The organism is Kineosporia sp. NBRC 101677, from assembly GCF_030269265.1.
GTDB classification, from domain to species: domain Bacteria; phylum Actinomycetota; class Actinomycetes; order Actinomycetales; family Kineosporiaceae; genus Kineosporia; species Kineosporia rhizophila.
Map to the genome: position 1 here is coordinate 1 of NZ_BSTA01000018.1, position 55,748 is coordinate 55,748.

55 protein-coding genes (1 of these 55 running past the window's edge) are annotated in these 55,748 nt (G+C 71.2%); 25 read left to right on the forward strand and 30 right to left on the reverse strand.

Annotation, left to right across the window (positions count from 1 at the left end):
* Window positions 1-233: 233 nt before the first annotated feature.
* The 3 genes from QSK18_RS33450 to QSK18_RS33460 are packed head-to-tail and all read left to right on the forward strand — an operon-like array spanning window position 234 to window position 1,855.
* Window positions 234-722 (forward strand): YxiG-like protein, encoded by a 489-nt coding sequence (locus QSK18_RS33450; protein ID WP_232810618.1) that lies wholly within the window; start codon window positions 234-236, stop codon window positions 720-722.
* Window positions 719-1,096, forward strand: a complete 378-nt coding sequence (locus tag QSK18_RS33455; protein ID WP_269810063.1) for a YchJ family protein — start codon at window positions 719-721, stop codon at window positions 1,094-1,096. Before QSK18_RS33450 ends, QSK18_RS33455 begins: the two co-directional genes overlap by 4 nt.
* 33 nt (window positions 1,097-1,129) lie before the next feature.
* On the forward strand, window positions 1,130-1,855 hold the full coding sequence (locus tag QSK18_RS33460) for a class I SAM-dependent methyltransferase (protein ID WP_285627751.1): 726 nt from the start codon (window positions 1,130-1,132) through the stop codon (window positions 1,853-1,855).
* Window positions 1,856-1,864: 9 nt separating this feature from the next.
* Here QSK18_RS33460 and QSK18_RS33465 read toward each other — a convergent pair whose 3' ends face one another.
* Complete coding sequence (locus QSK18_RS33465) at window positions 1,865-2,434, reverse strand: GNAT family N-acetyltransferase (RefSeq protein ID WP_285627757.1); 570 nt, start codon at window positions 2,432-2,434, stop codon at window positions 1,865-1,867.
* Window positions 2,435-2,641: 207 nt separating this feature from the next.
* On the opposite strand from QSK18_RS33465, the gene QSK18_RS33470 reads away from it, so the two are divergent.
* A complete protein-coding gene (locus QSK18_RS33470) occupies window positions 2,642-3,478 on the forward strand; it encodes an oxygenase MpaB family protein (protein ID WP_285627760.1) in 837 nt (278 codons plus the stop codon).
* Here the strand turns inward: QSK18_RS33470 and QSK18_RS33475 are convergent.
* The gene (locus tag QSK18_RS33475) at window positions 3,475-3,930 is read right to left on the reverse strand and encodes a MerR family transcriptional regulator (RefSeq protein ID WP_285627763.1); all 456 of its coding nucleotides are present in this window, start codon (window positions 3,928-3,930) and stop codon (window positions 3,475-3,477) included. The genes QSK18_RS33470 and QSK18_RS33475 overlap by 4 nt on opposite strands.
* Window positions 3,931-3,955: 25 nt before the next feature.
* The gene (locus QSK18_RS33480) at window positions 3,956-4,981 is read right to left on the reverse strand and encodes an NAD(P)-dependent alcohol dehydrogenase (protein WP_285627766.1); all 1,026 of its coding nucleotides are present in this window, start codon (window positions 4,979-4,981) and stop codon (window positions 3,956-3,958) included.
* 212 nt (window positions 4,982-5,193) lie between these two features.
* On the opposite strand from QSK18_RS33480, the gene QSK18_RS33485 reads away from it, so the two are divergent.
* Together QSK18_RS33485 and QSK18_RS33490 are read left to right on the forward strand one after the other, a co-directional pair.
* Window positions 5,194-6,087 carry a hypothetical protein gene (locus QSK18_RS33485; RefSeq protein WP_285627771.1) on the forward strand — a complete coding sequence of 298 codons (894 nt, stop codon included), beginning with the start codon at window positions 5,194-5,196 and terminating at the stop codon, window positions 6,085-6,087.
* Window positions 6,088-6,574: 487 nt separating this feature from the next.
* Window positions 6,575-7,171: a hypothetical protein gene (locus QSK18_RS33490; RefSeq protein ID WP_285627774.1), complete on the forward strand. Its 597-nt coding sequence runs from the start codon at window positions 6,575-6,577 to the stop codon at window positions 7,169-7,171.
* Here QSK18_RS33490 and QSK18_RS33495 read toward each other — a convergent pair.
* Window positions 7,147-9,501, reverse strand: coding sequence for an arylsulfatase (locus QSK18_RS33495; protein ID WP_232810627.1), 2,355 nt, complete (start codon window positions 9,499-9,501; stop codon window positions 7,147-7,149). The two genes, QSK18_RS33490 and QSK18_RS33495, sit on opposite strands and share 25 nt — an antisense overlap.
* A 168-nt stretch (window positions 9,502-9,669) precedes the next feature.
* Window positions 9,670-10,926, reverse strand: coding sequence for a sugar efflux transporter (locus QSK18_RS33500; protein ID WP_232810628.1), 1,257 nt, complete (start codon window positions 10,924-10,926; stop codon window positions 9,670-9,672).
* Between the two features lie 198 nt (window positions 10,927-11,124).
* Here QSK18_RS33500 and QSK18_RS33505 point away from each other — a divergent pair, with 198 nt between their 5' ends.
* On the forward strand, window positions 11,125-11,403 hold the full coding sequence (locus QSK18_RS33505; protein ID WP_232810629.1) for a DUF4235 domain-containing protein: 279 nt from the start codon (window positions 11,125-11,127) through the stop codon (window positions 11,401-11,403).
* 4 nt (window positions 11,404-11,407) lie between these two features.
* On the opposite strand, the gene QSK18_RS33510 is transcribed toward QSK18_RS33505, so the two are convergent.
* Genes QSK18_RS33510 through QSK18_RS33530 form a run of 5 tightly spaced genes read right to left on the reverse strand, consistent with a single transcriptional unit; the run spans window position 11,408 to window position 15,407 of the window.
* Complete coding sequence (locus QSK18_RS33510; protein ID WP_285627781.1) at window positions 11,408-12,328, reverse strand: S1C family serine protease; 921 nt, start codon at window positions 12,326-12,328, stop codon at window positions 11,408-11,410.
* Between the two features lie 7 nt (window positions 12,329-12,335).
* Window positions 12,336-13,277, reverse strand: a complete 942-nt coding sequence (locus QSK18_RS33515; protein WP_285627783.1) for a VWA domain-containing protein — start codon at window positions 13,275-13,277, stop codon at window positions 12,336-12,338.
* Window positions 13,274-14,197 (reverse strand): DUF58 domain-containing protein, encoded by a 924-nt coding sequence (locus tag QSK18_RS33520; RefSeq protein WP_232810632.1) that lies wholly within the window; start codon window positions 14,195-14,197, stop codon window positions 13,274-13,276. The genes QSK18_RS33515 and QSK18_RS33520 overlap by 4 nt, the downstream gene beginning before the upstream one ends.
* Window positions 14,194-15,195 carry an AAA family ATPase gene (locus QSK18_RS33525; RefSeq protein WP_232810633.1) on the reverse strand — a complete coding sequence of 334 codons (1,002 nt, stop codon included), beginning with the start codon at window positions 15,193-15,195 and terminating at the stop codon, window positions 14,194-14,196. Before QSK18_RS33525 ends, QSK18_RS33520 begins: the two co-directional genes overlap by 4 nt.
* The gene (locus QSK18_RS33530) at window positions 15,192-15,407 is read right to left on the reverse strand and encodes a hypothetical protein (RefSeq protein WP_232810634.1); all 216 of its coding nucleotides are present in this window, start codon (window positions 15,405-15,407) and stop codon (window positions 15,192-15,194) included. The genes QSK18_RS33525 and QSK18_RS33530 overlap by 4 nt, the downstream gene beginning before the upstream one ends.
* Before the next feature lie 234 nt (window positions 15,408-15,641).
* On the opposite strand from QSK18_RS33530, the gene QSK18_RS33535 reads away from it, so the two are divergent.
* The 4 genes from QSK18_RS33535 (at window position 15,642) to pepE (ending at window position 19,015) form a co-directional block, all read left to right on the forward strand.
* Window positions 15,642-16,349: a response regulator transcription factor gene (locus QSK18_RS33535; RefSeq protein WP_232810635.1), complete on the forward strand. Its 708-nt coding sequence runs from the start codon at window positions 15,642-15,644 to the stop codon at window positions 16,347-16,349.
* The gene (locus QSK18_RS33540; RefSeq protein ID WP_285627790.1) at window positions 16,349-17,623 is read left to right on the forward strand and encodes a sensor histidine kinase; all 1,275 of its coding nucleotides are present in this window, start codon (window positions 16,349-16,351) and stop codon (window positions 17,621-17,623) included. The genes QSK18_RS33535 and QSK18_RS33540 overlap by 1 nt, the downstream gene beginning before the upstream one ends.
* 200 nt (window positions 17,624-17,823) lie before the next feature.
* The gene (locus tag QSK18_RS33545) at window positions 17,824-18,207 is read left to right on the forward strand and encodes a VOC family protein (protein WP_232810637.1); all 384 of its coding nucleotides are present in this window, start codon (window positions 17,824-17,826) and stop codon (window positions 18,205-18,207) included.
* Between the two features lie 49 nt (window positions 18,208-18,256).
* The gene (gene pepE, locus QSK18_RS33550; RefSeq protein WP_285627794.1) at window positions 18,257-19,015 is read left to right on the forward strand and encodes a dipeptidase PepE; all 759 of its coding nucleotides are present in this window, start codon (window positions 18,257-18,259) and stop codon (window positions 19,013-19,015) included.
* On the opposite strand, the gene QSK18_RS33555 is transcribed toward pepE, so the two are convergent.
* Window positions 19,012-19,977, reverse strand: coding sequence for an ArsR/SmtB family transcription factor (locus QSK18_RS33555; RefSeq protein ID WP_285627797.1), 966 nt, complete (start codon window positions 19,975-19,977; stop codon window positions 19,012-19,014). The two genes, pepE and QSK18_RS33555, sit on opposite strands and share 4 nt — an antisense overlap.
* 56 nt (window positions 19,978-20,033) lie before the next feature.
* Here QSK18_RS33555 and QSK18_RS33560 point away from each other — a divergent pair, with 56 nt between their 5' ends.
* Together QSK18_RS33560 and QSK18_RS33565 are read left to right on the forward strand one after the other, a co-directional pair.
* A complete protein-coding gene (locus QSK18_RS33560; protein WP_285627800.1) occupies window positions 20,034-21,263 on the forward strand; it encodes an MFS transporter in 1,230 nt (409 codons plus the stop codon).
* A 95-nt stretch (window positions 21,264-21,358) separates the two neighbouring features.
* A complete protein-coding gene (locus QSK18_RS33565) occupies window positions 21,359-23,041 on the forward strand; it encodes a hypothetical protein (protein ID WP_285627802.1) in 1,683 nt (560 codons plus the stop codon).
* 23 nt (window positions 23,042-23,064) lie between these two features.
* On the opposite strand, the gene QSK18_RS33570 is transcribed toward QSK18_RS33565, so the two are convergent.
* From QSK18_RS33570 to QSK18_RS33590, 5 genes are all read right to left on the reverse strand, one after another.
* Window positions 23,065-23,943, reverse strand: a complete 879-nt coding sequence (locus QSK18_RS33570; RefSeq protein WP_232810642.1) for a pentapeptide repeat-containing protein — start codon at window positions 23,941-23,943, stop codon at window positions 23,065-23,067.
* 33 nt (window positions 23,944-23,976) lie between these two features.
* The gene (locus tag QSK18_RS33575) at window positions 23,977-24,618 is read right to left on the reverse strand and encodes a TetR/AcrR family transcriptional regulator (RefSeq protein ID WP_285627806.1); all 642 of its coding nucleotides are present in this window, start codon (window positions 24,616-24,618) and stop codon (window positions 23,977-23,979) included.
* On the reverse strand, window positions 24,618-25,622 hold the full coding sequence (locus tag QSK18_RS33580; RefSeq protein WP_352396713.1) for an agmatine deiminase family protein: 1,005 nt from the start codon (window positions 25,620-25,622) through the stop codon (window positions 24,618-24,620). Before QSK18_RS33580 ends, QSK18_RS33575 begins: the two co-directional genes overlap by 1 nt.
* 74 nt (window positions 25,623-25,696) lie before the next feature.
* The gene (locus QSK18_RS33585; protein WP_285627812.1) at window positions 25,697-27,298 is read right to left on the reverse strand and encodes an amidohydrolase; all 1,602 of its coding nucleotides are present in this window, start codon (window positions 27,296-27,298) and stop codon (window positions 25,697-25,699) included.
* 37 nt (window positions 27,299-27,335) lie between these two features.
* Entirely contained in the window at window positions 27,336-28,784 is a 1,449-nt protein-coding gene (locus QSK18_RS33590; protein WP_232810646.1) for an APC family permease, read from the reverse strand.
* Between the two features lie 172 nt (window positions 28,785-28,956).
* Here QSK18_RS33590 and QSK18_RS33595 point away from each other — a divergent pair, with 172 nt between their 5' ends.
* The 6 genes from QSK18_RS33595 (at window position 28,957) to QSK18_RS33620 (ending at window position 35,044) form a co-directional block, all read left to right on the forward strand.
* The gene (locus QSK18_RS33595) at window positions 28,957-29,703 is read left to right on the forward strand and encodes an urease subunit gamma (protein WP_285627815.1); all 747 of its coding nucleotides are present in this window, start codon (window positions 28,957-28,959) and stop codon (window positions 29,701-29,703) included.
* Entirely contained in the window at window positions 29,700-31,382 is a 1,683-nt protein-coding gene (locus QSK18_RS33600; protein WP_232810648.1) for an urease subunit alpha, read from the forward strand. The genes QSK18_RS33595 and QSK18_RS33600 overlap by 4 nt, the downstream gene beginning before the upstream one ends.
* An 85-nt stretch (window positions 31,383-31,467) precedes the next feature.
* Window positions 31,468-32,379: an ABC transporter ATP-binding protein gene (locus QSK18_RS33605; protein ID WP_232810649.1), complete on the forward strand. Its 912-nt coding sequence runs from the start codon at window positions 31,468-31,470 to the stop codon at window positions 32,377-32,379.
* Between the two features lies 1 nt (window position 32,380).
* Window positions 32,381-33,124, forward strand: a complete 744-nt coding sequence (locus tag QSK18_RS33610; protein ID WP_232810650.1) for an ABC transporter permease — start codon at window positions 32,381-32,383, stop codon at window positions 33,122-33,124.
* Window positions 33,115-34,416 carry a sensor histidine kinase gene (locus tag QSK18_RS33615; protein WP_232810651.1) on the forward strand — a complete coding sequence of 434 codons (1,302 nt, stop codon included), beginning with the start codon at window positions 33,115-33,117 and terminating at the stop codon, window positions 34,414-34,416. The genes QSK18_RS33610 and QSK18_RS33615 overlap by 10 nt, the downstream gene beginning before the upstream one ends.
* On the forward strand, window positions 34,409-35,044 hold the full coding sequence (locus QSK18_RS33620) for a response regulator (RefSeq protein ID WP_232810652.1): 636 nt from the start codon (window positions 34,409-34,411) through the stop codon (window positions 35,042-35,044). The genes QSK18_RS33615 and QSK18_RS33620 overlap by 8 nt, the downstream gene beginning before the upstream one ends.
* On the opposite strand, the gene deoC is transcribed toward QSK18_RS33620, so the two are convergent.
* Window positions 35,038-35,712 (reverse strand): deoxyribose-phosphate aldolase, encoded by a 675-nt coding sequence (deoC, locus tag QSK18_RS33625; protein WP_232810653.1) that lies wholly within the window; start codon window positions 35,710-35,712, stop codon window positions 35,038-35,040. The two genes, QSK18_RS33620 and deoC, sit on opposite strands and share 7 nt — an antisense overlap.
* Before the next feature lie 10 nt (window positions 35,713-35,722).
* Window positions 35,723-36,589, reverse strand: coding sequence for a helix-turn-helix domain-containing protein (locus QSK18_RS33630; RefSeq protein ID WP_285627824.1), 867 nt, complete (start codon window positions 36,587-36,589; stop codon window positions 35,723-35,725).
* Window positions 36,590-36,714: 125 nt separating this feature from the next.
* Here QSK18_RS33630 and QSK18_RS33635 point away from each other — a divergent pair, with 125 nt between their 5' ends.
* Complete coding sequence (locus tag QSK18_RS33635; protein WP_285627827.1) at window positions 36,715-37,689, forward strand: SDR family NAD(P)-dependent oxidoreductase; 975 nt, start codon at window positions 36,715-36,717, stop codon at window positions 37,687-37,689.
* 74 nt (window positions 37,690-37,763) lie between these two features.
* Here the strand turns inward: QSK18_RS33635 and QSK18_RS33640 are convergent, their stop codons facing one another.
* Entirely contained in the window at window positions 37,764-41,141 is a 3,378-nt protein-coding gene (locus QSK18_RS33640; RefSeq protein ID WP_285627830.1) for a pyruvate carboxylase, read from the reverse strand.
* A 190-nt stretch (window positions 41,142-41,331) separates the two neighbouring features.
* On the opposite strand from QSK18_RS33640, the gene QSK18_RS33645 reads away from it, so the two are divergent.
* On the forward strand, window positions 41,332-41,805 hold the full coding sequence (locus QSK18_RS33645; protein ID WP_285627833.1) for a HutD family protein: 474 nt from the start codon (window positions 41,332-41,334) through the stop codon (window positions 41,803-41,805).
* Window positions 41,802-42,920 (forward strand): FAD-dependent oxidoreductase, encoded by a 1,119-nt coding sequence (locus tag QSK18_RS33650; RefSeq protein ID WP_232810658.1) that lies wholly within the window; start codon window positions 41,802-41,804, stop codon window positions 42,918-42,920. Before QSK18_RS33645 ends, QSK18_RS33650 begins: the two co-directional genes overlap by 4 nt.
* A gap of 77 nt (window positions 42,921-42,997) precedes the next feature.
* Here the strand turns inward: QSK18_RS33650 and QSK18_RS33655 are convergent, their stop codons facing one another.
* Genes QSK18_RS33655 through QSK18_RS33670 form a run of 4 tightly spaced genes read right to left on the reverse strand, consistent with a single transcriptional unit; the run spans window position 42,998 to window position 48,059 of the window.
* The gene (locus tag QSK18_RS33655) at window positions 42,998-43,414 is read right to left on the reverse strand and encodes a universal stress protein (protein WP_232810659.1); all 417 of its coding nucleotides are present in this window, start codon (window positions 43,412-43,414) and stop codon (window positions 42,998-43,000) included.
* Complete coding sequence (locus tag QSK18_RS33660) at window positions 43,414-44,943, reverse strand: APC family permease (RefSeq protein WP_232810660.1); 1,530 nt, start codon at window positions 44,941-44,943, stop codon at window positions 43,414-43,416. The genes QSK18_RS33655 and QSK18_RS33660 overlap by 1 nt, the downstream gene beginning before the upstream one ends.
* A gap of 47 nt (window positions 44,944-44,990) precedes the next feature.
* Entirely contained in the window at window positions 44,991-46,409 is a 1,419-nt protein-coding gene (locus tag QSK18_RS33665; RefSeq protein WP_285627837.1) for an NAD(P)/FAD-dependent oxidoreductase, read from the reverse strand.
* A gap of 9 nt (window positions 46,410-46,418) precedes the next feature.
* Window positions 46,419-48,059: an amidohydrolase gene (locus QSK18_RS33670; RefSeq protein WP_232810662.1), complete on the reverse strand. Its 1,641-nt coding sequence runs from the start codon at window positions 48,057-48,059 to the stop codon at window positions 46,419-46,421.
* A gap of 107 nt (window positions 48,060-48,166) precedes the next feature.
* On the opposite strand from QSK18_RS33670, the gene QSK18_RS33675 reads away from it, so the two are divergent.
* Entirely contained in the window at window positions 48,167-48,853 is a 687-nt protein-coding gene (locus QSK18_RS33675) for a TetR/AcrR family transcriptional regulator (protein ID WP_232810663.1), read from the forward strand.
* Here the strand turns inward: QSK18_RS33675 and QSK18_RS33680 are convergent.
* Both QSK18_RS33680 and QSK18_RS33685 read right to left on the reverse strand, forming a co-directional pair.
* On the reverse strand, window positions 48,836-50,176 hold the full coding sequence (locus QSK18_RS33680) for an aspartate aminotransferase family protein (RefSeq protein ID WP_232810665.1): 1,341 nt from the start codon (window positions 50,174-50,176) through the stop codon (window positions 48,836-48,838). The genes QSK18_RS33675 and QSK18_RS33680 overlap by 18 nt on opposite strands.
* Window positions 50,169-51,683: a CoA-acylating methylmalonate-semialdehyde dehydrogenase gene (locus QSK18_RS33685; protein ID WP_232810667.1), complete on the reverse strand. Its 1,515-nt coding sequence runs from the start codon at window positions 51,681-51,683 to the stop codon at window positions 50,169-50,171. Before QSK18_RS33685 ends, QSK18_RS33680 begins: the two co-directional genes overlap by 8 nt.
* A gap of 139 nt (window positions 51,684-51,822) precedes the next feature.
* Between QSK18_RS33685 and QSK18_RS33690 the strand changes: the two genes are divergently transcribed.
* Window positions 51,823-52,374, forward strand: coding sequence for a hypothetical protein (locus QSK18_RS33690; protein WP_232810668.1), 552 nt, complete (start codon window positions 51,823-51,825; stop codon window positions 52,372-52,374).
* Here QSK18_RS33690 and QSK18_RS33695 read toward each other — a convergent pair.
* The 5 genes from QSK18_RS33695 to QSK18_RS33715 are packed head-to-tail and all read right to left on the reverse strand — an operon-like array spanning window position 52,361 to window position 55,447.
* Window positions 52,361-53,023 (reverse strand): hypothetical protein, encoded by a 663-nt coding sequence (locus QSK18_RS33695; protein WP_232810670.1) that lies wholly within the window; start codon window positions 53,021-53,023, stop codon window positions 52,361-52,363. The two genes, QSK18_RS33690 and QSK18_RS33695, sit on opposite strands and share 14 nt — an antisense overlap.
* A 55-nt stretch (window positions 53,024-53,078) precedes the next feature.
* Entirely contained in the window at window positions 53,079-53,753 is a 675-nt protein-coding gene (locus tag QSK18_RS33700; RefSeq protein WP_285627847.1) for a DUF6518 family protein, read from the reverse strand.
* A gap of 24 nt (window positions 53,754-53,777) precedes the next feature.
* A complete protein-coding gene (locus QSK18_RS33705) occupies window positions 53,778-54,461 on the reverse strand; it encodes an NAD(P)H-dependent oxidoreductase (RefSeq protein ID WP_232810673.1) in 684 nt (227 codons plus the stop codon).
* 43 nt (window positions 54,462-54,504) lie between these two features.
* A complete protein-coding gene (locus QSK18_RS33710; RefSeq protein WP_232810675.1) occupies window positions 54,505-54,825 on the reverse strand; it encodes an ArsR/SmtB family transcription factor in 321 nt (106 codons plus the stop codon).
* A gap of 13 nt (window positions 54,826-54,838) precedes the next feature.
* The gene (locus QSK18_RS33715) at window positions 54,839-55,447 is read right to left on the reverse strand and encodes a DedA family protein (RefSeq protein WP_232810677.1); all 609 of its coding nucleotides are present in this window, start codon (window positions 55,445-55,447) and stop codon (window positions 54,839-54,841) included.
* 62 nt (window positions 55,448-55,509) lie between these two features.
* Here QSK18_RS33715 and QSK18_RS33720 point away from each other — a divergent pair, with 62 nt between their 5' ends.
* Window positions 55,510-55,748, forward strand: the 5' portion of a protein-coding gene (locus QSK18_RS33720; protein WP_285627854.1) for an MBL fold metallo-hydrolase. The gene runs 538 nt beyond the window's last position; the window shows 239 of its 777 coding nt (coding positions 1-239); it begins with the start codon at window positions 55,510-55,512; its stop codon lies beyond the right edge, outside the window.

Genomic DNA, 55,748 nt, shown 5'->3' on the forward strand with positions numbered 1-55,748 from the left:
CAACACTTCGGGCTCTGGCCCACCGCCATCTCCCGCCTCGAACGAGGACTACAACGCGACGACGACCTCGCCGACCGCTACCGAACCTGGCTCACCACGGCTTGACAGCAATAGGAGCATCAATCTTGGCGGGCCGGATCGCGGACGTCGGCGGGCGGCCGGCCGGTGGTTCGTGGGGGTCATGCGAAGCGTCGGCGTGATCGGCGGCCTCGGGCCGTGATGGGATGACGGTCGTGAACGCGGACGAGATCGAACGGGCGCTGGACGACCTTTTCGACCATGCCCTCGTGTACCACGGGTACACCGACTACATGCGCGACTACGAGTTGATCGTGGCCGTGCAGGGCAGTGCCCATGGCGAAGCGCCGCAGAGCTACCGGCGCTATCTGTTCAGGATCTGCCCGCGCGTCACGGTGACCTCGACCGTGGGGCAGGACGTCTGGCCCAGATCTCTCGACGAACGTCTGCTTCAGGCCGCGGTCCCCGACGGCGGGGCGTATGCCTGGGGTGTGCGTTGGCAGGTGCTCTACCCGGGCGCGGGTCGGCTCGAGACCAGCCGCGAGACCAGACGATGGTCGTCCCGGCTGGGGGTCCCGTTCTACGAAGTAACGCTCGAGGGCAACTGCCACGAGTTGCAACTGCTGTTCTCCGACCTGACGGTCGCTGATCTTGAGGCGGGGTACACGCCGTTCGTGGTGCCCGCCGGAGGTGTACGAGCATGAATGTCGATCGCTGCCCCTGTGGTTGGGGAGACCCGTACGCCCAGTGTTGCGGCCGGTACCACGCCGGTGAGGCCGCGCCTACAGCCGAAGCGCTGATGAGAAGCCGGTACTCGGCCTTCGTGCTGGGCGACGAGGACTACCTGCTGCGCACCTGGGCGCCGGAGAGCCGCCCGGACGACCTGGATCTCGACGAGGACATCGACTGGCAGCGGCTGGTGGTGCTGGAGCGTACCGGGGGCGGGCCGTTCGACGACGAGGGCACCGTGGAGTTCCAGGCCTGGTACCGCTACGACGGCCGGCGCGAAGCCCAGCACGAGGACTCACTTTTCCGTCGTGAACAGGGCCGATGGGTTTATGTCGGACCCCGCGGCTAGGTTGGCCGGACAGCCGACCAGAGGAGTTGTGCCGTGACCACTGCTGAGAACGAAGCCCGGGCCACCGTCGGGTCCGACACCGACACCGACACCGACACCGGCGCCGAGGTCGAGCTGGATCCGGCCCTGCTCTCCGTCCGCGCCGACTACGACAGGGTGGCCCCCGCCTACACCGATCTCCTGCGCGACAACCTGGCCACCAACTGGGCCAATCAGGCCATGCTCCGGCTCTTCGCCGACCTGGTGCGCGAGGCCGGCCCCGGCCCCGTCGCTGACATCGGCTGCGGGCCGGGCCGGATCACGCCGTACCTGGCCGGGCTCGGGCTCGACGTGTTCGGGGTCGACCTGTCGCCGGGCATGATCGAGGTGGCCCGTCGGGAGCATCCCGGACTGCGGTTCGAGGTGGGCAGCATGACGGCACTGGGGCTCGGCACGCACTCCCTGGCCGGTGCTCTGGGCTGGTACTCACTGATCCACCTGCCCGACCACCTGGTGCCGGTCGCCCTGGCCGAGTTCGCCCGGGTGGTCCGGCCCGGTGGGTATCTGATGCTGGCCTTCCAGCACGGGCAGCAGGTGCGGCACATCGAATCGGCCTACGGGTACGACGACCTCTCGCTGGACCTGCACCGGCGAACCGCCGAAGACTTTGCGCCGCTGCTGACCGAGGCCGGGTTCGAGGTGTTCAGCAGCACGGTGGTGGCCCCGTCGAACGGGGAGCGTGAGTCGCAGGCCTATGTGATCGCCAGGGCGGTGGGGTAGCCAGGAGTCTCAGGCCGGGTGTTTCGCCAGCCATTCGTCCCGGGACACGGCGTACTCCACCTCGCCGTGTTCGTAGCCGGCAATGGGTTCGTCCCAGGTCTCGTGAAAGGTGCGCAGGTAGCGTAGGCCGATCTTGGACATCGTGGCCCGGGAGGCCTCGTTCACGGCCATGGTCTGGGCGATCACCCGCTGCAGACCGAGGCCGGTGAAGGCCTGGTGCAGCAGGGCGATGGAACCCTCGCTGGCCAGGCCCTGGCGCCAGAAACGGGGCAGCAGGCGGTAACCCACCTCGGCCTCGTCCGGGCGGGCAACGCCGTCGTCGAGTACCGGCAGCAGCACCCACCAGCCCACGAAGGCGCCGTCCAGGAAGCCCGTCCAGTAGCCGAGGCCCGGGTGGTCCTGGGCTACTGCGAGCCGCCGGTGGTGCGCCTCGACTATGTCGGCGCGCGGACGCGGGTGGCCGTTGAAGAGGTAGCGCATGACCTGGGGATCGGTGTCCAGCTCGATCTCGTGGTCGAGGTGCTCGGGGGCCAGGGGAGTCAGGAGGAGGCGTGCGGTGCTGAGGGGCGCCTGCGGCATGAGGCCAGTCTGCCTCAGCGACGAGCGGCCCGAGTCAGGTGCGTTGCGGGGTTCCAGGTGAGCAGTGGCAGCAAGGGGGGATGGTCATGGAACTGACTGGGCGTTCGTCTCCACCGACGTCCCGGCACGTGGGCGCCTTGCCGCCCGCAAACGTCCACAATTCGGGCTTTACGGCCTTACTTGAGGGTTTCGGGCTACATTCGGCTGATGCTCAACGACGGGGAACGGGTGCGGCAGCTCGACCGGGCGTATCGCGAACTGGCCATGTCCACGTTCGTGTTCGAGACGCGTCTCACCCACCGGCTGAGCTATTTCCGCACGTTCGCCTCCCCGCGGATCGCCGGGCTGCTCACCCACACCGGGCAGATGCAGGCCGAACCGCGGCGGCGGGCGTACGACACCGGGCTCATGATGTACGCGCTGATCGAGGCCGGCCTGGAGTCACCGACGGGCCGGCACGCCGTTGCCCGGCTGAACGAGATGCACCGGCGCTGGCGCATCACCAACGACGACTACCTCTGGGTGCTGGGCACCTTCGCGGTGATGAGCGTGCGCACGATCGAGCGGATCGGCTGGCGGGCGATCACCGAGGCCGAGAAGCAGACCGTCATCGACTGGCACGTCGAGCTCGGCACCCGGATGGGCATCACCGACATCCCCACCGACCACGCCACCTTCGATGCCTGGTTCACCGCCTACGAGGCCCGCATGCTGCGCCGCACCGACGCAGGCGAGGAACTGCTGCGCCTTGCGCTGGAGGTGGTCGGTTCGCAGATCCCGCGCCGGATGCGGCGGCCCGTGCTGGCGCTCGCCCCGGTGCTGATCGAAGAGCCGGCCCGGACGGCCCTGGGTCTCGCGCGCCCGAGTCTGCGGGCCCGGGCCGTGGTTGCGGCGGCGGTCAAGGTACGCGCGGTGCGGCGGCGTCGCCTCGGCCCGCCGGCACCGTTCTTCCGCATGGGCGAGGCCAACACCGAATATCCGGACGGCTGGACGCTGGACGACCTGGGGCCGCGCCGGGTGGGAGCCCGGGCTCAGCGTCGCTAGGGCCCGTTCACCGGGAAGTGCCGGGCCAGCACCTCGTCGGCGAGCCGGTCGGCCGCCGGGTCCTCGCAGTCCAACCCGGCGTCGATGATCAGGCGGTAGCTCTCCAGCTTGGCCTGGATCATCGCCCGGTCCTCCTGCAGCTGGGCCAGCTGGGCGTCGATCGTGCTCGCCTGCCGCTCCAGCAGCCCGATCCGGTGTTCCTGGCGCTCCACCGTCTCCGGGCCGGCCTGCACGAACTCGCGCACCTCGGCCACCGGCATGCCGGTGCGGCGCAGCGCCTGCACGGTGCGCACCCAGCGCAGGAGGCCGGGGGAGTAGCGGCGCCTTCCGTCCGGGCCGCGCTCCACGTCGGGGATCAGGCCCTCCTTCTCGTACCAGCGCAGCGAGTCGATGCTGATGCCGGTGCGTTCGGAGACCTCACGGATGCCGATGGCGACGGTTTCTGCGGTCACCCGGCAACGATAGGCGCAGCGTAGGTCAGCGCAGGTCGAGCACGAACCGCCAGCGCACATCGTTCTTGGCCAGCCGGTCCAGGGCCTCCTGGACCCGCTCCGCCGGCAGCACCTCGACGTCGGCGGTGATCCCGTGCTCGGCGGCGAAGGCCAGCATCTCCCGGGTGTCCCGCACACCGCCCGAGCCCGAGGCGGTGATCCGGCGACGGCCCCGCAGCAGGGCCATCGAGTCGACCTCGTAGCGGGGCGGGATGCCGAGCATGCACAGCGTTCCGTCGAAATCCAGGGTCAGCACGTAGGGGCTGATGTCGTGCGGGCCCGAGGCGGTGTCGATGACGACGTCGAAAGCGTTGGCGTGGGCGGCCATCTGGTCGGCCGAGGTGGACAGCACGACCTCGTCCGCGCCCAGGGCAAGGGCATCGGCGCGCTTGCTTTCGGATGTGGTGAACACTGCGACCTGGGCACCGAGCGCCTTGGCGAACTTGACGGTCAGGTGCCCGAGCCCGCCCAGGCCGACTACGCCGACCCGAGTGCCCTCACCTACGCCGTAGCGCTTCAGCGGTTGCCACACCGTGATGCCCGCGCACATCAGCGGCGCCACCCCCGCGGGATCGAGACCCTGGGGGAGTGCATAGACGAAATGGTCACGCACCACCATCTCCCGCGAGTACGCACCGTGGCGGGGAGTGCCATCGCGCCGGTCCACACCGCCGTAGGTCAGGGTGGGGAACTCCAGACAGTACGACTCCTCTTCGTCCCGGCAGGCCACACACTCGCCGCAGGAGTCGACGATGTTCCCGACGGCCACCGCATCGCCGGGCTGGAAGGTCGTCACCGAAGAGCCGACCGCAGCCACCTCACCCACGAACTCGTGCCCCGGAACGAGCGGCACATCGGAGGCGTGGGCAATTGCGGTCAGGTCGCTGTGGCAGACACCGCAGAACGTGATGCGGATACGGACGTCGTCGGGGCGTAGGTCACGGCGCTCGAAGGTCCACGGCTCGAGTCGGCCGCCGGGGGTCAGAACTGCGTAGCCGGTTGTCGTGGTCATGCCGGGAACACTAGGAACTGGAGTGCACTCCAGCGCAACTCCGGTGAGCCGCGCCCGTCTCGACGCCGGACACCGGGATAGTGGCCGTAAGTTACCTGACGACCACTGGAGCCGCTGTGAGAATCCCGCGCATCGCGGCCTTTTGCCTCATTCTGGTGCTGGCCGGGTGTGGCACCTCCGCACCCACATCGACCACGAAACCTGCTCCGGTCATGTCGGCGGAGACGGTGGCCGAGGCTGAAAAGGGGCAACTGCCGCAGGGGTGGCGCTGGGAGACCTCGGGGCGGGTGCAGTTGGCTGTTCCGCGCCAGTGGGGCTACGGCACCTCGAACCGGCCCTGGTGCACACGTTCCACGAAGGAGAAACCGTTCGTGGGGCGGCCAGGGTTCGTCAGGTCGATCGGCTGTCCCGAGCACGACAAGAAGGGCCAGATCGCCGACACCGCGCTCAGTTCCGGCGGGCAGTTCGTCTGGTTCCACGTACACGAGGACGGCGAGACCCGGGCGGCGTCCGAACGGGAACAATTGACGTCCTGGGTCACCGAGGGCGACCGGGTCACCTTCGAGCTGGCCGGCCAGAGGATAGCGATCCAGGCGCCGGCACCGCTGCGCGAAGAGATTCTCGAGACGGTGCGGGTCGTCGAAGTCGACGAGAACGGCTGTCCCGTGGCGGCGCCCTTCCAGAACGACCAGCAATGGCGTCCCCGTGGGGCGGCGGTGACCGAGATGGGCGAGGTGCGGTCGGTGTCGGCCTGTCGGTACGGCGGTGCCCAGCTCGCATCCTCGGTAAAGGTGAGCGGGGCGAAGGCTGCCCGGGCCATCCAGGCGATCGCGGCGGCTCCCAAGGGCGGCGGCCCCTACACGCCCGCCGCGAACTGCTCCCAGCCCGAGGATCTGGTGGCAATGGAGCAGATCGTGCTGATGGTCGACGCGGCCGAGTCGGGCATGATCGGGCTGCGTTGGGACGGCTGCCGGCACCGGGGTCTGGACGACGGCACCACGGTGCGACGGTTGACCCGCGCGGCGGTGCTTCCGTTCGTGAGTGGGCCCAACCGGATCACCTCGTGGACCGGCGGCTCGCGGATGGCCCGGATCCTCCTACCCTGAACCTTCCCCTTGGCCGAACTGCCGATCAGGTCGGCTACGGCTCGGGCCGAATCATTGACGAATCCGGGAGCCGGAACGTCGATGGGTGCGTCTGAGAAACATGGCCGGGACACGACGAACAACAAATGGACGGCTGGCGGCGTCACTTTTGGTGCTGTTCCTGGCCGGATGCTCCACGTCGGCCCACCAAGAGGTGGGCGCACGGGTGGCCGACGAGCACTCCGCCGTCAGCACGCCAAAGGGTGGCGAGCCCATCGACAGCCTTCCCGAAGGATGGCGTTGGGAGTCCTATCGGGACGTCCGTTTGGCCGTACCGGCTGACTGGGGCTACGGAGTCACACCGAGCCGGATGTGTCGTGGCAAGACCGAAACAAGGCCCCATGTTGGACGTCCCGTCGTAAACCCCGAAGGTGGCCGTTGCGAAACCTCAGACGAGAGGTACGGCAGCACTGGTCAGTTCGTCTGGTTCGGCGTGGAAGAGCCGGCCATGGAGGTCGTGCGCCTCGAAAAGGTGAAAGGTAGAGCTGTCGTTCACCGCGGCCGGGCGGCGATCCAGGTGGGCATGGTCCGCGTCTACGTACGAGCGCCCGAGCCCATCCGTCAGCAGATTCTAAACAGCATCGAATTCACCGACATCGACCACAACAGCTGCCCGGCCCAGGCCCCCTACGCCGGTGACCCGAGCTGGCGTCCGGACGGGCCCGACGTCACGAAGTACCAGGAAATCCGGAGCATCTCAGCCTGTCGGTACGCCGACGCCGAACTGGTCTCGTCCCTGCGGCTCACCGGCGAGAAGGCCACAGACGCACTCGCAGCGATCGCCCGGGCCCCCGAAGGCGGCGGGCCGTTCCACCCGGCTGCCTCCTGCGTCCCCGTCGAGGTCGAGGCCGAGGGCATCGAACAGCTCGTGCTCCAGGTGGACGCGGCCACGTCGGGCACCATCAGCCTGCGCTACGGCGGCTGCAGCAGCACCGGCCTGGACGACGGCGTCACCGTACGCACCCTGACCCGGGACTCGGTGACGCCGTTCCTCCAAGGGCCGAACCGGCCCACCCAGGACTACTGGGCGCTCATGACCCTCTGATACTTCTGCCCGTCGCCGTCCTGACCGCTCTGGTCCTCGCCCAGGTCGAACCGTACCGAGTGCACCAACCCAGCCAGCGCATTGTCGAGCCGGGCGTACTCCGTGCTCACCGGCGTCCCTAGATCGACACCCACGTTGAGGGTCTCGTCGAAGGAGAAGTAATAGGGGATCGTCGCCTCCACCCGCCCCTTGCCGTCGGTGACCCCGTCGACCGAGAGCTCGACCGAACCGCCCAGACCGGCGCCCACCCCGTCGTAGACGAAACCCATCCGGATCTCGTGACGGCCTGTGGTGAGCGGGGTCTCGGTGCGCACCGTGAATCGCTGCAGCCCGAAGTAGTTGTAGTGGTAGGTCGGGCGGCCCTCGACCAGGTAGAGACTCCAGCCGCCGAAACTGCCGCCCTGGGCAATGATCACGCCGCTGCTGCCCTCGACCACCTCGATGTCGGCGGTGATCGTGTGCGAGCGGTTCTTGATGTTCGGCGTGGTCTCCTCGGTGAGCCGCCGCATCCCGCCGTGGTAGGTGATCGTCCGCCGGCCGCCCAGCAGGTCGATCCGCCCGGCCACGGTGGGGTTCTCGCGCTCGGTGACCCGGTCGTCGAGCGGGAACACCTGGTGCTTGGCTGCTTCCACCAGGAACAGGTCCTGCAGGCGGCGCAGCCTCGCCGGGTCCGAGGCGGCCAGGTCGTTGGACTGGGTCCAGTCGGTGGTGAGGTCGTACAGCTCCCAGACGTCGTTCTCGAAGCGGCGTTCCGGGTCGGGGATCATCTGCCAGGGGATGCCGTGACGGGTGACCGCCATCCAGCCCTCGTGGTAGATGCCGCGGTTGCCGCACATCTCGAAGTACTGCGTGGTGCGGCGGTCGGGCGCGCTCTGGTCGTGGAAGGTGTAGCGCATCGAAGTGCCCTCGACCGGCTGCTGGTGCACCCCGTTCACCAGCACCGGCGCGGGCACGCCGACGCAGTCGAGGATGGTCGGGAGCACGTCGATGACGTGGTGGAACTGCTGGCGCACGCCACCGCCGCCGGCGATCCCGCCGGGCCAGTGGATGATCAGGCCGTCGCGGGTGCCGCCGAAGTGCGAGGCGACCTGCTTCGTCCACTGGTAGGGGGTGTTCAGGGCCATCGCCCACCCGGCGGGGCCGATCGGGTAGCTGTCGGGGGTGCCGATCAGGTCGATCTGCTCGATCATCTGCTCCGGGTCGTCGGCGATGCCGTGGCCCAGGCGGTGCTCGTTCAGCGTGCCCTCGACCCCGCCCTCACCGGACGCGCCGTTGTCGCCGAGCAGGTACACGAAGATCGTGTTGTCCAGTTCGCCGAGCTCCCGCAGGGCCTCGACCAGACGGCCGACCTGGGTGTCGGCGTGCTCGGTGAAACCGGCGAAGGTCTCCATGAACCGGGCGGCCAGGCGACGCTGGACCGGGCTCAGTTCGTCCCAGTGCGGAAGCCCCTCGGCCCAGGGCGCCATGGCCGCTTCGGGCGGGACCACGCCGAGTTCCTTCTGACGCTCCAGGATGCGCTCGCGTTCGACGTCCCAACCCGCGTCGAATCGTCCTTCGTACTTCTTCTGCCACGCGGGCGCCACGTGCAGGGGCGCGTGCGAGGCGCCCATGGCCAGGTAGGTGAAGAACGGACGATTGGGGGTCAGGGCACGCTGGGTGCGGATCCAGTCGATGCTCTGGTCGACCAGGTCCTCGGAGAGGTGGTACCCGTCCTCGGGACGACGGGTGGGCTCGAACGGCGTGGTGCCCCGGTACAGCTGCGGGTACCAGTGGTTCATCTCGGCGCCCATGAAGCCGTAGAAGGTGTCGAAGCCCTCACCGGTGGGCCAGCGGTCGAACGGGCCGACCGCGCTGATCTCGCGCGGCGGGGTCTGGTGCCACTTGCCGAACGCGGCCGTGCTGTAGCCGTTGCCCTGCAGGATCTGCGCGAGGGTGGCGGCGCTGGCCGGGCGGAAGCCGCTGTAGCCGGGGGCCGCGGTGGCCATCTCGGTGGTGCCGCCCATGCCGACCGAGTGGCAGTTGCGGCCCGTCATCAGCGACTGCCGGGTGGGGGAGCACAGGGCGTTGACGTGAAAGCGGTTGTACCGCAGGCCCTGCTGGGCCAGCAGCTCCGAGGTGGGCATGCTGATCGGGCCACCGAAGGCGCTGGACGAGCCGAAGCCCAGGTCGTCCAGCACCACGATGACCACGTTCGGCGCCGCCGGGGGTGGGGTGATCGGGCCGATCGCCTCGAACGGCTGGTTCTGGTCGTGGATCCCGACCGCCGTGACGACCGTCTGCTTGCGCTCAGGTACCGGTAGTACGTGCCGCCCGGCCTCGAATTCCGCCATGGCCCTTCCGTCGTCCACGCGACGGTCACCCGCCGCAGAAAATCCCGACGTCTGAGCAGGCGTGCGGGTCAGGGTTTCTCAGGCTGGCACGGCCGACCTGGCAGGACAATGTACGCCACACCGGCGAGGCATCGCGGTTTGTGATGGTTGGTAGAGATCACCGCTATGTCAGCCCACCTGCTGGGGCTCAGGCTGAGGGTGCTCCACCGGCCGGCGGGACGAAACGGTGGTGGTGCGGATGATCCGCGGCCCGGTCAGCGTCGGGCGGGCCAGGACGAAGAGAACGAAGGCGACGGCCGCCAGCGCGGCCCCGATCAGGTAGGTCTCGCGGTAGCCGAAGCCCTGGGCGGCGCCCAGGATCGGCCCGGCCAGCATCGCGCCCACCGGGCCGGCACTGGTGAACAGGGTGGAGGCGTGCCCCGGCCGGCTGGGCACCAGGTCCTGCACGTAGCTGATGCCCAGGCCCTGCAGCAGCGCGATGGCCGAGGCGTTGATCAGCTGGGCGGCGGCGATCTGCCAGGTGTCGGTGGCGGTGGCCACCACCAGCGCGTAGGCCAGGCTGAGCAGCGGCCCGGCCAGGATCAGCAGCCGCAGCCGGTAACGGGCGGCGAGCAGGCCGAAGCCGAGCATCAGCGGGATCTCGATCGCTGCGCACAGGCCCAGGATCAGGCCCGCCTCGCCCAGCCCGCCCTGCACCTCGTCGCGCAGGAACAACGGCAGCGCCTGCAGCGAGAGGTTGCCGGTGCACTGCAGGAGCACGAAGGCGGCGATGGTGAGGACGATCACCCGGCGGCCCTCGTCCCGGCCCGGTGAGACGGTGACCGAGGACGAGCCGGGCTCGGTGGCGCCGACCGCGGCCGGGACGTTGGCGGGGATCATCCGCCAGGCCACCAGGGCGGCGATCACGTACATGGCGGTGGCGAAGCCGTAGACGGCGACGAAGTCGCCCAGGCTGAGCAGGACGGTGGCCAGGAACGGGCCACCCACCCAGGACAGCGACAGGATCGTGCGCAGGGTGGTCATCGTCATCACGGCGTGGGGTGAGCCCTGCAGGCTGACCCGGGCGTGCGCGAAGACCTGGGGAACCAGGGCACTGGCCGCGGCGGTGGCCGTGACGGTCAGCGCCAGGAGGATCCAGAAGTCCCGGACCGACGCGGTGAGCAGTGCGCCCACCGCCCCGATCACGGCGGTGGCGATGATCAGGCCGCGCCGCGAGGGCAGCCGGTCGGACCAGTGGCCCATCGCCATCGAGACGACCACCGAGGACAGCGGGGCCGCGATCAGGAAGATCGTGACCTGCAGGGCCGAGGCCCGGACCGCGTCGGTGAGGAAGAGGGTGAGGAAGGGGACGGCCATCGCACTGGCCAGACCGACACAGAGGAAGACCAACGCCAGCGGGACATGCCGGCGGACAGGGGCGAACACAGCAGACCTCAAGACTGATGAACCGGAATGAGCAGATTCGAAGGTGCCTGCCGCCCTGCAGGCACCTCGAATTACAACGACACGGGCCGCAGAAGTGTTACACCCCCCGACGAGCTGGGGGACGCTGCGGTTGCCGATCCCCGGCGGCGGGCCACGGTAGAGACCGGAAACGGCACTCTGACCTGCTAGGAGGCTCCGGTGGCGAACACCTCGGCGCGCATTCTGTACAAACCGTTCGGTCTGGCCGGCAGCGTCGGCGCCGGTCTGGTGGCCGGGATCGTGTTCAAACAGGTGTGGAAGCGGGTGGCCGACGCCGAGGACGCCCCGGAGGCCAACGACCGCCGGCACAGCTGGACCGAGGTCCTGCTGGCCGCCGCGATCCAGGGCGCGATCTTCGCTGCGGTCAAGGCCGCCGTCGACCGCGCCGGCGCCGGGGCCTTCGAGCGCCTGACCGGTGAGTGGCCGGGCGAGGAGTAGCCGGTCAGTTCTGGGCGATGATCTCCCGCGCGACCTCCAGCGCCCGGTCGACCGGGACGGCGAACCCGATGCCGATGTTGCCGGCCGAGGCCGAGGTGGTGGCGATCGCGGTGTTCACCCCGACCACCCGTCCGGCCAGGTCCACCAGCGGCCCGCCGGAGTTGCCGGGGTTGATCGAGGCGTCGGTCTGCACCATCGGCCGGGCCGCACCTCCGATCCGGGAGGTGCGGTCCACCGCGCTGACGATGCCCGAGGTGACCGTGCCGGACAGGCCCAGCGGGGAGCCGACCGCGATCACCGGCTGGCCGATCCGCAGCGACCGGCTGGTGCCGAGCGGGGCCGCGTCGGGGGCGGAGCCGGTGATCTGGAGCACGGCGATGTCCTCCTCCTCGTCGCTGCCGACCACCGACGCCCGGACGGTGCGGCCGTCGGCCAGTTGCAGGCCGACCTGGGAAACACCCTCCACCACATGATGATTGGTGATCACCTGGCCCCGGTCGTCGAACACGAAACCGGATCCGGTGCCGCGGCCGGCCCGGACCTGGACCACGCTGGGCAGGATCGCCGCGGCCGCGCTCTCGGTGCCGGCCTGGTTGCCCGGCGGGGCCGGGTCCGCGTCCTGCTGCACGATCGTGGGCACCGCGGTCTCGGTGGTGGCCCAGGCGATCGCGCCGCCGGTGGTGCCACCGGCCAGAACGGCGGCGAGCAGGAGCGGTGCAGCTCTGGCGGTTCGCGGCTTGTGTTCGATTGAGGACGTCGGTGCTGGGCTCTCCGGGGACGGTTCCCTCTGCGGCAACGGGGGTTTGCGGCCGGGGTTGAAGTCCGGTCCCCGCGGTGTGCCGATTCCCGGCCAGGTCCGGGCCATGGTGGCCTGCCAGTCGGTGGTTCCGGAGGACGATCCGTTGCTGGACGGCGTCGTGGGCATGCATACCTCAGACCAGTCGGGCGAACCAGCGCAGCGAGAGCGCGGCCGCGATCAGGGTGAACAGGAAGGCGGCGGCCGCGAAGTAGGGCGCCAGTTCGCGGGGTTCGGCCACCCAGCCGATCGAGGAGCCGATGTCCTCGTAGACCGCCTGCAGCTCGTCGCTGCTCTCGGCCTGGTAGGCGGTGCCTCCGGTGGACTCGGCCAGCGCGGCCAGGGCCTCGGCGTCGACCGGCACCCGGATCGGGCGTCCGGTGCCGCCGTCCACCACGCCCTCGGGGGTGCCGTAGGCGATCGTCGAGACCGGAACCCCGGCCTCACTCGCCGCCGCGGCTGCTTCCGAGGGGGAGCGGCCGGTGGTGTTGGAACCGTCGGAGAGCAGTACGATCCGGGCCGGGACGTCCTCGCTGGTGGCGGATTCGCGCACCTGCTCCAGTGAGGCGAACACGCCTTCCCCGATCGCCGTCATCGGCTCCAGAGTCAGTCCGGCCAGCGCGTCCTTGACTGCTTGATGGTCGTTCGTCGGAGTGGCCAGAACCTCTGCGTTGCCGGCGAAACCGACCAGCCCCACCCGGAAGTTGTCCGGCAGGCCGTCGACGAACCGGGTGCCCGCCTCGATCGCGGCCTCCAGCCGGCTCGGGCTCACATCGGTGGCCTCCATCGAGACCGACTGGTCGACCACCACCATCACGGTGGCCTGTTCGCGCGGTACCCGGACGTCGGCCTCGGGGCGCGCCGCGGCCATCACCAGCATGGCCAGAGACAGCAGCCCGAGTCCGCCGGTCAGATGGCGCCGCCAGCCCGGCCTTTCGGGGACGACCCGGTCGAGCAGCGGCAACGCGGCGAACCGGACGGCGTAGCGATCGCGGCGACGCCGCATCAGCGCGGCCGCAATCACCAGGCCCGCCAGAGGAATCAGCAACAGGAGAAACCACGGCGACAAGAACGTCATCTGTTCGACCTCCTTCTGCCCCGGCTCCGGAAGCGGCCGGAGCGGACGGCCCGCAACAGGTCGGCGAGCCAGTCCTGATCGGTGCGAAGTTGCAGGTGCACCGCCCCGGCGTGCCGCACGGCCTCGGCCACGGCTGCGCGGTGGGCCGCTGCGGCCTCGGCATAGCGAGCCCGCAGCCGGGGATCGCCGGTGTAAACGTCTCTTCGACGTCCGGTTTCCGGATCCTGCAGCACCACGTGCCCGACGTCGGGCAGCTGCAGTTCACGGGGATCCACCACCTCCAGCACGATCACGTCGTGCCGGGAGGCGAGCCGGCGCAGAGGCTGTTCCCAGTCGAACGGCCGGCTGAAAGCACCCTCGGGAGAGAGCAGGTCGCTGACCACCACGCACAGACCTGGCCGAGCCGCTCGGCGCGCCAAGGCATCGATCATCTCGGCGAGCCCGTCGGCTGGCGTGCCGTGGCGTTCCGGTTCGTCCTGGGAAGCCAGCCGCATCAACCGCCGCGCCGCCACCCGCGCGGCGACCGGACGCGTCCACACCGGACCTCGGGCCGAGAAGGCGAGCGTGCCCATCCGGTTCCCGGGCTGGTCGGCGAGCAACCCCACGGCGGCGGCCAGTTGCCCGGCCAGGTCCGCCTTCTCGGCCTGCGCGGTGCCGAAGGCCATGCTCGCCGTGCGGTCCAGCAGCAGCCACGTGTCCAGGGCGTGCTCCGCCCGCGTTCGCCAGACCTGGGGCTCCGAGGCCCGGGCGGTGGCGTTCCAGTCGATCCGCCGGATGTCGTCGCCCGGCCGGTAGCGGGTCAGCTCCTCGGTCTCGCTGCCCGGCCCCAGCCGTAGCCCGCGATGCTCCCCGGCGAGCGGGCCGTCGATCCGGCGCTGCACCATCAGGTCCAGCCGGCGGAAGGCGCCGAAACTGCTCACGCCACCTCCTGCTGGTGTTGTTGCAGCGGCGCCACCTCGGGCACCGGCTGGCTGGCCACGACCTGGGCGATCACGTCCCGCGGTTCCACGCCGTCGGCCAGCGCGTCGAAGGTCAGCACCAGCCGGTGGGCCAGTACGTCGGGGGCCAGGTCGGCGATGTCGAAGGGCAGCACGTAGTCGCGGCCGCGCAGCAGGGCCAGCGCCCGGGCCCCGGCGACCAGGCCGAGCGTGCCGCGCGGGCTCACCCCGTGCTCCAGCACGTTCTGCAGCCCGGGCAGCCCGTACTCGGCCGGGCGGCGGGTGGCCATGGTCAGGCGCACCACCCACTGGGCCAGGGCGTGGTGCACGAACACGTCGTCGGCGGCCTCCTGCAGGGCCAGCACCTGGGGCAGTGAGAGCACCGGCCGGGCCGACGGCGGGCGCACGCTCATCCGCTGCAGGATGCTCAGTTCCTCCAGCTCGTCCGGGTGCGGCACGTCGACCTTCAGCAGGAACCGGTCGCGCTGGGCCTCGGGCAGCTCGTACACGCCCTCGGTCTCGATCGGGTTCTGGGTGGCCAGCACCAGGAACGGCGCGGGCAGGGGATAGGTGACCCCGCCGATGCTGACCTGCTTCTCGGCCATCGCCTCGAGCAGCGCCGACTGCACCTTGGCGGGGGCCCGGTTGATCTCGTCGGCCAGCACCAGGTTGGCGAACACCGGGCCGGGCTCGGTGTCGAAGCTCTCGGTCGAGGGCCGCCAGACCCGGGTGCCGACGATGTCGCCGGGCATCAGGTCGGGGGTGAACTGCAGCCGGTGGAACGAGCCGCCGACCACCTCGGCCAGGGTGCGCACGGCCAGCGTCTTGGCCACCCCGGGCACCCCCTCGAGCAGCACGTGCCCGCGGGCCAGCAGTCCCACGGCCATCCGCTCGACCATCCGGTCCTGCCCGACCACCACCTTCTTCACCTCGAACAGGGCCTGCTCCAGCAGGGGGCCGGGCTGGGCCAGGGCGCTCACAGCTCGGCCCGGGGATAGGTGAGGGTGGCGGTGCCCTTCTCCGGGCAGTCGTACGTCCGGGTGGCGCCGTCCACGATCATGTAGCCGCTCTCGACCGGCTCCGGTGTGTCTTCGGCGTAGGCGAACGCCAGGCCGGTTCCGCCCGCCGTCAGCACCGCGGTGACCGCGGTGACCAGCAGGATCTGTCGTGTCCGAGGCTGCGGGGCAGGCATCTGATCAGTTCTCCTCAAAGGGCTTCTCGACCGGGGAACCACCCGGGCCGCGGAAGCGGCTCCGCCAGCGGAGTGCGGCCCGGGTGGCACCGGGTCCGCCCTACCGGAGCAGCGGTCGTGGAGAACCCGGTGACCGCACTTCATCAAGAAAGGGCGAAAACCCCGGTAAGCCGGGACGAAAGCGGACCGAAAGCGAGGTCGCCCCTCGTACCGGAGCAAAGTTAGATTGACCCGGTGAGGTTGCTGATCGTCGAGGACGAGTCCGGCCTGGCCGGCGCCCTGCGGATCGGCCTGGAGCGCGAGGGCTACGCCGTCGACCTGGCCGATTCCTGCGCCCAGGCCCGCGAGAAGCTCTCGGTCTGGGACTACGACGTGCTGCTGCTCGACATCAACCTGCCCGACGGTGACGGTTTCACCCTGGCCGAGCAGATCCGGGCCGGCCAGGCCGGGTCGGTGGCCGGCCCGGACATGCGCATCCTGATGCTGACCGCCCGCAGCCGCCTGCCCGACCGGGTCCGCGGCCTGGACTCGGGCGCCGACGACTACCTGGTCAAGCCGTTCGCCCTGGCCGAGCTCAGCGCCCGGCTGCGGGCCATCCTGCGCCGGGAGGTGCGGGCCGTGTCCTCGTCGGTGATCGAGGTGGCCGACGTGCGGCTCGACACCGCCCGGCAGCTGGCCCGCCGCGGCGAACGCGAACTCCCGCTCACCCGCAAGGAGTTCGCGCTGCTGCGCTACCTGATGAGCAAGCCCGGGCACCTGGTGGCCGCCGAGGAACTGCTCGAGCACGTCTGGGACGAGAACGCCGACCCGTTCACCCAGACCGTGCGGGTCACCGTGGGCACGCTGCGCCGCAAGCTCTCCTCCGAGGGCGAGCCCCAGCTGCTGGAGACGGTGGTCGGGCGCGGCTACCGGCTGCGCGAAGAGCCACCCGGCGCCGCCTGATGGCCCGCCCCGCCCTTCCCGCCTGGAGCCGCACCGTCCGCGCCCGGATCACCCTGCTCACCTCGGCCCTGCTGGTGCTCGCCACCGCCGTCATCCTGCTGGCCGTGTACCTGGTGCTGTCCTGGACGATCGACGCCGAGCCGCTCGACCCGGTCACGGTGAAGAAGTACTGGCGCTCGGCCGACGGCGAGTACCACTACAAGCCCGGCGCCGAGTTCCAGGCCGCCGACATCGCCGACCTGCAGCGCGCGGTGAACTACAACACCCTGGAGCGGCTGCGCACCTTCTCGTTCCTCGCCCTGGCCGTGATGTTCCTGCTCAGCCTGGTGATCGGCTGGTTCGTGGCGGGCCGCACGCTGCGCCCGGTGGGCCGGATCACGGCCACCGCCCGGGAGATCAACGCCACCGACCTGACCCGCCGGATCGGTGCCCAGGGCCCGCACGACGAGCTGCGGGGTCTGGCCGACACGATCGACGCGATGCTCGGCCGCCTCGACGACGCCTTCCGGGCCGAACGTGACTTCGTCGAGGACGTCTCGCACGAGCTGCGCAACCCGGTGGCGGTGATCCGGGCCAACGTGGAGGCGGTCCTGGCCGACGAGAGCTCCACCCCCGAGCAGCGCCAGGAGGCCACCGCCGTGGTCACCCGCGCCACCGACCGGATGTCCCGCCTGCTCGAAGACCTGCTGGCCACCGCCCGCCGCCGTTCCGGAGCCTTCGAGGACGTGGACGTCGACCTGGCCGCGGTGGCCGCCGACGCGCTCGACGAGCACCGGGTCCTGGCCGCCGGCCGTTCGCTGCACCTACGCGAGCGCCTGGCCACCGGCCCCACCGCCTACGGCGAGCCCGGCATGCTCAACCGCGCCGTGGGCAACTTGCTGTCCAACGCGATCCGCCTCGCCCCAACGGGTTCCACGGTCACCACCGCGGCCGGCAGCCAGGCCGGCTGGGCCTGGATCGCGGTGCGCGACGAGGGGCCCGGCATCCCCGAAGACGAACAGGAGCGGGTATTCGACCGGTTCGTCCGGGGTACCAACGGCTCCAACGGCACCAACGGTTCTAACGGCAATGGCCACCACGTGGGCACCGGGCTCGGGCTGCCGATCGCCCGGCAGGTGGTGGAGAGCCACGGCGGGCGCCTGGTGGTGTTCAGCGAAGTGGGAGTGGGCAGCACCTTCGTCATCTGGCTGCCGGATCGCGCGGTGGCCCGACAGAACAATGGACGCGAGTCAGGACCACCGTCGAACGACCCCCTTGGGTCGCGGGCCGGGTAGGTACGCAGGAAGCGCTCCGCGCCGGCCTATGGGTCGAGGCTCGAGTTGAACGTGTACAGATGGTCCACCTGGTACCAGGTGTACACGTCGCGAGGGGTCCGGAACGGAGGCGCCACCCCGGGTGACTGCCGATTGCGTTCGGCTGCCACGCGCCGTCCAGTACCTCGGTATGTCCGTCACATCCGGTACATTCGGTGCTCATGGCCTCCCGTATCAGCGAACTGGTCCTCGGCTGTCGCGATCCCGAACTGCTGGCGCGGTTCTGGTGCGAGGTCCTCGACTTCGTGATCCTCGACCGCGAGCACGACGGCACGCTGGAGATCGGGCCGCGGGAGGGCTTCGGCGGCGCCCAGCCCACGATCATCCTGAGCGCCCGCGCCGAGCCCGAACCAGGAAAGTCCCGGCTGCACATCGACATCAACGCGACCGACCGCGACCAGGACGCCGAGCTGGAGCGTCTGCTCGCGCTGGGCGCCCGCCGGGCCGACATCGGCCAGGGCGACGAGGACAACTGGCACGTTCTCGCCGACCCCGAGGGCAACGAGTTCTGCCTGCTGCGGGCCCGGCTCGAGCCGCTCCCCTAGAGGTCCGGGGTCCCGCCCCGGCTGTTCCAGGCCGGTTAAGGTTTTCGCCGTGGAACTCCTCCTGCTCTCCAACTCGACCAATCACGGCGGCCGTCCCTGGGCCCACGCCGCCTCCGAGCTCGCCGAGTTCGCGGCCGGCGCCGACACCGGCGCCGGCGTGTTCGTGCCCTACGCCTTGGCCGACCATGACGCCTACACCGAAGCGGTGGCCAAGCCGTTCGCTGCGGCCGGCGTCGAGCTGACAGGCGTGCACACCGCCGAGGACCCGGTCGCCGCCGTGGCCGCGGCCCGGTTCATCGTCGTGGGGGGCGGCAACACCTTCCGCCTGCTGCGCGCGCTCCAGCGTTCGGGGCTGATCGAGCCCCTGCGTCAGGCAGTGGCCGGCGGGGCCCGTTACGTCGGCGCCAGCGCCGGTACGAACATCACCGCGCCGACCATCCGCACCACCAACGACATGCCGATCGTCGAGCCCGACTCCTTCCGCGCCCTGGAACTCGTTCCGTTCCAGATCAATCCGCACTACGTCGACGCCGATCCGGACAGCCGGCACATGGGCGAGACGCGCGAGACCCGGTTGCGGGAGTTCGGCGAGGAGAACGACGTGGCCGTGCTCGGGCTGCGCGAGGGTACCTACCTGCGGGTCTCCGGCGACACCGCGAAGATCGGCGGAAAGGCCGTGTCTGCGCACGCGCCCGGCCCGGCCATCCTGTTCCGCCGCGGCGGTGAACCGGAAGAGATCTCCGGCGACGTCAGCGGTCTGCTCAGTTTCCCGGCCGAGTTCGACGTGCCTGAGGAGCTACCGGCCTAAGGGCGGGCGGTGGCCAGCAGTTGCTCGGCGAGTTCCGACCGCCGGTAGAGCACCGAGCGGCCGTGCCGGACCGCGACCAGCAGGCCCGCTGCTCGCAGTGCCCGTAGGTGCTGGTTGACGGCGGTGGGGGTGACTCCCAGGCCCACCGCCAGTTCGGTCGAGGACGCCGGTGCCGCCAGCCGCTGCAGCAGGGCGGCCCGGTGCGAACCAAGGACGCCGGCAAGGGCTTCGGGGGCGGGTGGGGGAGCGCTCTCCCAAACGGTGGCGCTGCCGCGGGCCAGGTAGATGATGGTCGGGGGTTCCGCGGGGGAGACCGGGACGCACGCCGCGCTGGTCCAGAGGGTGGGAACCAGGGTGAGACCCTGGTCGGCCCGGCGGACCCAGCCCGACCCGGAAGGTGAGCTGACCTCGACCTTGTCCCCCTTCATCCGCACCCGGTCCGACAGGTCGGCGAACATGCCCGAGAGGCCGTGCTGCGCGATCTGCCGCCCGCGGTAGGTGACATCGGCCTCCAGCACCGCTCGCATCCGCGGCCAGTCCGGGGCGAAACACAGCCGCCAGTAGTCCTCCAGGGCGCGGACCACCCGCTGCACCGCCTGGCGTCCCCGCAGCACGGCCGGAATTCCGGCGTCGCCCTGGTAGGCCGCCCTCAGGTCGTGGCGGACCGTCGAGGCCGGGACACGCTGCAGCCGGGGCAGTTCGTCCTCGAAGCGGGTCAGCGGCGAATCCGGTTGCGGGGTGAGGAAGTCCGGCACCCATCGGCGCGGTGAGACCAGCGCCTGCAGCACCTCGGTGTCGAGCTGTTCGTGCAGCGGCCGGGTGCGCCGGATCCAGGGCAGGTGCAGCGGGTACCGCCCCGGATCGCGCCAGCTGCGCAGCGACAGCACCAGCTCGTTCAGGGGCGAGATGCCGAACCGGACGTCGCCCAGGGCCGAGCCGGTCAGTTCGTAGCCCACCACCATGAAGCAGAACGCTACATCGATCGCGGCCCGCGGGCCGACCCCGCTGCACTGTGCCCATGCTCTCGTTGCCCCTGCTCTCGTCCCGACTCAAAGCGCCGGCCGGGCGGCGGGACCCGGTCCTGTCGGCGCTGTTCCTCTCCTCGGCCGCCACGGCCACGGCTCTGGGGCTCGGCTTCACCCTGAGCGCGCTGTACCTGACCCGGGTAGCCGGAATCCCCTCCCGCACGGTCGGAGTCGGGCTGACCGTGGCCGGTGTCTTCGCCATTGCGACCACTTTCCTGGCCGGAAGGCTCAGCGACCGGTACGGAGCGCGGGCCGTGATGATCGGGGCGGCGCTGGTCCAGTCCGCCGCCCTGGCCGGGTACTGCCTGCTGGACGGCAATGTGGCCGCGTTCGTGCTGCTGGCCGCCGCGCTGCTCGGCGCCCAGGGCGTCCACGGCACGGCCAAGGTCACGCTGGTCGCCCAGGCCTTCTCCGGTGGCGACCGGACCGCGACGCGAGCCCGGATCCGGGTGGTCACGAACGTCTTCGTGGCCGCGGGTTCGGGTCTGGGGGCGATCGTGCTGGCCATCGGCACCGCGTCCGCCTACCGGACCGGCCTGGTCGTGGCGGCGCTCCTGGTGCTGGGCTCGATCCTGCCGCTGGCCTCACTGACCATGGAGGCCGCCGCGCCGGTGACCCCGGCCCACGCCCCGAGCAGCTCGGCGCCGCTGCGCGACCGGCGCTATCTGGCCGTCACTGCTCTCAACGGGGTCATCCACGTGCAGTTCGAGGTGCTCACTCTGGGTCTGCCGCTGTGGGTGGCGGGGCACACCGAGGCCCCGGAGGCCCTGATCGGAGGGCTGATCGTGCTCAACACCGTGGTGGTGACCATGCTGCAGGTCCCGGCCACCCGATGGGTCACCGACGTGGACCGGGCCGGGCGCACCGTCTTCGGCGCCACCGGGATGCTGGCCCTGGCCTGCGTCCTATACCCGGTCGCGGGCGCTCTGGGAGCCCTGACCGCCACGGCCGTCCTGGTGGCCGCGGTGGTGGTGCACTCCCTGGGGGAGGTGCTGTCCGAGGCCGGGGGCTGGGAACTGGCCTTCGAGTTGGCCGACCCGGCCCGTCCCGGCGCCTATCAGGGCGTCAGCCAGACCGGTGCGGCCGTGGGCGCGGCGCTCGCCCCTGCCGTGATCACCTCCAGCGCACTGGCGTACGGGCTGCCCGGGTGGCTCCTGCTCGGCGGTGCCTTCCTCGCAGCCGGGGCGGGCACCCGGGCACTCAGCCGGGACGCTCGTCCCTGATCTTGATCTGGGGCTGAGGAACGGTTGATCCGGTGAGGCCGGGGCGGCGAGTAACGTCGCGCCCCGTTCAGCCCCGTCCCTAGGGAGTTTCCGCAGTGGGTACCACGCGTCGCCGTACGTTCATCGCCTCCGCCGTAGCCGTTCCGCTCGTCGCCACCGCTGTGGGCGTGCAGCGGGTGGCGGCCGCCGAACCGGAAGAAGGCGCGGCCAAGGCCGCCTCCGGGGCCGGTGACGTGGTCGGCAAGATCACCGTGGGGTACCAGGGCTGGTTCGCCTGCACCGGCGACGGTGCGCCGATCAACGCCTGGTGGCACTGGGCGCCCGATGCGCAGAAGACGCCCTCGGCGGCCAATCACGGCATCAAGGCGTGGCCGGACATGAGCGAGTACGAGAACGCCTACGAGACCAGGTTCTCGGCCCTGGGCAACGGTAAGCCGGCCACCCTGTTCTCCTCGTACGACCAGCAGACGGTCGACGTGCACTTCGCCTGGATGGCCGAGAACGGTTGCCACACGGCGGCTCTGCAGCGGTTCAACCCCACCGGGGGTGAGGGCCCGACCCGCGACGCGATGACGCAGAAGGTGCGAAAGGCGGCCGAGGAGAGCGGCACCAAGTTCTACGTCATGTACGACGTGACCAACTGGGACGACATGGCCACCCAGTTGCCGCAGGACTGGACCGCCAAGATGAAGGCCTACACCTCGTCCGGGGCCTACGCGGTGCAGAACGGCAAACCCGTGGTCTGCATCTGGGGTTTCGGGTTCGACGACGACGCCCACGACTGGCCCGCGCAGGACTGCCTCAAGGTGATCACCTGGCTGCAGGAACAGGGGTGCTACGTGATCGGCGGGGTGCCCACCTACTGGCGCGAGGGCAAGAACGACTCGCGCGCCGGGTTCTCGGACGTCTACCACGCCTTCGACATGATCTCGCCGTGGATGGTCGGCCGGATCGGTGACGCGGCCGCCTCGGACTGGTTCTACCAGAACGTGAACCGTGCCGACCAGGCCGACTGCGAGCAGCACGGGATCGACTACCAGCCCTGCGTGCTGCCCGGCGACCTGAGCGAACGGCAGCGGGCGCACGGCGATTTCATGTGGCGGCAGTTCTACAACCTGGTGCGGCTGGGCTCGGCCGGCCTCTACGTCTCGATGTTCGACGAGTACAACGAGGGCAACCAGATCGCCAAGACCACGCCCACCGCCGCCACCGTCCCGGTCGGCTCGGGCTTCCTGGCCCTGGACGAGGACGGCACCGCCTGCTCCTCCGACTACTACCTGCGCCTGACCGACGACGGCGGCAAGATGCTCAGGGGCGAGATCGCGCTGACCGACCAGCGTCCCACCTCGCCCCTGGTCGGGGCCGCACCGGGCGGCGGCGACGAGCCGAACCGGGTGGTGGCCCTGCGGGCGAAGGCGAACGACAAGTTCGTCACCGTCACCGGGAACGGCCTCGTCGCCTCGGCGGCCACCGACGGCGCGGCCCAGAAGCTCGTGCTGATCGACCTGGGCGGCGGCAACGTGGCGCTGAAGGTCAAGGCCTCGGGCAAGTTCGTGTGCGCCGAAGACGCCGGGAAGGTGGCCCTCACGGTCGACCGGGACGCGATCGGCGGATGGGAAACCTTTGCCCTGGTGGAGAACTCCGACGGTACGGTGAGCCTGCGCTCCGGCGCCAACGGCCGCTACGTGTGCGCCGAGAACTCCGGGAAAGAGCCGCTGATCCCGAACCGCGACGCGATCGGTCCGTGGGAGTCGTTCACCCTGGTCGAAGGATCCTGAACAAGCTCTGTTCCCGACTACGGTCAGCGCATCAGGTAGCGCTTCCACACCCGGAACGTGCCGTCCTCCTGCTGCACCGAAGCGTCCTGGATCGCCAGTTCGTGGTGATAGTCCCAGCGCGTGCGCAGGTCCCAGATCGCCGAGGTGAGTTCGACGTTGAACGCGGACACTCCGGTCAGGTCGGTGCCGCAGAGGTTGGCGCCGGTGAAGTCGACCGAGGAGAGCTGGGCGTCGCGCAGGTCGGCACCGCTGAGGTCGGCCCGGTCGAGGTGCACGTTGCCCGACCGGGCCGAGCGGCCCATCATCACCCCGCGCATCCGGCTGGCCCGGAGGTCGGCACCGCTCAGATCGGTACCGCCGAACGTGGCCCCGGTCAGGTCGGCCTCGCTCAGCCGGACGGCCGAGAGGTTGGTCTCGGTCAGGTGCGCCCCGGCCAGGCTGGCGTGCTCCAGGTCGGCGTTCGAGGCCTCGGCCTTCTTCAGATCGGCCCCGGCCAGCCGCACCCAGGTCAGCCGGGCCCCGCGCAGGTCGGCCCCCCGAACGGCGGCATCACCCAGATCGGCGTGGTCGAGGTCGGCGTCGTGCAGGTCCGCATTGCACAGGTCGGCCCCGTGCAGGTGTCCCTCGTGCAGGTCGGCCCCGCTCAGCTGGGCGCCCTTGAGGATCGCCCAGGTGAGCACCGTGGAGGCCAGGGTGGCGCTGGTCAGGTCCACCCCGGCCAGGTTGGCGCCCTCCAGGTTCGCCCCGGTCAGGTCGGCACCCTGCAGATCGGTGCCGCGCAGGTCCGTGCCCTGCAGGATGCAGCGGCTCAGGTTCGCGCCGTTGAGCTGGTAGTCCTTGAGCCGGGCGTGCCGCAGATCCCGGCCGGCCAGGTCCTGGCCCCCGACGCTGTTCACCGACATGCCAAACAGGTTCGGCCAGCGCGCAGCGGTCGGCTAGCCGAACACCCGCTCGGCGCAATCCCGCTCCAGCAGCGCGCTCAGGCCGCTGAGCAGGCTCTCCAGCCCCAGGCGGAAGGCCCGTTCGGCGCGGTCACCGGGCTGGGCCCGGGCGGCCGCGATCGCCCGGGCCAACCGGGACTCCCCGTCGCCGCGGGCGGCCCAGACCTCCACCGGCGACCCGGCGTCCAGCGCCGAGCCCAGGATGAAGCAGTCCAGCACGGTGACCGCGTGCAGCAGTTCGTCGTCACCGAAGCCGGCCTCGTGCAGGACCTCGGCCAGGACCTCGTAGGAGGCCAGGGTGGCCGGATGGCTGACGGTCTGCGCCGTCATCAGCGGCACCGCGGCGGGGTGGGCCGCGAAGGCCGTGCGGTAGGCGCCCGCCCACCGGCGGGTGAAGTCCTGCCAGCTCTCGCCCGGCTCCCGCTCGCAGGGCATGCCCTCGCTGCTCAGCAGGCCCCGGATCGACTCGACCACCTCCTCGCGGCCGCCCTTGAAGTGGTGGTAGAGCGACGAGGTGCCGACGTTCAGGTCCCGGGCCAGCTTGGGCAGCCCGAGCGAACCGGTGGCGTCGATCTGGGCCAGCGCCGCCCGCAGGATCTGCTCCCGCGACAGCAGCGGGCTCTTCGGGCGGGCCATCAGGCCGGCTGCTGCTGGGTGATGCAATGGATACCGCCGCCGAAGGCGAAGATGTCCCGCGCGTCCACCGGCACCACCCGGCGCCCCGGGTAGGCCTTCTCCAGCACCGCCACGGCCTGCTGATCGCGGGGGTCGTCGAAGGCGCAGGCGATCACCACCGAGTTGGCCACGTAGTGGTTGACGTAGGAGTGGTCGACCAGCTCGCCGTCGACCTCGTGCTGCTCGGGGGCGAGCAGTTCGACGACCTCCAGACGCTCGCCCCGGGCGTTCTCGGCCTCGCGCAGCAGTTCGGTGACCTCGCGGCTGACCTCGTGGTCGGGGTGCCCCGGATCGGGCTGGGTGTGCACCACCACGGCGCCGGAGGCGGTGAACGCGGCCACGATGTCCACGTGCCCGCGGGTGCCGAACTCGCCGTAGTCGGCGGTCAGGCCGCGCGGCAGCCAGATCGCCTTGCTGGTGCCCAGTTGCGCGTGCACCTCGGTCTCCACCTGAGGACGGGTCCAGCCGGGATTGCGGTCCGGGTCCAGTTGCACGGTGTCGGTGAGGAGAACGGTGCCGTGCCCGTCCACGTGAAAGGCCCCGCCCTCCTGGGTGAGTGAGGAGGAGCTGACCGCCGTGCCGGTGAGCCCGGCCACGGCCTGCGCGACGAGAGCGTCGCGGTCCCAGCGGGCCCACGACTGGGCCCCCCAGCCGTTGAAGATCCAGTCGACCGCCCGCGCCTGCCCGCCCTCGGTGACGAAGGTGGGCCCGGAGTCGCGCAGCCAGGCGTCGTCGAGCGGCACCTCGGCCCGGGTGATGCGGGGATCGAGAACGGCCGCGGCGGCGGCGCCGTCACCGGGGGAGACCAGCACCGTCACCGGCTCGAAGGCCACCACGGCGTTGGCCACCGCGGCCCAGGCTGCGCGCGCCCGGGCCAGGTCGGGCCCGCCCTCCTCGCCGAACGTCGGGTTGGCGGTGGGGAAGGCCATCCAGGTGCGCTGGTGGGCCTGCCACTCGGCGGGCATGTGCCGGGCCGTCGCACGGTTCTGGGTCACGGGTTCCTCGTCCTCGGGTCGTCGGGGTCCACCGGCATTGTGGCTCAGCCGCGGTGCACGATCGAGCCGTCGACGATGGTCAGCGGCACCGGGCTCTGGGCGAACTCGTCCGGGTCGGCGGTCAGCGGGTCGAGGGCGAAGGCGGACAGGTCGGCGCGCAGGCCCGGCCGCACCGCCCCGGCCCGTCCGGCCAGGCCCGCCGCCTGCGCGGCCTGGCTGGTGTAGCCCTCCAGCGCCATCCGTGCGGTGAGCGCCTGGTCCGGGCCCACCGGTTCGTGGTGCGGGTCGCCGGCGATCCTTCGCAGCCGGGCGTCGGCGATGATCGCGCGCGGGTCGAAGGGGGCGATCGGCCAGTCCGAGCCGAGGGCCAGTCGGGCGCCGGCCTCACGCAGGTCGCGGGTGCGGAAACCGCGCGCTGCCCGGTCCTTCCCGAGTCGCTCCGACCAGTTGTCGCTGCCGTCGGCCCGGGTGTAGTGCGTGCAGTGGGTGGGCTGCATGCTGGCGGTCACGTCGAGTTGGCGGAACCGTGGCACCAGGTCGTCCGGCAGCGTCTCGATGTGCTCGATCCGGTGCGGGACCCGCGGCCCGGTGCGCAGGCCGGCGACGGTCTCCAGCACGTAGCGGATGCCGGCGTCACCGATGGCGTGCGTCACGGTGGGCACGTCCCGATCGGCGAGATACCGCACCGCATCCCGGTATTCCTGCGGGTCGGGCCAGAACGGGGCGGTCGACCCGCCGTGCGTGTCGGCCTCGTCCAGCCAGGCGGTGCCCCCGTCGATGGTGCCGTCGATCATGAACTTGGCCCCTTCGACGGCCCAGCGCCGGCCCCGCAGGCGCTGCTGCTGCACCACGTGCTCCAGCCGCCCGCGGCCGTGCTCGGGCAGCACGAACGGCGCGAACCGCAGACGCAGCGGCAGGTCGCCCTCCGCCTCCAGCGCGGTGAACAGTTGCTCGGAGTCGCCCTCGAAGTCCATCGCATTGACCGCCGTCAGCCCGCTGGCGGCCATGTCCTGCAGCAGGCCGAGCAGACGTTTGCGGCGTTGCGGGCCGCTCTCGGCCGGCAGCAGCCGGGAGACCAGGCCCATCGCCTCCAGTTCGAGCAGATGACCGGTGGGCGTCGCGTCCGGGCCCAGAACGATCTGGGCGCCCGAACGGAACTCCTGAGGGCCACGGATCCCGGCCAGCTCCAGGGCTTTCGGCGAGACCAGGGCCGAATGGGCGTCGAAGAGAACCAGATAGACGGGCACGTCGGGGCCGAGGGCCTCGACCAGGGGAGCGCTGGTGATCGGGGCACCCTGAAAGGCGTTGGGGTCCAGCCCCCAGCCGCGCACCCAGCCTTCGGTGGGAAGTGCGGTGCGCAGCGCCTGCACCAGCTCACGGGGCGAGCGGACCCCGGTCAGGTCGATGCCCGCGGTGAGGTCCAGGCCCATCACCGGGTGGACGTGACCGTCGACCAGCCCGGGAGTCAGGGTGGCCGCGCCCAGGTCGAGGACCTCGGTGTGGTTGCCGCGCCAGGCGGACACGTCGTCGCGGTCACCGACGGCGGTGATGGTCCCGCCGGAGATCGCCACCGCCTGGGCGGCCGGGCGGGCCGGGTCAAGGGTGTGCACGTGGCGGGCGATCAGGATCAGGTCGGCTGCGGGCACGCTGCCCTCCTCGGTGCTGGGTAATGGTTTCGGGGGTTCAGGACTCGGAACCGATCCGGGCGTACTGCTCCGGTCGGCGGGCCCGCAGGTATCGGGCGGCGAGCACCCCGGCGGCGAACACGGCCGGGACGATGGCCACCAGGACCTCGTTGGTGGAGGTCTCGGCGCCGGTCAGGTAGGCGACGTTGCGGATCAGGTAGTACAGGACCACCACCAGCAGCACGGTGGCGGCGCCGGCGGCCAGCAGCACGCCGGGGCGGGTGCCGCTCTGGCGGCGTAGGTAGACCACCACGGCCACCGAGGTGATCAGCTGCAGCAGGAGCACCCCGATCGCCCCAGGCGTGTTCACCAACAGGACCAGCTGCAGGTACGGATCGGCCTGGGCCACCGCGAAGGCGCCGACCACGGCCACCGCGAGCAGGCTCTGGACGGCGCCGGCCCGGGAGGGCGAGCCGTAGCGCGGGTGGGCGTGGGCCAGCGCCGAGGGCAGGAGGCCGTCCTGCGCCAGGCTGTAGGAGTAGCGGGTGATGGCGTTGTGGAAGGCCATCTGCGAGGCCAGGACGCTGGTCAGCACCAGGACGTACATGAGGTCGCTGGCCCAGGTACCCACGTAGGCGTCCATCACGGTGAAGAACAGGTTGACCGGGTCCACCCCGGCCGCGGCGGGGGCCCCGGCCTCGCCCAGCGCCTGCACCACGACCCACACCACGAGCGCGTAGAACAGGCCGAGGAAGGCCACCGCGGCGTAGGTGGCGCGGGGGATGGAGCGGTCGGGGTCGCGGGCCTCGCGCCGGTACAGGGCGGTGGACTCGAATCCGGCGAACGCGGCGAAGCAGAAGCCGAGGATCCCGGCCATGCCCGGGGCGGTGATCGCAGACGGGGTGAACGAGGTGAGGTGCAGGCCGTCCCGGCCGCCCCTGAGCAGCACCCCGGCCACCAGCACGACCAGTATCAGGGTCTCGGCCACCAGCAGCACCCCGAGCAGCCGGGCGCTCACGTCCACACCGCGTCGGCCGAGGGCCCAGACGATCAGCACGGCGGCTCCGGCGAAGAGCCACCAGGGCAGGTCGGCGCCGGTGAAGCGGGCGAAGGCGGCCTGGAACTGGGTGCCCAGCAGGCCGTAGACCCCGATCTGCAGGGCGTTGTACGAGACCACGGCCAGGATGCCCGCCCCGGCTCCGGCGCTGCGGCCCAGGCCCAGCGTGATGTACGAGTAGAACGCGCCCGAACCGCCGGTCAGCCGGGTCATGGTGGTGAAGCCGACCGCGAACAGGGCCAGCACCACGGCCGCCCCGAGATAGCCGGCCGGGGCGCCGATCCCGCCGATGCTGATCGCCAGGGGAGCGATCCCGGTCATCACGGTGAGCGGGGCGGCGGCGGCCACGACCAGGGCGGTGATGCCCGGGGCGCCGATCGCACCGGCCTTCAGCCCGGGGTCGTCGCTCGCGGCCGGGCCGGCCAGGGGGGTGGGCGGGGCGGAGTCCATGCGATTCCTCCAGGACGCGGGTGCTGCACCTCGTTGAGCTGCACTGACAGCACCATAACCGAAATGGTTTCGGTTATGGTGCTCGCCGTGTGTATCCATCGTGTTTCGTCGCTGATCCGTTCTCGTGTCGGCCTGCGCCCGGCCCTCGCCCCGGCCGGTTAGTCTCCGCGGCATGCGACTGACGCCCACCGAACGCGACCGGCTGCTGATCTTCACCGCCGCCGAGCTGGCCCGTGCCCGGCGCGCCCGCGGTCTGCGGCTGAACGTGCCCGAGGCGACCGCGCTGATCGCCGACACGGTCTGCGAGGCGGCCCGGGACGGCCGCCGGCTGGCCGAGGCGATGCAGGCCGGGCGGGCGGTGCTGGGGGTGGACGACGTGCTGCCGGGGGTGCCCGAGGTGGTCGGTCAGGTCGAGGTGGAGGCGGTCTTCGACGACGGCAGCCGGCTGATCGTGGTCACCGACCCGTTCGGAGGCGCCTCGATGGGCTCCGATGCTCCCGGGGCCCTGCTGCCCGGCCCGGCCGAGCCGGTGCAGTTCACGGATCTGAGGACGCTCGTGGTCACCAACACCGCGTCGGTCCCGGTCAGTGTCACCTCGCATTTTCACTTCTTCGAGGTCAACCCACGGCTGAGTTTCGACCGGCGGGCGGCGTACGGAAGGCGGCTGGCGGTGGACGCGGGCGCCACCGTGCGGTTCGCGCCCGGCCAGACCCTCGAGGTGCAGCTGACCCCGATCGGCGGGGACCGCGTCGTCATCGGTTTCGCGGGTCTGGTCGACGGCCCGCTCGACGCACCGGGCGCCCTGGACGACGCTCTGCGGAAAGCCCACGCCTGCGGCTACCTGGACACCGAGAACACCGAAAACACCGAAATTGCTGAGAACACCGAGAACACCGAGAACACCGGGGAGCAGTCGTGAGTCTGAGCGGGAACGACTACGCCGGCACCTACGGGCCGCGCGCCGGAGACCGGATCCGGCTCGGTGACACCGGTCTGGTGATCCGGGTCGAGAGCGACGCGCAGCACCCGGGCGAGGAGTTCCTGGCCGGGTTCGCCAAGACCGCCCGCGACGGAATGCATCTCAAGGCCGCCCGGGTGAGTGAGACCTGTGACGTGGTGATCTCGAACGTGGTGGTGATCGACGCCGCGCTCGGCATCCGCAAGGTCTCGATCGGGATCCGGGAAGGGCGGATCAGTGCGATCGGCCGGGCCGGCAATCCGGACACGCTCGACGGGGTGGACGTGGTGGTCGGCACCGGCACCACGATCGTCTCCGGTGAGGGCCTGATCGCCACCGCCGGGGCGATCGACACCCACGTGCACCTGCTCAGCCCTCGGATCATGGAGGCCTCTCTGGCGGCCGGGGTCACCACGATCATCGGCCAGGAGTTCGGCCCGGTCTGGGGCGTGGGGGTCAACTCGCCCTGGGCGCTGCGGCACGCCTTCAACGCTTTCGACGCCTGGCCGGTGAACATCGGCTTCCTCGGCCGGGGTTCGGCCTCCGACCCCGGTTCGTCGGTGGAGGCGCTGGTCGAGGGTGGGGCCTGCGGGTTCAAGGTGCACGAGGACATGGGGGCGCACGCCCGGGCGCTGGACACCGCGCTGCGGGTGGCCGAGGACCACGACGTGCAGGTCGCGCTGCACACCGACGGGATCAACGAGTCCCTGTCGGTGGAGGACACACTGGCCGTGCTGGAAGGCCGCACCATCCACGCCTTCCACATCGAGGGCTGCGGCGGGGGACACGTGCCCAACGTGCTGCGGATGGCCGGTGAGCCCAATGTCATCGGCTCCTCGACCAATCCGACCCTGCCGTTCGGCCGTGACGCGGTGGCCGAGCACTATCACATGATCGTCGCCGCCCACGGCCTGAAGGAGGACATCCCCTCCGACGCCGCGCTCGCCCGCGACCGCATCCGGGCCGGCACGATGGGCGCCGAGGACGTGCTGCACGACCTCGGGATCATCCCGATCACCTCCTCCGACGCCCAGGGCATGGGCCGGGCCGGAGAGACGGTGCGCCGCACCTTCGCCATGGCCGGCAAGATGAAGGCCGAACTGGGGGCCGACGGCGACGGTGACGGCGATGACAATGCCCGGGTACTGCGCTACATCGCCAAACTCACGGTGAATCCGGCGATCGCGCACGGGCTCTCGCACGAGGTCGGCACCCTGGAGGTGGGCATGCTGGCCGATGTGGTGCTCTGGCAGCCGGCCTACTTCGGGGCCAAGCCGGACCTGGTGCTCAAGGCCGGGTTCCCGGCCTACGGGGTCACCGGCGACCCCAACGCGGCCATCGACCGGGCCCAGCCCCTGGTCTACGGGCCGCAGTTCGGCGCGCACGGCGCCACCGCGGCCGACCTGTCGGTGGCGTTCACCTCCCAGGCCGCGGCGGAACAGGGCAACGACTCGATGACGACGCGGCGCCGCCGGGTAGGGGTGCGCAACACCCGCGGGATCGGGCTCGGGTCGATGAAGCTGAACTCGCGGCTGGCGTCGGTGCGGGTCTCACCCGGCGGCCTGGTCACCGTGGACGGCGAACCGGTCACCTCCGAACCCGCCGAGTCGGTGTCGCTGAACCGCCTCTATCACCTCTGAGCGGACCGCCGGCTGGCCGATCGGCTGGTGCACGGCAGCGCATCGGCTGATCCCGGCGCGGTGAGACCGGCGAAGACTGGCTGCCATGGCGATCATCGAGGTGCGCGGGCTGCGCCGGACCTACGGCGAGGTGACCGCGGTCGAGCACATCGACCTGGACGTGGCCGAGGGCGAGATCTTCGGGCTCCTCGGCCCGAACGGCGCGGGCAAGACCACCACGGTGGAGTGCATCGCCGGCCTCACCCGGCCGAGCGCGGGCACGGTGCGCGTGGCCGGGATCGATCCGTACGCCGACCGGGTGGCGGCGACCAGCCTGATCGGTGTGCAGCTGCAGCAGGCCGGACTGCAGGCCAAGCTCACCGTCCGGGAGGCGCTGGAGCTGTTCGCCGCGTTCTACCCGGATCCGGCCGACGGCCTGGCGATGGCCGGGCAGCTCGGTCTGGGGGAGAAGCTCGATGCTCGCTACGCCAGTCTTTCCGGCGGGCAGCAGCAGCGGCTCGCCATCGCCCTGGCCCTGGTCGGCCGACCGCGGGTGGCGCTGCTCGACGAGCTGACCACCGGTCTCGACCCGGCCTCGCGCCGCACCGTGTGGCAGCTGGTCGAGCAGGTCCGGGCCGAGGGCACCACCATCGTCCTGGTCAGTCATCTGATGCCCGAGGTGCAGCGGCTGTGCGACCGGCTGGCCCTGCTCGACCGTGGCCGGGTGGTGGCCCTGGACAGCCCGGCCGGGCTGATCGCCGCTTCGGCCACCCCCACGGCGATGTCGTTCAGCCCGGACGCGCCGGTGGACGTGGCCCGGTTGCGTTCGGTCGAGGGGGTCGCCGAGGTGCGGGAGCGGGGTGGGCGGCTCGAATTGCTGGCCGACGACGCTGCGGTGCTGGCCGTGCTCGGCCTGCTGGCCCGGCTCGACGTCCGGCCGGAACGACTGCGCGTGACCCAGTCCACCCTCGACGAGGCCTATCTGAGCCTGGTCGGCACCGACGAGAGCGAGATCTGACATGGCGAGCCCGGCCCGGGCGGTGCTGCGCACCGAGTTCCGGCTGTTCCTGCGTGAGCCCGGGGCACTGTTCTGGACGGTCGCATTCCCGCCCGTCCTGTTCGTGATCCTGGGTCTGATCCCGTCCTTCCGGGAACCGGTGCCGGAGTACGGCGGGGCCCGGGTGATCGACCTGTACGTGCCGATCACCATCCTGGTCACCGCGATCATGGCCTCGGTGCAGTCGATGCCCGCGGTACTCTCGGCCTACCGCGAGCAGCGGGTGCTGCGCCGGATCGCGACCACGCCGGCCCGGCCCTGGCACGTGCTGGCGGCCCAGTTCGTGCTGCACGGGGGCGCGGTGGTGGCGGGTACCGCGCTGGTGCTGCTGATCGGCGGCCTGGCCTTCGACGTGAGCCTGCCGGGGGCGGTGGTGCCCTATCTGCTGGTGCTCGGCCTGGCCCTGGCTGCGGCCCTGACCATCGGTGGGCTGGTGTCGTCCTTGTCCCGCACGGCCAAGGGCAGTGCGGCGGTGGGCAGCGCCGTGTTCATCGCCATGATGTTCACCTCCGGGGTGTGGTTCCCGGTGCAGGCCATGCCCGATCCGATGCGGATGGTGGTGCAGGCGACTCCGTTCGGGGCAGCAGCGCGGGGGATGGATCAGGCGGCTCTGGGCGAGTGGCCCGACCTGACGCACATCGCGGTGCTGCTGCTGTGGACGCTGGGCCTGGGTGGCCTGGCCACGCGATACTTCAGATGGCAGTGATCGAGCGGGTCGTCGGGCGGGAGGTGACGGGCATGCCGTTGGGGCCGGAATCGCTGGCCTTGCGCCGGGGGCCGTACCTGCTGCTCGTCCTGGCCGTGGTGCTGAGCGTGGTCACCGCGGGTGCGCTCGAGGTCGAGGAGGGGCTGCCGTATCTGCTGGGGCTGAGCGTGGTGCTCGGCCTCCTGCACTATGCCCTTGCCGATCGCCGTTGGCAGCGCACCGAACTGAACGACGCCACCGGCCGCACCTATCTGGTGGTGCGCACGGTGCTGGCCTTCCTGGCCACCGCCCTCAACCCGTTCTTCTCGGTCTTCGCCACCGTCGGCTACTTCGACCAGCACCTCTACGTGTCGCGCCGGTGGGGGCTGGTCACGCTCACGGGCACGGCGGTGACGATGGCCGGCTCGCAGTCGGGCGGCTTTCCGCCGCGCAACCCCTGGCAGTGGGGCGCGTTCGGGGTGCTGCTGCTGCTCAACCTCGGCCTGGTGACGGTGTTCTCGCGGATCGCGGAGAAGGAGCAGAACCTGGCCGCCGAACGGGACGGCACGATCGCCGAGCTGGAGCGGGCCAACACCGCCCTGCAGGCCGCGCTCACCGAGAACGCCCGCCTGCAGGAGGAACTCCTGGTCCAGGCGCGCCGCACCGGGGTCCGCGACGAGCGGGAGCGGCTGGCCCTGGAGATCCACGACACGATCGCCCAGAGTCTGATCGGGGTGGTCACCCAGTTGCAGGCGGCCGACGATTCGGCAGAACCCGACGCGGCGGGCGAACACCGGCGGCGGGCAGCCGATCTGGCGCGCGAGGCGCTGGGCGAAGCCCGGCGTTCGGTGCAGGGGCTGCGGCCGGCGCAACTGAACCAGGCCACGCTCGGGGCGGCTCTGAAACGGCTGGTCGAGGAGTGGTCGCTGGGCAGCGCGGTGGCCGGGGAGTTCACCGTCACCGGCGATCCGGTCCCGCTGTCGGCCGAGCTGGAGGCGACGGTGCTGCGGGTGGCCCAGGAGTCCCTGGCCAATGTGGCGAAACATGCAGCAGCACAACGGGTCGGGGTGACGCTGTCGTACATGGACGGCGAACTGGTGCTCGACGTGCGCGACGACGGCGCCGGGTTCGACCCGGCGGCGGTCACTCAGGCGGGCCGGTCACCCGAGAGCGGGGGAATGGGGCTGGACGGTATGCGGCAACGGGCCGAGCGGTGTTCCGGCGTGCTGGTGGTGGAATCAGAGATCGGCGGCGGGACGGCGATCTCGTTGCGCGTGCCGGCCGGGCCCGACTGGGTGGCGGCCCGTGCCTGAGCCGATCCGCATCCTGATCGTGGACGACCACCCGGTGGTGCGCGACGGCCTGCGGGGGATGTGTGCTGCGGTGCCCGGTTTCAGCGTGGTCGGTGAGGCGGGGGACGGCGTAGAGGCGGTGCGGCTCACCCTCTCGCTCGATCCGGACGTGGTGCTGATGGACCTGCGGATGCCCGGCGGGGGCGGGGCCGAGGCGATCGCCACCCTCACCCGGCGCGGCGCCCGGGCCCGGGTGCTGGTGCTGACCACCTACGAGACCGACCGCGACATCATGGCCGCGCTCGACGCCGGGGCCACCGGCTATCTGCTGAAAGACGCTCGCCGCGAGGAACTGTCCGGGGCGATCCGGGCGGCCGCGGCCGGGGAGTCGGTGCTCTCCCCGGCGGTGGCCACCCGGGTGATCTCGCGGGTGCGCTCGGCCGGGGCCGAGGCGCTCAGCCCGCGCGAGATCGACGTGCTCACCCTGGTGGCCCGGGGCCGGACCAACCGCGAGATCGCCCGGGCGCTGTTCGTCAGCGAGGCCACGGTGAAGACGCACCTCGGGCACGTCTTCGACAAGCTCGGGGTGAAGGACCGCGCCTCGGCCGTGGCCGCCGCCTACGAACGCGGCGTGCTGGGAGCTCAGTAGCTGCCGGTGGCCGTGCTGCCCTCGAGAACGGCGCGGGCCGAGGACAGGCCCAGACGGGAGGCCCCGGCGGCGATCATCGCCTCGGCGTCCTCCCGGGTGCGGATGCCGCCGGAGGCCTTGATCTTCACGTCCGGGCCGATCGCGGCGGCCATCACCTCGACCGCGTGCACGGTGGCGCCGCCGCTGGGGTGGAATCCGGTGGAGGTCTTGACGAAGTCGGCCCCGGCCCGGGTGGCGGCCTGGCAGACGGCGGTGAGCTGCTCGTCGGTCAGGGCAGCCGACTCGACGATCACCTTGAGCCGGGCCGGCGCCGGCACGGCCGCCCGCACGGCCGCGATCTCGGCCTCGACCAGCGCGAAGTCACCGGACACGGCGGCGCCGACGTTGATCACCATGTCCACCTCGTCGGCCCCCTCGGACACCGACAGGGCCGCCTCGGTGGCCTTGACCTCGGCCTTGACCGCCCCGCTGGGGAAGCCGCAGACGGTGACCACGGCCAGTTCCGAGCCCGCCGCAGCCTGCTTGGCCACGGTGACCAGGCTCGGGGAGACGCAGACCCCGAACACCTGCAGCTCCCGCGCGTCGGCGACGAGCTTGCGCACGTCGTCGGGGGTGGACTCGGGCTTGAGCAGGGTCTGGTCGATGTAGCTGGCGAGGTTCTCGGTCATGGACCCAACCCTAGCGCCGCGCCACCGCCGACCAGCTGGCCAGCAGCTTCAGGGCGTCGTCGGAGGCGCTGCCCGGCTCGGCGGTGAACATCAGCAGGGTCTGTCCCGGGTCGGCGACCAGCGGGGTGCTCTCGAACGGCAGCACCAGCTCGCCGACCACCGGGTGCCGCAGCCTCCGGACGCCACTGGCCGGCACCCGCACCTCGTGCCGGGCCCAGTGCTCGCGGAAGTCGGCGCTGTGGGTGGACAGCTCGTCGACGAGGTCGGCCAGGGCCCGGTCGCAGGGTTTGCTGCCGGCCGCGACGCGCAGCCGGTTCGCGGTCTCGGTGGCCACCGGCTCCCAGTCGGGCCAGAAGTCCCGGGCGGCCGGACCCAGGAACACGGCGCGGGCCAGATTGACGGCTTCGCTCCCGGTTCGCACCGGTTCGAGCAGGGCCGTGCCCAGTGCGTTGGCGCCGATCACGTCGAGACGCCAGTTGTGCACCAGGGCGGGCGTGGTGCCCATCGAGTCGAGGATCCGCTGCACCGGCGGCCGCAGGGCCGGCCGGTCGACCACCGGGCACTCGAAACCGTCGGCCGGGCGGAGCAGGTCGAGCAGATGGTCGTGCTCGGCGGCGCCCAGCCGCAGGGCCCGGCCGATGGCCTCCAGCACGCTGCCGGACACGTTTCCGGCGTCTCCGCGCTCGAGCCGGATGTAGTACTCCACGCTGATCCCGGCCAGCGCCGCCACCTCTTCCCGCCGCAGGCCCTTGACCCGGCGCCGCCCGCCCACCGAAGGCAGGCCCGCCTGTTCCGGAGTGAGCCGCGCCCGCCGCGTGGACAGGAACTCCCGGACCCGGCGGCGCATGTCGGCCTGAACATGAGGACCACTTCCCATGCCCCTGACGATAGGCGGGCGGGTCAGGCCGAGACAGTCACCCGCAGTACCCCGATAGCAGAATCTGTCACCCCTCCCGGTCCCTGCGATCTGCTGATCCGACACACCTATCAGCAGGAGACCCAGTGCAGAAGAAGATCGACTCAGGGTTCGGCCGGAACACCACCGCGGCCGAGGTGCTGGCCGGGATCGACCTGACCGGCCGGGTGGCGATCGTCACCGGCGGATACTCCGGGATCGGGCTGGCCACCACCCGCGCCCTCGCCGACGCCGGCGCCCACGTCGTGGTCCCTGCCCGGCGCCCCCAGCTCGCCGGGCAGGCCCTGGCCGGTCTCCCGGATGTGGAGATCGACGAGCTGGACCTGGCCGACCTGAACAGCGTGGCCGGCCTCGCCGACCGGTTCCTCGCCTCCGGGCGCGAACTGGACATCCTGATCAACGCGGCCGGCATCATGGCGGCGCCGTTGCAGCGGGTGGGCAAGGGCTGGGAGTCTCAGTTCGCGGTCAACCACCTCGGCCACTTCGCCCTGACCAACCGGCTCTGGCCGGCCCTGCGGGCCGGGAGCGGGGCCCGCGTGGTGGCGTTCTCGTCGCTGGGGCACCGGTTCGGCGGGATCCGCTGGGAAGATCCGCACTTCGACTCGGGCGACTACGACAAGTGGATCGCCTACGGCCAGGCCAAGACCGCCAACGTGCTGTTCGCGGTGCACCTCGACGCGCTCGGGGCGAGCTCGGGGGTGCGGGCCTTCGCCCTGCAGCCGGGCACGATCGACACCGGCCTGGTGCGGCACCTCGAGCAGTCCGAGATGGTGGCCCTCGGCTGGATGAACTCAGACGGCACGTGGGCGCACCCGGAGACCATGAAGACTCCGGAACAGGGTGCGGCGACCGGGCTCTGGGCCGCCACCTCACCGCAGCTGGACGGCCGGGGCGGCCTCTACCTCGAAGACGTCGACGTGGCCGGGATCGTCGGCCCCGACGACCTGCTCGATGCTCAGGTCGCCGGACTGGCCACATGGGCCGTCGACCCGCAGGACGCAGCCCGGCTCTGGGACCTCTCGGCCGAGCTGACCGGCGTCAACGCGTTCGAAACCGACTGAACCACCAACCAAAGGACGCTTGTCCCGGCGCCCGGGACAAGCGTCCTTTGGTCGGTTCGCACCGAAACACCCACTCAGCCGAGCACGAGCACCAGATCGCCACCGTCCACGCTCTGGACCCCGGTGAGCGCCAGTCGCTGCACCACACCCTCCACCGGGGCGGTGATCGAGGCCTCCATCTTCATCGCCTCGATCGTGGCCACCGTGTCACCGGCCGAGACCTTGTCGCCCTCGGCCACCACCACGGTCACCACCCCCTGGAACGGCGCCGGCACGTGGCCGGGCACCGCCGGGTCGGCCTTCTCGGCGGTCGGGATCTCGTCGGCGATCCGGGTGTCCCGCACACTGATCGGCCGCATCTGGCCGTTCAGCCGGGCCATCACCGTGCGGAAACCCCGCTCGTCCGGTTCGCTGATCGACTGCAGCCCCATGATCAGCGTCTTGCCCTCGTCCAGTTCGACCACGTGCTCGTCACCCCGGCGCAGGCCGTACAGGTAGTCCAGGGTGGGCAGCACCGAGGTGTCGCCGTAGGTCGACCGGGCCTCGGCGAAAATCCTTGTGGGGCCCGGGAAGAGCAGCTCGTTCAGGGTCTGGCGGGGGTTCGCGGCCAGCGCCTCGGTCTGCTCGGCGGTGAGCTCCTCGGCCGGGGCGTTCCAGCTTCGGCCCTGAAGCGCCTTGCTGCGGAACGGCTCCGGCCAGCCGCCGGGCGGGTCGCCCAGTTCGCCGTTGAGGAAGCCGATCACCGAGGCCGGGATGTCGAACGAGCCCGGCTGCTCGGCGAAGTCCTTCGGGTCGGCGCCGGCGGCGACCAGGGAGAGCGCCAGGTCGCCGATGACCTTGGACGAGGGGGTCACCTTGGGCACGTTGCCGAGGATGTCGTTCGCGGCGGCGTACATGTCCTCGATCTGCTCGAACTTCTCGCCCAGCCCGAGGGCGATCGCCTGCTGGCGCAGGTTCGACAGCTGCCCGCCGGGGATCTCGTGCCGGTAGACCCGCCCGGTCGGCGAGCTGAGGCCGGACTCGAACGGCGCGTACACCCGGCGCACGGCCTCCCAGTAGGGCTCCAGGGCGTTCACCGCGGCCAGTGACAGCCCGGTCTCCCGCTCGCCGAAGTCGGTGGCCGCGACCAGCGCCGAAAGCGGCGGCTGAGAAGTGGTTCCGGCCATCGAGGCGCTGGCTGCGTCGACCGCGTCCACCCCGGCGGCGATGGCCGCGGTGAGGGTGGCCAGCTGACCGCCGGCGGTGTCGTGGGTGTGCAGGTGCACCGGCAGGTCGAACTCCGAGCGCAGCGCCTTCACCAGGCGGCCGGCGGCGGGGGCGCGCAGCAACCCGGCCATGTCCTTGATGCACAGCACGTGCGCCCCGGCCTCGACGATGCGGGCCGCGAGGCGCAGGTAATAGTCGAGGGTGTAGAGCTTTTCGCCCGGGTCGGACAGGTCGCCGGTGTAGCAGAGCGCCACCTCGGCCACCGTCGTCCCGGTAGCGCGCACCGCCTCGATCGCCGGGCGCATCTGTTCCACGTCGTTCAGTGCGTCGAAGATCCGGAACACGTCGATGCCGGTGGCGGCGGCCTCGGCCACGAACGCGTCGGTCACCTTGGTGGGATAGGGGGTGTAGCCCACCGTGTTACGCCCGCGCAGCAGCATCTGCAGGGCGATGTTGGGTACCGCTTCACGCAGGGAAGCCAGGCGCTCCCAGGGGTCTTCGGCCAGGAAGCGCAGCGCCACGTCGTAGGTGGCGCCGCCCCAGGCCTCGATCGAGAACAGTTCGGGGGTGGTGCGGGCGACGTGCGGCGCCACGGCGAGAAGATCACGAGTGCGGACGCGGGTGGCCAGCAACGACTGATGAGCGTCGCGGAACGTCGTGTCGGTGACGGCGACGCGGTTCTGCTCCCGCAGCGTGCGGGCGAACTGTTCCGGGCCAAGGGCTTTCAGAAGCTGGCGGGTGCCCTCGGGGGCGGGCGCGTTCAGGTCGGTGGTGGGTAGCTTGCGGGCCGGGTCGATGGTCACCGGGGCCGCGCCGTGCGGCTGGTTGACGGTCACGTCGGCCAGGTAGGACAGGAGCTTGCTGCCCCGATCGCCGGAGCCGCGGGCCTGCAGCAGGTGCGGGTGGGTCTCGATGAACGCCGTGGTCACCCTTCCGGCGGCGAAGTCCGGGTCGTCCAGAACCGCCTGCAGGAAGGGAATGTTGGTGGAGACCCCGCGGATGCGGAACTCGGCCACCGCCCGCCGGGCCTTCTCCACCGCCTTGTCGAAAGTGCGGCCCCGGCAGGTGAGTTTGGCCAGCATGGAGTCGAAGTGGGCGTTGACCTCGGCGCCGGTGTAGGCGGTGCCGCCGTCCAGGCGCACCCCGCCGCCGCCGGGGGAGCGGTAGGTGGTGATCACGCCGGTGTCGGGGCGGAAGTTGTTGGCCGGGTCCTCGGTGGTGATCCGGCACTGCAGGGCGGCCCCGCGGATGGCCACCGTTTCCTGCGAGAGGCCGAGGTCGGCGAGGGTCTCGCCGGAGGCGATCCGCAGCTGGGACTGAACCAGGTCGACGTCGGTGATCTCCTCGGTGACGGTGTGCTCGACCTGGATGCGCGGGTTCATCTCGATGAACACGTACGAGCCGTCGGGGGCCAGCAGGAACTCCACCGTACCGGCGTTGCGGTAGCCGATCTCGCGGGCGAAACGTACTGCGTCGGAACAGATGCGCTCGCGCAGCTCGGGATCCAGGTTGGGCGCCGGGGCGATCTCCACCACCTTCTGGTGCCGGCGCTGCACCGAGCAGTCCCGCTCGAAGAGGTGCATCACGTCGCCCTCGCCGTCGGCCAGGATCTGCACCTCGATGTGCCGGGGGTCGACCACGGCCTGCTCGATGAACACGGTCGGGTCACCGAAGGCGCCGTCGGCCTCACGCATGCAGGTCTCGATCGCCTCGCGCAGGTCTTCGGGCCGGTCCACCCGCCGCATGCCGCGACCGCCACCCCCGGCCACCGCCTTGACGAACAGGGGATACGCAAGGTGCCCAGCGGCGTCCACAAGCTCTTCGGGGTTTCTCGAAGGGGGAACGCTGGCCAGCGTGGGGACGCCGGCGGCCCGGGCCGCGGCGATCGCGCGGGCCTTGTTGCCGGTCAGTTCCAGGACGTCGGAGCCGGGGCCGACGAAGGTGATCCCGGCCCGGTTGCAGGCCTCGGCCAGCGCCGGGTTCTCGGAGAGGAATCCGTAGCCGGGGTAGATGGCGTCGGCGCCGGATCGGACCGCGACCGCGACGATCGCCTCCGGATCCAGGTAGGCGCGCACCGGGTGGCCGCGCTCACCGATCTCGTAGGACTCGTCGGCCTTGAGCCGGTGCTCGCTCCAGCGGTCCTCGTAGGGGAAGACCGCCACGGTGCGGGCTCCCACCTCGTAGGCGGCGCGGAAGGCACGAACGGCGATCTCGCCGCGGTTCGCCACCAGAATCTTCGAGAACACGGGCGATCTCCCTGCCTCTTAACAGCTTGGTGCCGGGGGTAGCGTCGTTGGGCAGGATAAGTCGGGGCCAGGAGAGATAGAGGCCTTCGGCCGTGGTGTGGGTCACGCCGGGTGGGGAAGGATGTTCGGCAACCCAGTGATTGTCCACTATGGGTTGATGTCGTTCCCTGATGTGAAACCTGGAGAGTTCGTGCCGACAGTGCGGTACGCCGAGGCTGCTGAGCAGCGGTGGCGCAACGGTGGGGGAGTCACCCGCGAGCTGTTCCGCGACGAGCGGTGGCGGCTGAGTGTGGCCACCATCGCCACGCCTGGCCCGTTCTCGGTGTTCCCCGGCCTCGACCGGGTCTTCGTGGTCGGGCGGGGCGTGGTCGAACTCACCGTGGACGGGCAGCGGCACCGGCTGACGGCGGGTGAGATGCTCGGCTTCACTGGGGAAGCGGCAGTGTCGGCGGTTCCGCAGGGCGCGGTCACGGCCGTGAACGTGATGACGCACCGGCCCGGCCGGGCCCGGGTGCGGTTCGGTACCTGGCCCGAGAGCAGGGCGGTGGCTGTGGTCGATCCGGCCACCGGAGACGCCTGGCTGGACGTGCCCGGCCCGGACGGCCCGGACGGCCCGGACGTGCCGGTGATCGGCCCCGTGGTCGTGGTGGAGGAGATCTCATGAGTTCCGGTTCGGTTCTGGTGGTCGGCGGCGGTCTGGCCGGGGCTTCGGCGGCCTGGCGGCTGGCGCAGCGCGGCCTCGACGTCACCCTCGTCGAGCGGGACGTGCCGGCCAGTGCGCACGGCAGCTCGCACGGTTCGGCCCGGATCTTCCGGTTCGCCTACCCCGAGGGCCTTTACGTGGATCTGGTCAAGGCGTCGGTGGCGGGCTGGGGTGAACTGGCGGCGCTGCACGGCGCCCCGTTGGTCACCCGTACCGGCGCCCTCGACTTCGGCACCGACCGCGACCCGCACGGCCTGGCCCGGGTGCTGGCCGAGCGTGATGTGGAGCACGAGCTGGTAGAGCTGGAGGCTGCGCGAGAACGCTGGCCGCAGATCGGTTTCGACACCGACGTGCTGTTCCACCCCGAGGGTGGGGTGCTGGACGCGGAGAACACGGTCCGCGCGATGATCGCGGCGGCCGAGGCTCTGGGCGCGCAGATCCTCACCGGTTGGCCGCTGGCCCGGCTCGAGCGCTCGGGGGCCGGTTTCCGGGCGATCTCGAACGACGGACGGGTGGTGGAGGCCGGGCGGGTGGTGGTCAGCGCCGGTGGGTGGTTGCCCGAGGTGCTGGGCCGGCTCGCCCTGCCGGAAGCGTTCGTGAAGGCGTTCCCCGACCTGGAGGTGCGCGAGGAGAACGCTTTTCACTTCCCCTACCGCGAAGGCGCCGACAACTGGCCCACGCTCATCCACAAGCGCCCGGAGATCTGCGTGTACGCCCTGCCCGGCGGCCGGGACGCGCAGTTCCGTGGGCAGAAGGTGGCCGAGTACAACGCCGGCCGGGTGCTCTCCTCGGCCTCGGCCCGCACCGGGCTGATCGACCCGGCCAACCGCGCCCGCGTGGTCGAGCACGTGCGCCGGTTTATGCCGGGCCTGGAGCCCGAGCCCTACGCCGAGACCACCTGCCTGTTCACCAACACACCCACCGAGAACTTCGTCATCGACGGGATGGAGGGCGTCACCGTGCTCTCGGCCTGCTCCGGTCACGGCGCCAAGTTCGCTCCGGTGCTGGGCGAACTGGCCGCCGACGTGGTGCTGGGCACGGCCGAGATGCCGCGGGAGTTCCGGGTTTCCGCCTAAGCGACCAACCCGACCACCAACTAAAGGACGCCGGTCCCGGGTAGGCGGGCCGGCGTCCTTTAGTTGGTGGTTGCTTTTCAGGAAGGGGCGGGCACGCAGAGCACGGGACGGGTGCTGCGGCGCAGGAGCTTGTGCGGCACGGCGCCGAGCATCGCCGCCCGCATCGGGCTCTCCGAGGTGGCACCGACCACGATGAAGCCGGCGTCGTGATTCTCCGCGGCCTCCAGCAGGGCCTTGACCGGCTTGCGCGGCAGCAGTTCGACGGTGGCCTCGGCGCCGGCCTCACGGGCCCGGGCCACGCCCTCGTCCAGGGCGCGGTGGCCGATCTCCTCCAGGGCGGCCCGGTGCGAGGACATCTCCTCGCTCACCCCGCCCGGCACCCCCGCGCCGTAGACCAGCACGAGCTTCTCGTCGAGGCGCTTGGCCAGGTCGATCGCGACTTCCAGGGCGGCGTTCGCGGCGGGCGAGGAGTCGTAGCCCAGCACGATGCTCATCAGGGTTCCATTCCATCGGGATCCGGTACGGCGGACTTCAGCCCGTGCACCACGTCGGGGTCGGGCAGGCTCGGCCGCTCGTGCCAGTAACGCCGGTCACGGGCCCGCCACACCAGCATCAGCACCGCGCCGACCAGGAAGATACCGACGCCGATGACCAGCGGCGGGCCGACACCCAGCCAGGCCGCCCCGCTGTAGGAGTTCTCCGGGTCGGCCATGTCCCGGGCCGAGAGCACCAGCAGCCAGATCAGGAGGACGGCACCGGTCAGCGGGGCCACCCCGATCAGGATCAGGCTGCGGGCCGATTCCAGCAGGTGCTTGCGGTGGTAGACGGCGCAGGCGATGCCGCTGAGCGCGTAGTAGAAGGCGACCAGCAGCGACAGCGCGGTGGCCGAGTCGTACAGCGCGTTCTCGCTGAGCAGGTAGATCGCCACGTACCAGGCGATCGCGATGCCGGCCACCCACCAGGTGCTCACGTCGGGGGTGCGGTGGCGGGGGTGGATCCGACCGAAGCCCGGCGGCAGGGCGTGCCGGCGGGCCATCGACAGGCCGGTCCGCGAGGCCGGGATGATCGTGGTCTGGGTGGAGGCGATCGCCGAGACCGCGACCGAGGCCAGCAGCACCCAGTCCCAGCCGCCCATCACCTGACCGGCCAGCAGGGCGAAGACCGCCTCCTCCTCGTCGGCGTTGTCGGTCAGCCAGGCGGTGCCCGCGAACGCGACCACCGCGGTGGCCACGCCCAGGTAGGTCAGCAGCAGGATGAAGGTGGACAGCAGCGAGGCCCGGCCGGCGGTGGAGGGACCGCCCCGGGTCTCCTCGTTGAGGTTCACCGAGGCCTCCCAGCCCCAGTAGGCGAACACGCCCAGCAGCAGGGCGGTGGTCAGCGGGGCCCCGCCCGCGCCGAACGGGTTGAACCACGACAGCTCCGGGTGCAGCGGCTGCAGCGGGCTGTCGTCGCCGAAGAGGCCGTAGACCCGGCCCAGGGCGACCGCGGCGAACACCAGCAGGGCGCCCACCTGGATCAGGATCATCACGTTCTGCACCCGCGCCGACAGGTCCGTGCCGAGGACGCACAGCCAGGTCAGGAACAGGATCAGGGCGATCGCCAGGGGCATCCGGACCCAGTTGTTCTCGGCCGCCCCGTCCTGGCCGATCATCCGCAGGAAGAACCCGACCCCGACGTCCGCCTGGGAGCCGATGATCAGCACGCCGGTCATGGTGATCGCCCAGCCGCCGATCCAGCCGAACCACGGGCCCATCGCCCGGGTCACCCAGCTGAACGTGGTGCCGCAGTCCTGGTCCACCCGGTTCAGGTAGAGGAACGCGGTGGCGATCAGGGCCATCGGCACGAACGAGGCCAGCAGGGCGCCGGGCGCGTAGATGCCGACGGCGGCGGTGATCGCGCCGATGATCGCGGCCAGCGAGTAGGCCGGGGAGGTGGCGGCCAGGCCGATCACCACGGCGTCGACGAAGCCGATGGCCGAGTGGTTCAGCTCGGGCGGGTGCTCTTTCGCGGCAGGACTGGTCAATGGGGGCCTTTCCGGAACAGGGGAGTTCAGGAGGATCTCATGCGCTCTCAGGAGTCGAAGCCCAGTCCAGCGGCGTCGAGCGTCCTGAGGAACAGATTGCGCCTCCCGGCGCGGTGATCGGCCCGGTCCAGCGACCAACGGGTCAGTTCGATGCCCACCCCGGCCAGCGGCTCCGGCGGGAACGGCAGGGGCAGGCGCCGCACCATCGACAGCCGGGTGCGCTCGGTCTGCTCGCCGGCCAGCCGGTCGAGCATCACATTCGCGGCGAAACGGGTGGCCCCGACCCCGAGCCCGGTGAAGCCCGCCGCGTAGGCCACCCGCCCACCCCGGGCCAGGCCGTGGAAGGCCGTGAACCGGGTGCAGGTGTCGATCGCCCCGGCCCAGCGGTGGCTGATCCGGACACCGGCCAGCTGGGGGAAGGTGGCCAGCAGGTGCGAGGTGAGCCGGGCGTAGGTGGCCTGCCGGTCCTCGTAGGCCGAGCTCAGCCGGCCGCCCCGGTGGTAGACGGCGTCGTAGCCGCCGTAGAGGATCCGGCCGTCGGCGGTGAGCCGGGCGTAGTGGAACTGGTTGGCCAGATCGGTCAGCCCCTGGCGGTGCTCCCAGCCGATCGCGGCGCGCTGCTGGGCGGTAAGGGGCTCGGTCATCACCACGTAGTCGTACACCGGAACCGTCATCGGCCGGGTCCGGCGCAGCAGCGAGGGGAAGACGTTGCTGGCCAGGGCCACCTTGGCGGCCCGCACGGTGGTGCGCGGGGTGTGCAGGACCACCGGCCCGCGGCGCCCGCCGGCCAGGTCGACCACCGGCGAGTGCTCGTGCACCTCCACGCCCAGCTCGACCGCCACCCGGGCCAGCTCGTGGGCCAGCCGGGCCGGATGCACCAGGGCCGTGTCGCGCCGGTTCCAGGTGCCGCCCAGGAACAGCGGCGAGGCGATCTCGCCCCGCACCCGGCCGGCGTCGAGCGCGTCCGGCCCCAGCCACTGCACCTGGTGCGGCTCGACCGCCACGGCCAGGGTGCCGGTGCGTTCCCACTGACAGTCCAGGCCGAGCTCGCGCACGTCCCGTTCGAAGCCGTCCAGGTTCTCCCGGCCCAGCCGCTCCAGGGCCGAGTACTCACCGGGCCAGCGCGAGCGCCCGTTGTCCTCGCCGTGGGTGATGCTGGCCTCGCAGAAACCGCCGTTGCGGCCGGAGGCGGCCCAGCCGATGGTCTCGGCCTCCAGCAGCACCACCCGGGCGCCCGGGGCGCGGCGCTTGGCCTGCACGGCGGTCCACAGGCCGAGGTAGCCGCCGCCCACCACGGCCAGGTCGGCGGTGGTCGCGGCGGTGAGGGGTTCGTGGTGCGGGCCCGGGGCGTCCTCGAGCCAGAAGACCGCGTGCCGGCTGCCGGCCAGGGCCTGCTCGACCAGACGGGGGTCGGGGGCGTGTCGTTCGTAGGCGGTGCGCTGAGCTGCGGGTGCCACGATCGTCATCTTTTTCTCTTATCCGCTGGAAGAGCCCTGATGAACCGGATTTCCGTCGATGAAGGTGAGATCCACCGTGGCGGCGCCGATCTCGTCGGCCGGGAGCGCGAACAGGTCGCGGTCGAGGACCACGAGGTCGGCGCGGTGGCCAACGGCGAGCGTGCCGGTGTCGTCGCGGTGGTTCACGTAGGCGCTGCCCGCCGTGTAGGCGGTCAGAGCGGAGTGCAGGTCGATGAGCTGCTCGGGCAGGAACACCGGGGCCTGCTCGCCGTGGGGGCGGCGGTTGACCGCGGTGTGCACGGCCGCGATCGGGTTCGCGTCGCTGACCGGCCAGTCGCTGCCGGCGGCCAGCCGGGCCCCGGCCCGCAGCAGGTCGCCGAACGGGTACTGGTGGCGGGCCAGGTCGCCGCCCAAGAAGGGGATGGTGAGCTCGTCCATCTGCGGTTCGTGGGCGGCCCACAGCGCCTGCAGGTTGGCGGTGGCCCCGAGCGCGCCGAAGCGGGCCACGTCGGTGGGGTGGATCACCTGCAGGTGGGCCAGGTGCGGCCGGGTGTCTTTGTGCCCGTTGGTCTTTCGCGCCGCCTCGACCGCGTCGAGTGCCTCGCGCACGGCTCGGTCGCCGAGGGCGTGGAAGTGAATCTGGAAGTCGAGGGCGTCGAGCGCCGTGACGTATTCCCGCAGGGCGGCCGGCTCGACGAAGCTCAGCCCGGCGTTGCCGGTGGAGCACCCGCAGGCGTCCTTGTAGGGCACGGTCATGCCGGCGGTGAAGTTCTCGGCGACGCCGTCCTGCATGATCTTCACGGTGGACGAGCGCAGCCGCCCCACGGTGAAGATCTCGCGCTTGTGTACCAGTTCGGCGATCTGCTCGCCGCCCCGGTCACGGTCCCACCAGAGTGCCCCGACCACGTCGGCGGTGAGCAGATCACGCTCGGCGGCGGTGCGGTAGGCGTCGGAGACGTCGGGAAAACCGTTGCGGCCGCAGAGCATTGCGTCTTGCCAGGCGGTGATGCCGAGCGAGTGCAGCAGGCGCTGGGCCCGCAGCAGGCCGTCCAGCCGGTCCTGCGCGGTGGGCTTGGGCACCAGATCGGCCACCAGCGAGATCGCGCCCTCCTGCAGGGCGCCGACCGGGCGGCCCTCGGCGTCGCGGTTGACCAGGCCGTCGGCGGGGTCGGGGGTGCCCGCGTCCAGGCCGGCCCGTTGCAGGGCCCTCGTGTTCACCCAGGCGCCGTGGTGGTCGCGGTTGTAGAGGAACACCGGCCGGTCGGGCACCACGTCGTCGAGCAGGTCGGCGGTGGGCACGCCGCCGGGGAAGCTCTCCATCGACCAGCCGCTGCCGGTGATCCACTCGACCTCGGGGTGGGCCTGGGCGTAGGCCGCGATCCGGCGGCGGTACTCGGCCACGTCGGTGGTGCCGGTCAGGTCGCACTGGGCCAGTTCGAGCCCGCCGAACACGGCGTGCACGTGGGCATCCTGGAACCCGGGCAGGAGCAGCCGGCCGGCCAGGTCGACCACCTCGGTGCGGGAGCCGATCAGGGCCTGGGCCGGTGCGCCCAGGGCCACGATGCGCCCGCCGCGCACGGCCAGCGCGCCGGTGCGGGTGCGGGCCGCGTCGAGGCAGGCGACGGTGCCGCCGGTGAACACCAGATCTGCATCGGCCACGGTGCGCGGTCCTTTCCCGAATTGGTTATCTGGCAATGGAACCCGGGACGTGGCATTCTCGTCAATGGTGTTGTCATAAGTTTACGAGGAGAGGCTGGGGAGACTCGGTGGCCGACGAGCGCCTGGTGACCAACCGCCGCCGACGCCCCACGCGTTCGGGGGTGGTGCTCAGCCACGAGCTGATCGTGCAGACCGCCGTGCGGCTGGTGCAGGAGCACGGTGCGGCCGGCCTGAGCATGCGCCGTCTCGGGGCGATGCTGGGCGCCGACCCGACCTCGATCTACCGCTACTTCCGCAGCGCCGACGACCTGGTCCGGGCGATGGCCGACGACCTGATGGGCCGCTGCCTGGACGGCTTCGACGGCGACCGGCCGTTCCCGGAGGCGCTGCGCGACCTGGGCGTGCGGGTCTACTCGGCGCTGGTGGCCAACCCCCGCATCGCCTCGCTCACCGCCGCCCGGGTCACCGGCCGGCCCAACGAGATCCGGATCATCGAGACCGGCCTGGGCGTGCTGCGGGCCGCCGGTTTCCCACCCGACGTGGCGGCCCGCCACTACCACGCGTTCATCGACCTGACCCTGGGCTTCGCCGCCCTCGACGCCACCGCCCTCACCCTGGCCCAGTCCGAGGCCGACCCGGACGTGCTGGCCTGGGAGACGGTCTACGCCCACCTCGACGCGCAGGGCCACCCCAACATCGCCGCCAGCGCCGGGGCGCTCGGCCGCACCATGCGGGTCAGCGCCTACCCGCACGCGTTGAACGTGTTCCTCGACGGGTTACAGGCCCTGCGCTGAGGTCAACGCCCGGTCGAGCATGGCCAGGCCTTCGCGCACCACGTCGTCGGGGGTGTTCAGCGGCGGCACGACGTGGATCCGGTTGTAGTTGGCGAAGGGCAGCAACCCCTCGGCCCGGCAGGCCTTGAGCAGGGCCGCCATCTGGGGGCTGCTGCCGCCGTAGGGGGCCAGCGGCTCACGGGTGGCCCGGTCGGAGACCAGTTCCACGGCCCAGAAGGCGCCGGTGCCCCGCACCTCGCCGATCCACTCGTGCCGCTCGGCCAGTTCGCCGAGCGCCGGGCCGATCACCTCGGAGCCGAGGCGGGCGGCGTTGCCCACCACGTCCTCGTCCTCCATGGTGCGGATGGTCGCCACCGCCGCGGCGCAGGCCAGGGGATGGCCGGAGTAGGTCAGACCACCGGGATACACCCGCTGGGCGAAGGTTTCGTAGATGGCGTCGCTGATCGCCACCCCGCCCAGGGGCACGTAGCCGGAGTTCACGCCCTTGGCGAAGGTGAGCAGGTCGGGCACCACGTCGGCATGCTCGATCGCGAACCACTTGCCGGCCCGGCCGAACCCGGACATCACCTCGTCGGCCACGAGCATGATGCCGAACCGGTCGCACAGTGCCCGCACGCCGGCCAGGTAGCCCGGCGGCGGGACCATGATGCCGGCGGTGCCGGGGATCGACTCCAGGACGATCGCGGCGATCGTGGCCGGGCCCTCCAGAGTGATCACCTGCTCGAGGTGGGCCAGGGCCCGTTCGCTCTCCTCTTCCGGCGTGCTCGCGTGGAAGGCGCTGCGGTAGAGGAAAGGCCCGAAGAAATGGACGGTTCCGGTCGAGCCGTTGTCGTTCGGCCAGCGCCGCGGGTCACCGGTGAGGTTCACGGCCAGCTGGGTGCCGCCGTGGTAGGAGCGGTAGGTGGAGAGCACCTTGTGGCGGCCGGTGTGCAGGCGGGCCATCCGGATCGCGTGCTCGTTGGCGTCGGCGCCGCCGTTGGTGAAGAACACGTGGTCCAGGTCGCCCGGGGTGTGCGAGGCGATCAGCCGGGCGGCCTCCGAGCGCGCGCCGTTGACGTAGGCCGGGGCCACCGTGCAGAGCGTGGCCGCCTGCTCCTGGATCGCCGCCACGATCCGCGGGTGCTGGTGGCCGAGGTTGGTGTAGACCAGCTGGGAGGTGAAGTCGAGCAGGCGCTGCCCGGCCCCGTCCCAGATGTACGGGCCCTCGGCCTTGGTGATCACCATCGGGTCGAGCGTGGCCTGCGCCGACCAGGAGTGGAAGACGTGCGCCCGGTCGAGTTCGTAGGCGCGCTGCGGGTCCTGGGTGTTCTCGAGATCAGACATTGCGCGGGAATCCCAGCTGCAGGCCGTCGGTCGGTCGGTTGGCCGGGTCGATCCAGCGGGTGGTGACCACCTTGCCCCGGGTGAAGAAGTGCACGCCCTCGGTGCCGTGCGCGTGGGTGTCGCCGAACAGCGAGCGCTTCCACCCGCCGAACGAGTAGTACGCCACCGGGACCGGGACCGGCACGTTCACGCCGATCATGCCCACCTGGACGTCCTTCTCGAACCGCCGGGCGGCGCCGCCGTCGTTGGTGAACACCGCGGTGCCGTTGCCGTAGGCGTTGGCGTTGATCAGCTCCACGCCCTCGGCGTACGAGGAGACCCGCACCACGCTGAGCACCGGCCCGAAGATCTCCTCGGTGTAGATCTCCATGTCCGGCGTGACGTTGTCGAAAAGCGTCGGCCCGAGCCAGAAACCGTCAGCCGCGCCACGGGCCTCGACCGTCCGCCCGTCGATCACGACCTTGGCCCCGGCCGCCTCGCCGCTGTCGATCAGCCCGGCGATCCGGTCACGGTGCGCCCGGGTGACCAGCGGACCCATGTCCGCCTCCTTCTCGGACCCGGCCGCCCCGTCCCCGATCACCAGCGTGTTGGTGCGCTCGGCGACCCGGGCGACGAGATCGTCCGCAATCGAGTCCACCGCCACCAGAACGCTGATCGCCATGCACCGCTCGCCCGCGCTGCCGTAGCCCGCGCTCACCGCCGCGTCGGCGGCCAGGTCGAGGTCGGCGTCCGGCAGGACCAGCATGTGGTTCTTGGCGCCGCCCAGGGCCTGCACGCGCTTGCCGTGCCGGGAAGCGGTCTCGTACACGTAGGAAGCGATCGGGGTGGAACCCACGAAGCTGATCGCGGCCACGTCGTCGTGCGTGAGCAGCGCGTCGACGGCCACCTTGTCGCCCTGCAGCACGTTGAACACGCCGTCGGGCAGACCGGCCTCCTTCCACAGCGCGGCCAGCCAGATCGAGGCCGAGGGGTCCTTCTCGCTGGGCTTGAGCACCACCGCGTTGCCGGCCGCGATCGCGATCGGGAAGAACCACATCGGGACCATGGCGGGGAAGTTGAACGGGCTGATGATGCCGACCACGCCCAGCGGGACCCGCTTGGAGTGCACGTCCACGCCGGTCGAGGCGCCCTCGCTGTGCCCGCCCTTGAGCAGGTGCGAGATCCCGCAGGCGAACTCCACGACCTCGAGGCCGCGGGCGATCTCGCCGACCGAGTCGGACAGCACCTTGCCGTGCTCGGCGGTGATCAGCTCGGCCAGCTCACCCTTGCGCGCGTTCAGCAGCTCGCGGAAGGCGAAGAGCACCTGCGTGCGCCGGGCCAGCGAGGTCTCGCCCCAGGCCGCCTGGGCCCGCACCGCCGAGGCGATGACGTGGGCGGCGTCGCTCTCGCCGGCCAGGGCCACCCGGCCGCTGACCTGGCCGGTGGCCGGGTTGGTGACGTCGGCCCACAGGCCGGAGGAGCCGGCGAACCGGGCGCCGTCCGCCCAGTGCACGATTTCGGAGGTCATGGGGCCATGCTGCCTCCTCACCGGCATCCGTGGGCCCGACAGTGTGTCGGCAGTTCTCCCGCCGGTCCGGCAGACTGCGACCTTCTGACATGCTGACTGGGGTCCGGATCGCCCGGGCGGGTCCGGACAAGGAGCGGGTTTGAGGTCCAGGCATTTCGCCGTGGCTGTGCTGATGCTGGGGCTGGCCGGCTGCAGCGGCGACAACGACGAACCGGCTGCTGCGTCCACGCCCTCGGTCAGTGTGAGCACCACGACGCCCGAGGCCACCTCGCAGGCCCCCGAGCCCACCTCGTCGATCAAGGTCGAGGTGGCCGATCCGAAGGCGTTGTCCGAGGTCGAGGAGTCGATGCAGGCGCTGAACGCCGAACGCGAGTCGCTCGACACGAACGAGTACCTCAACCGGGCCAACGAGCTCACCGCCCGGGCGGCCGCCGCCTACGGCCCGGAAGGGCTGGGGGCGTTCAGTTGCCAGATGGCGGTGGGCATCGTCTCCGGCGCCCAGGGAGCCGAGCCGGCCGCTGTGCGGGTGGGGCTGGGCAACACCCTGAAGGTGATCGTGCGCAACGCCACCGGTGAGCTGAACCAGACGCTGGCCGGGGCCGACGTGGACGGGCTGATGCTCAAGACCTGCCCCGACGTGCGCACCGCGGCGCTGCAGGCCACCGGGCTGAAGACGCTCAACGCGCTGTGAAGCCGCCTCGGGTGTCGAGGTCGAGCACGGTCAGCCGGGCCGAGGGCTCGGTCTCGTCCCCGCGGGGGAAACCGAAGCGGGCCGCGATCCCGTCGCCGTAGGTGCTCGCGAACTCGTGCGGCAGCACCACTCCGGCCAGGATCGTGGCCCGGAGGTAGTTGCGGCGACGGTCGGCGATCTGGTCCAGCACCTGCTCGGCATCGCCCTGGGCGGGCAGTCGCAGCAGGGTGAGGTCGGCGCGCTCCAGGGGTTTGGCGTAGTCGTCCAGGTAGCGCCGGCGAGTGTCCAGGGCGGTCCACTGCTGGCGGCGGGGATTCGCCTGGGCCTCGGCGGTGGCGGCCGGTTCCGGGTCGGCCGGCATCGACAGTTCGTCGAGAACACCTACGGCCAACAGATGACGGCTGTAGCCACGTTCGGTGGCGATCGTGCGGGCGGCGCGTTGGGCCACCGAGACGGCGAACCCGTAGGCCCGCCGCAGTGAGGCTGAGCGTACGTAGAGCACATGGGCCGGTTCGTCGGACCACCGGCGGGCCTCCTCCAGCACCGGCGAGGGCCCGGCCACCTGGAACGCGGCCTCCAGCGCGGGCCAGCTGTGCCCGGCCCACTCCGGGCCCACCGTGTCACGCCACCAGAACTCGGGTTCGCTCATGGGCTCATTTCTACCCAGTCGACCCCCGGCCGGGGGACCCGGGCCATCCCTCCGCTTATCCCCAGGCGAGGACGAACCCGGCCGTTACCACGGCGGTCAGTCCGAGAGCGAGGGTGATGTTCACCGACCCCTGCAGGCGCCGGGTCACCATGCCGCCCAGCAGGGCCAGGCCGACCAGACCGCTCAGCGTCCAGTACACCGGGCTGGTGCTCTGGCTGACCACGGTCAGCCCGTACACCGCCTCGCCGAGGGCGATGCCGCTCAGCGTGGCGGTGGCCAGCGCGGCCCGCAGGTCGCGCTCGCGCAGCCAGGCGGTGGCGATGCCGACGAAGGGCCCGACCACCAGGCCGACGATGCTGAAGAGGGTCGGGTCGTAGGTGAGGCCCCGCACCGCCGAGGCGGCGCTGTAGCCGACCGTCAGCAGCACGAAGGCGGCCGCGCCGAGCATGGCGGCGAGCACCGGCCGGGCCCGCACGCTCCAGATCAGCAGCACGGTGACCAGGGTCCAGCCGCTGGCCGAGTTGGCGAAGGAGCTGAGCGAGTCCGGCAGGAATCCCTGCGCGTAGGAGGTCAGGGCGCCGGCGAAGAAGCTCAGGGCGGCCACCCCGGTGGCCGCGGCGATGTCCGAGGTGGCGTCGTCCGAGGTGATCACCGAGGTGGCGGTGCTGTTGCCGGTGTTGCTGAAGGCCATGCCGACGATCCTGGCCCGGCTCTCAGGCCGGCGCGTCATGCCCAGGTGCCATCTTGCTGTCCCTCAGAAGGAGGTTGTCATCCCGTGGTCGGAGACCGGGTCGCGGGCCTCGATCTTCTCGAAGGCCTGCCGCACCGAGCTCAGGGCGGCCCGGCGCACCTCGTCGGTCTGCCGGGCCGGAGCGTGGGTGACGATCGGGCGCAGCACGTCGTAGCCGACGAAGCCGAGCATGCCGTGGTGGATGTGGAAGAGGTGCCGGTCGAGGTCGCCGTACGGCTGGTCCGCCCCGAAGTGGCCGGCCGCGCCGCCGGTGGTGAGCAGCAGCACGGCCCGTCGCCCGGTGAGGGCACCCTGGTCGAAGATGCCGTACGCACCGCCGAAGACGCTGCCCATCACGAAGACCCGGTCGACCCAGCCCTTGAGCACGGCGGGCACGGAGAACCACCACAGCGGGAACGACAGCACCAGAAGGTCGGCCTGGTGCAGTGCGTCCAGATGCCCGGTGATGTCCAAAGGGAGAGTGCCTGCGGCAAGGGCCCGGGCCTGTTCGGCCTGCGGCTTGAAATAGCCTTCGGAGCCGGGGAAGTCGGCCCGGTCGAGGGTGGCGTTCCAGCCCAGGGCGTAGAGGTCGAGCACCTTCACCTGGTGGCCGCCGGCCGCCAGCGTGGCCTCGGCCTCGCGCATCTGGGCGGTGGTGAACGACCCGGGCTCGGGATGGGCGTGCACGATCAGCGCGGTCGGCGGCATGCGGACCAACATATCGTCATATCGCGATCTGACGCTATGTTTTCTACAGGTCGCGCCCCAGGGCCGCGACGAACCCGGCGATGCGTTCCTCGTCGCGGCGGTAGTGCCGGTACTTGCCCACCCGGGCCGAGCGCACCAGGCCGGCCCGCTCCAGCAGGGCCATCGCGGCCGAGGTGGTCGACTGGGCCAGGCCGGACTTGGCCTGGATGTGGGTCACGCAGACACCGAACTCGGCGCGGTCGGCGATCGGTTCCCACTCGGCGAAGTTCTTGTCGGGCTCGCGCAGCCAGTTCAGGATCTCCAGGCGGGCAGGGTTGCTCAACGCCTTGAACACCTCGGCGAGGTCGGCCCGGTCTGTACTCATGTGACCACTCACGTTACCCGGCGGGCTGACGCCGGCGGTTGACCAGACCGGTGACCTGCGTGACCAGCAGCACGAGGACCACCGCGGCGAGCACACCCTGCCACGGTTCGGGGAACACGCTGCCGCCGACGGTGCCGAGCGCCACGTAGACCACCGACCACAGGGCACAGGCCGGGGCGTTGGCCACCAGGAACGTGCGCCACTCGAGGCCGAGGAACGCCGCCGCGAGCAGCACCGGAATGCGGCCCCCGGGGATCAGGCGGGAGATCAGCAGGGTCTGGACGCGGTTCTCCCGCAGTCGGTCCTCCACAGCGCCGAGCTTTTCCTCGTCCCGGAGCCAGCGCAGCCGCCTGGCCAGCGCCTTGCCACCTACGCGGCACAACCCGTACGTACCCAGATCGCCCAGGTATGCCCCGGCCGCCCCGATCGCCACCACCACGATCAGCACCAGTGGCTCGTGATGCCAGGCAAAGGCGGCCACACCGCTGACCGCCGCCCCGGTGGGGACGATGGGCACGATCGCGCCCAGGGTCACCGTGAGAAAGAGGCCGAGCAGGGCGGCGACCCCCAGCGAGGTGGAGACGTCGACGGTGCCGTCGGTCAGGCTGGTGGTGGCGGGCACCGTGAATTCCTCCGGGGGACGTCGTCGGTCGCGTGTTGCTGGGCGGGGAGCATGCTTGCACGGTGACACCCGAACTGCCGACCCCCAGCATTACCTGGCTGGGGCACTCGACCGTCGTGCTGGACATCGGCGGGGCCCGACTGATCACCGATCCGCTGCTGCGTAAGCACAACTGGCCGCTACGCCGAAGGGGTGGGCGCCCAGCGAAGGCTTCGTGGTCTCAGCCCGATCTGGTGCTCCTGTCGCACCTGCACCACGACCACGCCGAGCTGCCCTCCCTGCGGCTGCTGAGAGACGTCCC

What these genes read in the sequence shown, in the direction of transcription:
- QSK18_RS33455 (WP_269810063.1), top strand. Translation starts at nt 719, where the DNA reads ATGAATGTCGATCGCTGCCCCTGTGGTTGGGGAGACCCGTACGCCCAG.
- QSK18_RS33465 (WP_285627757.1), bottom strand. Translation starts at nt 2,434, where the DNA reads ATGCCGCAGGCGCCCCTCAGCACCGCACGCCTCCTCCTGACTCCCCTG.
- QSK18_RS33470 (WP_285627760.1), top strand. Translation starts at nt 2,642, where the DNA reads ATGCTCAACGACGGGGAACGGGTGCGGCAGCTCGACCGGGCGTATCGC.
- QSK18_RS33480 (WP_285627766.1), bottom strand. Translation starts at nt 4,981, where the DNA reads ATGACCACGACAACCGGCTACGCAGTTCTGACCCCCGGCGGCCGACTC.
- QSK18_RS33485 (WP_285627771.1), top strand. Translation starts at nt 5,194, where the DNA reads ATGTCGGCGGAGACGGTGGCCGAGGCTGAAAAGGGGCAACTGCCGCAG.
- QSK18_RS33490 (WP_285627774.1), top strand. Translation starts at nt 6,575, where the DNA reads ATGGAGGTCGTGCGCCTCGAAAAGGTGAAAGGTAGAGCTGTCGTTCAC.
- QSK18_RS33495 (WP_232810627.1), bottom strand. Translation starts at nt 9,501, where the DNA reads ATGGCGGAATTCGAGGCCGGGCGGCACGTACTACCGGTACCTGAGCGC.
- QSK18_RS33510 (WP_285627781.1), bottom strand. Translation starts at nt 12,328, where the DNA reads ATGCCCACGACGCCGTCCAGCAACGGATCGTCCTCCGGAACCACCGAC.
- QSK18_RS33515 (WP_285627783.1), bottom strand. Translation starts at nt 13,277, where the DNA reads ATGACGTTCTTGTCGCCGTGGTTTCTCCTGTTGCTGATTCCTCTGGCG.
- QSK18_RS33530 (WP_232810634.1), bottom strand. Translation starts at nt 15,407, where the DNA reads ATGCCTGCCCCGCAGCCTCGGACACGACAGATCCTGCTGGTCACCGCG.
- QSK18_RS33540 (WP_285627790.1), top strand. Translation starts at nt 16,349, where the DNA reads ATGGCCCGCCCCGCCCTTCCCGCCTGGAGCCGCACCGTCCGCGCCCGG.
- QSK18_RS33545 (WP_232810637.1), top strand. Translation starts at nt 17,824, where the DNA reads ATGGCCTCCCGTATCAGCGAACTGGTCCTCGGCTGTCGCGATCCCGAA.
- QSK18_RS33555 (WP_285627797.1), bottom strand. Translation starts at nt 19,977, where the DNA reads ATGGTGGTGGGCTACGAACTGACCGGCTCGGCCCTGGGCGACGTCCGG.
- QSK18_RS33560 (WP_285627800.1), top strand. Translation starts at nt 20,034, where the DNA reads ATGCTCTCGTTGCCCCTGCTCTCGTCCCGACTCAAAGCGCCGGCCGGG.
- QSK18_RS33570 (WP_232810642.1), bottom strand. Translation starts at nt 23,943, where the DNA reads ATGTCGGTGAACAGCGTCGGGGGCCAGGACCTGGCCGGCCGGGATCTG.
- QSK18_RS33575 (WP_285627806.1), bottom strand. Translation starts at nt 24,618, where the DNA reads ATGGCCCGCCCGAAGAGCCCGCTGCTGTCGCGGGAGCAGATCCTGCGG.
- QSK18_RS33580 (WP_352396713.1), bottom strand. Translation starts at nt 25,622, where the DNA reads ATGCCCGCCGAGTGGCAGGCCCACCAGCGCACCTGGATGGCCTTCCCC.
- QSK18_RS33590 (WP_232810646.1), bottom strand. Translation starts at nt 28,784, where the DNA reads ATGGACTCCGCCCCGCCCACCCCCCTGGCCGGCCCGGCCGCGAGCGAC.
- QSK18_RS33595 (WP_285627815.1), top strand. Translation starts at nt 28,957, where the DNA reads ATGCGACTGACGCCCACCGAACGCGACCGGCTGCTGATCTTCACCGCC.
- QSK18_RS33605 (WP_232810649.1), top strand. Translation starts at nt 31,468, where the DNA reads ATGGCGATCATCGAGGTGCGCGGGCTGCGCCGGACCTACGGCGAGGTG.
- QSK18_RS33610 (WP_232810650.1), top strand. Translation starts at nt 32,381, where the DNA reads ATGGCGAGCCCGGCCCGGGCGGTGCTGCGCACCGAGTTCCGGCTGTTC.
- QSK18_RS33615 (WP_232810651.1), top strand. Translation starts at nt 33,115, where the DNA reads ATGGCAGTGATCGAGCGGGTCGTCGGGCGGGAGGTGACGGGCATGCCG.
- deoC (WP_232810653.1), bottom strand. Translation starts at nt 35,712, where the DNA reads ATGACCGAGAACCTCGCCAGCTACATCGACCAGACCCTGCTCAAGCCC.
- QSK18_RS33630 (WP_285627824.1), bottom strand. Translation starts at nt 36,589, where the DNA reads ATGGGAAGTGGTCCTCATGTTCAGGCCGACATGCGCCGCCGGGTCCGG.
- QSK18_RS33650 (WP_232810658.1), top strand. Translation starts at nt 41,802, where the DNA reads ATGAGTTCCGGTTCGGTTCTGGTGGTCGGCGGCGGTCTGGCCGGGGCT.
- QSK18_RS33655 (WP_232810659.1), bottom strand. Translation starts at nt 43,414, where the DNA reads ATGAGCATCGTGCTGGGCTACGACTCCTCGCCCGCCGCGAACGCCGCC.
- QSK18_RS33665 (WP_285627837.1), bottom strand. Translation starts at nt 46,409, where the DNA reads ATGACGATCGTGGCACCCGCAGCTCAGCGCACCGCCTACGAACGACAC.
- QSK18_RS33680 (WP_232810665.1), bottom strand. Translation starts at nt 50,176, where the DNA reads ATGTCTGATCTCGAGAACACCCAGGACCCGCAGCGCGCCTACGAACTC.
- QSK18_RS33685 (WP_232810667.1), bottom strand. Translation starts at nt 51,683, where the DNA reads ATGACCTCCGAAATCGTGCACTGGGCGGACGGCGCCCGGTTCGCCGGC.
- QSK18_RS33695 (WP_232810670.1), bottom strand. Translation starts at nt 53,023, where the DNA reads ATGAGCGAACCCGAGTTCTGGTGGCGTGACACGGTGGGCCCGGAGTGG.
- QSK18_RS33700 (WP_285627847.1), bottom strand. Translation starts at nt 53,753, where the DNA reads ATGACGCGCCGGCCTGAGAGCCGGGCCAGGATCGTCGGCATGGCCTTC.
- QSK18_RS33705 (WP_232810673.1), bottom strand. Translation starts at nt 54,461, where the DNA reads ATGCCGCCGACCGCGCTGATCGTGCACGCCCATCCCGAGCCCGGGTCG.
- QSK18_RS33710 (WP_232810675.1), bottom strand. Translation starts at nt 54,825, where the DNA reads ATGAGTACAGACCGGGCCGACCTCGCCGAGGTGTTCAAGGCGTTGAGC.